We start from the raw sequence: 57671 nt of genomic DNA on the forward strand, positions 1-57671 counted from the left end.
TGAATCGTTTGCAAGGGCGAAAAAAGGTGTTTATGAACTACTAACAATGGAAAAACGTATGAATGAACAAGCTTTACCAACGGTAGAGATTGTTGACATGCGAGAAGAACTTCGTGACGGGAATAGATCAATGTTTTCTAAGGCGCTGCATGAAAAAATAGCAGATCGATTAGAAAAGAAAGAACAGATGGTACTATTTTTAAATAGAAGAGGTCATTCTACATTTGTTATGTGCCGTGATTGTGGGTATGTTGTACAATGTCCGCATTGTGATATTTCATTGACATATCATAAAATGAATCATCGTTTAAAATGTCATTATTGTAGTTATGAAGAAAATATGCCAACTGAGTGTCCTGCTTGTCAAAGTACATACATTCGTTTCTTTGGTACAGGTACACAAAAGGTAGAAGAAGAAATTACAAAACTATTTCCAGAGGCGCGAGTCATTCGAATGGATGTAGATACGACAAGTCGAAAAGGAATGCATGAAAAATTATTAAAGGCATTTGGGGAAGAAAAAGCAGATATATTACTTGGAACACAAATGATTGCTAAAGGATTAGATTTTCCGAAAGTAACTCTTGTTGGGGTTTTAACTGCAGATACGATGCTTCACTTACCTGATTTTCGGGCAAGTGAAAAGACATATCAGTTATTGACGCAAGTAAGTGGACGAGCGGGTAGACATGAATTGCCAGGGGAAGTTGTGATTCAAACGTATACGCCAGAACATTACAGTATAGAGTTAGCAAAGAACCAACAATATGATGTGTTTTTTGACCAAGAAATGCAAATGAGGCGAACAAGACAATATCCCCCATATTACTATGTTGTACTCATAACCGTATCTCATCCAGAATTATTAAAAGCGGTGCAAGTGACGGAAAAAATTGCCTCGTATTTACGAACGCATTGCTCACAGCAAACAATGGTGTTAGGACCAGTTGCTTCAGCAATTCCAAGGATAAAAGATAGATATCGTTATCAATGCATGATAAAATACAAACGGGAACCAAACTTAAAGAACGTGCTCAAAATGGTAAATGAACATTATCAAGCAGAAATGCAAAAAGAGCTACAAATCTCAATTGATTTTAATCCAACAATGTTAATGTAGCGGAGGGAAATATGGCAGTTTTAGAAATAATAAAGCATCCAAATGAAGTGTTAGAAACACCATGTGAAAGAGTAATTAACTTTGATAAAAAGTTAGTGAAATTGTTGAAAGATATGCATGAAACAATGTTAATTGCGGACGGAGTCGGTTTAGCTGCGCCTCAAGTAGGTGTAAGCTTGCAAGTAGCGGTTGTTGATGTCGATGATGATACTGGGAAAATCGAGTTAATCAATCCATCAATATTAGAAAAACGTGGTGAACAAGTAGGTCCCGAAGGCTGTTTAAGCTTCCCGGGACTTTATGGTGAAGTAGAACGTGCCGATTATATTAAAGTAAGAGCGCAAAATCGCCGTGGGAAAGTATTTTTATTAGAAGCGGAAGGATTTTTAGCGCGTGCAATTCAACATGAAATCGATCATTTACACGGTGTTTTATTTACATCGAAAGTGACAAGATATTATGAAGAAAACGAACTAGAATAGGTGTTAAAAGGAGCGGTTTTTAAATGATAAAAGTAGTGTTTATGGGAACACCGGACTTTTCAGTGCCGGTGCTTCGTCGTCTTATTGAAGATGGCTATGAGGTAGTAGGTGTTGTGACGCAACCTGATCGTCCAGTAGGTAGAAAAAAAGTATTAACACCTACACCTGTTAAAGTTGAAGCGGAAAAACATGGTATCCCTGTGTTACAGCCGTTAAAAATTCGTGAAAAAGATGAATATGAAAAAGTATTGGCATTAGAGCCAGATTTAATTGTAACAGCTGCATTTGGTCAGATTGTACCAAATGAAATTTTAGAAGCACCGAACTATGGATGTATTAATGTCCACGCTTCTTTACTTCCTGAACTTCGTGGTGGTGCACCAATTCATTATGCAATTATGGAAGGTAAAGAAAAAACTGGTATTACAATTATGTATATGGTAGAAAAATTGGATGCTGGTGATATCTTAACGCAAGTGGAAGTGGAAATTGAAGAGCGTGAAACGACAGGCTCATTATTTGATAAATTAAGTGAAGCTGGAGCACACCTTCTATCTAAAACAGTACCTTTATTAATTCAAGGTAAGTTAGAACCGATTAAACAAAATGAAGAAGAAGTAACGTTTGCTTACAATATAAAACGTGAACAAGAGAAAATTGATTGGACAAAAACAGGTGAAGAAGTATACAATCACATTCGCGGATTGAATCCATGGCCAGTTGCTTATACAACTTTAGCAGGACAAGTTGTTAAAGTATGGTGGGGAGAAAAAGTGCCTGTAACTGAACCGGCTGAAGCAGGTACGATTGTTGCAATCGAAGAAGATGGTTTTGTTGTAGCAACTAGTAATGAAACAGGTGTTAAAATTACTGAATTGCAACCTTCTGGTAAAAAGCGTATGAGTTGTTCACAATTTTTACGTGGAACAAAACCTGAAATTGGAACGAAGTTAGGAGAAAATGCATGAGACAAAATGTTCGTGAATTAGCTCTTGATGGTTTAATTCAAGTGGAAAAAAGTGGTGCATATAGCAACTTACTTTTAAATAATCTAATTGAAAAAAGTGCAATTGATAGAAAAGATATTGGTTTATTAACTGAAATTGTATATGGAACGATTCAACGTCGTGACACATTAGATTATTATTTACAGCCTTTTTTAAAAAAGAAGGTTGAGGCGTGGGTAAGAGTATTGCTTCGCTTATCTTTATATCAAATGATTTATTTAGACCGAGTGCCAGAAAGAGCGGCTATTCATGAAGCGGTTGAGATTGCAAAGCGTCGCGGGCATAAAGGAATTGCTGGTATGGTGAACGGTGTATTACGTTCGATTCAGAGAGAAGGTGTACCTTCTGTAGATGAAATCAAGGATCCAGTAGAACGTCTTGCAATTGCGACGAGTCATCCAGTTTGGCTTGTACAAGAGTGGACTTCTGCATATGGCTTAGAAACTGCAGAGAAAATGTGCGAAGTAAACATGTTACCACCTGTACCAACAGCACGTGTGAATGTTGATAAGGTAACGGTAGAAGAAGCGATTGAGTTGTTGGCAAGTGAAGGTATAGAAGCAAAACGTGGTGACTTGTCAGATGATGCAATTCAGATTGAAAGAGGAAATGTAGCGCATACAGAAGCGTTTAAAAAAGGATTTCTTTCTATTCAAGATGAAAGTTCTATGCTTGTAGCACGCGCTTTAGAACCGAATACGGGAGATGCAGTTCTTGATAGTTGTGCTGCTCCAGGCGGAAAAACAACGCATATCGCGGAACGATTAAAGGGAACTGGTAAGGTCATGTCCCTTGATTTACATGCACACAAAGTACGTTTAATTAAACAGCAAGCAGAGCGACTTGGTCTAGAAAATGTCGAAACAAAAGCGCTAGATGCTAGAAAAGTGCAAGAGCACTTTGCAAATGAAACGTTTGATAAAATATTGGTAGATGCACCGTGTTCTGGATTTGGTGTAATTAGACGTAAGCCTGATATTAAGTTAGGAAAAGATAAAGGCGATAGTGAAAGATTATCGACGATTCAACTTGCGATACTAGAAAAAATAGCACCATTATTAAAACAAGGCGGTCGTCTTGTTTATAGTACGTGCACAATTGAGAAAATAGAAAATGAACAAGTAATAGATAAATTTTTAAAAGAACATCCTGAATTTGAATGGGATACTACGATAAAAGAACGTATGCCAGAAAAATTAAGTCCGTATATTAATGAAGGTCAAGTACAAATTTTACCGCATTATTTTGCAACGGATGGCTTTTATATTGCTTGTTTAAGGAAGAAGGTGTAGCATCATGGAAACAACTGTAAGAAAACAAAAGAAAAATGTAGAAACGAAGAAACCATCAATTTACTCTTTACAACTTCATGAAATGCAAGATTGGTTAAAGGAACAAGGAGAACCGAAGTTCCGCGCTGGACAAATTTTTGACTGGCTATATAAAAAACGTGTAAAAAATTATGAGGATATGTCAAACCTTTCTAAAGGATTGCGTGATAAATTGTCGAATTCCTTTGATATTACTACTTTAAACACGTTAGTAAAACAAACGTCTTCAGATGGAACGATTAAATTCTTATTCCAATTATATGACGGATATTCTATTGAAACGGTATTAATGCGACATGAATATGGAAATTCCATTTGTGTAACAACGCAAGTTGGTTGTCGTATTGGATGTACGTTCTGTGCTTCGACACTTGGTGGACTAAAACGAAACCTAGAAGCTGGAGAAATCGTAGCGCAAGTAGTAGAAGTTCAGCGTGCGCTTGATGAAACAGAAGAACGTGTAAGTTCTCTTGTTGTTATGGGAATTGGAGAACCATTTGATAACTACGATAATTTAATGGGATTCTTACGCATCACTAACCATGAAAAAGGACTTCATATTGGTGCTAGACATATGACTGTTTCGACGAGTGGAATTATCCCGAAAATTTATAAGTTTGCTGAAGAAGAACTACAAATTAATTTTGCGATTTCATTGCATGCTCCAAACTCAGAATTACGTTCAAAGTTAATGCCGATTAACCGTGCTTATAAATTACCGGATTTAATGGAAGCTATTAAATACTATGTAAATAGAACAGGGCGCCGTATTACTTTTGAATATGGATTATTTGGAGGAGAAAATGACCAAGTTGAGCACGCTGAAGAGCTTGCTGCGCTCTTAAAAGGTGTAAAATGTCATGTAAACTTAATCCCGGTAAACTACGTACCTGAACGTGATTATGTACGTACACCACGTGAGCAAATTTTCTTGTTCGAGAAAACGTTAAAAGATCGTGGAGTGAATGTAACGATTCGCCGTGAACAAGGTCATGATATTGACGCAGCCTGCGGTCAGTTGCGTGCGAAGGAGCGCAAAGAAGAGACGAGGTGACGAGATGAAAGCCGTATTTCTATCGGATAAAGGAAAAGTTCGTCAACATAATGAAGATAGTGCAGGAGTTTTTCACAATTTAGATGGAAATGTTTTAGCGGTAGTAGCAGATGGAATGGGAGGTCATCGAGCTGGTGATGTAGCTAGCTCGATGGCCATTCAATTATTCCATGATTATTGGAAGCAAACGCATAATATGAATGAACCGAAAAAAGTAGAACAATGGTTACATACTAGTGTTGGGATTATTAATGAGCGCATATATGAATACGCTCAGCAAAATGTAGAATGTAATGGTATGGGAACAACGCTTATAATAGCTGTTTGTACACCAAGTTTTGTGACGATAGGGCATATAGGAGATAGTCGTTGCTATATGGTATCAGAAGGAGAAATGACGCTTGTAACGGAAGATCATTCGCTTGTAAATGAGCTTGTGAGACATGGTGAAATTTCAAAGGAAGATGCAGAGTATCATCCGAAAAAGAATGTGTTATTAAGAGCGCTAGGAACAGAAGAAAAAGTTGGATTAGATGTTAAAACGTTGGTGCTTGAGGAAGATGATCAATTACTTCTTTGCTCTGATGGGTTATCAAACAAAGTTTCTATTGATGATATGCAACAAATTTTACAGTTAAATGAACAGCTTGAAGGTAAAGGGCAGCGTCTCATTCAATTGGCGAATGATCGCGGTGGAGAAGATAATATCACACTTGTTCTTATTGATTATGCGGGTTCGACAAACGAAAGTAGGTGAAGTGCAACGTGCTGATTGGAAAACGCTTAAATGACCGTTATAAGCTGCTGAAAATGATTGGTGGTGGCGGAATGGCCAATGTATATTTAGCTCATGATGATATACTTGGCCGAGATGTAGCGGTAAAAATATTAAGACTCGACTACTCAAATAACGAAGAGTTTATTAAACGTTTCCATCGAGAAGCGCAGTCTGTTACAACGTTGTCGCATCCAAATATTGTGAATATGTATGATGTCGGAGAAGAAGATGGTATATATTATCTTGTCATGGAATATGTACCCGGGCAAACATTGAAGCAATACATAATTGAGCGAGGTATGTTACCTATAGGAGAAGCTCTTGATATTATGGAGCAGTTAACATCCGCCATGGCACACGCCCATCATTTTGAAATTGTGCATCGTGATATAAAGCCGCACAATATTTTAATTCGAGCTGATGGAATAATAAAAGTAACAGATTTTGGAATTGCGACAGCTACAAGTGCAACAACAATTACACATACAAATTCAGTACTGGGCTCAGTCCATTATTTATCACCAGAACAGGCACGTGGCGGGATAGCAAATAAACAATCGGATATTTATTCTCTTGGAATAGTTATGTTTGAATTGTTAACAGGAAGACAACCGTTTTCTGGCGAATCTGCTGTTGCTATAGCTTTAAAACATTTACAAAGTGAAATCCCATCACCAAAAAGATGGAATGAAAATATTCCGCAAAGTGTTGAAAATATTATATTAAAGGCAACTGCAAAAGATCCTTTCCATCGATATCAATCTGCCAATGCGATGAAGCGAGATATTGAAACTGCGCTATATCCAGAGAGGATAAATGAGCAACCATTTTACATACCAGAAGATATGGAAGCGACGAAAGCGATTCCGATTATTCAACAAGAACAATTATTTGAAAATGTAAGTGATGAAACGATTGTTTTAAAAGGGAGTAAGGTGGAAGAACCGATAAGAGCAGAAGCAGCTGAGTTAGATAAGAAGAAAAAACGGAGTAACAAGTGGCTTAAAGTTTTAATTTCAACATTTTTATTTTTAGCAATAGGAATAACATTAGCGCTTACGGTTATTCCAGGATTATTTATTCCGAAAGATGTGAAAGTTCCTGATGTGGCTGGTATGAAATACACGACAGCTGTAAATACGTTAGTAGAAAAAGGCTTTGAGGTGACGGAGCCTAATATTGTATATACAGATGATATTGAAGTTGGGGATGTAATAAAAACGGAACCTGTAGCAGGAAGAGTCGTAAAAGAAAACGCTAAAATTACTATCTATCAATCAGGTGGAAAAAAGAAAAGTAAGATGGCGAATTTCACAGGGAAAAACTTTGAGAGTGTAAAAGCTGAGTTAGAAGAAAAATATAAACAAGTTACAGTAAATTATATTGAAAATGATAAGCCGAAAGGTGAAATTGTAGAGCAAATTCCGACGCCTGATCAAATGGTTATAGAAGCGGAGCAAGAACTGAAAATCTGGGTAAGTAAAGGTCCTTATCAAATTAGACCAGGTGACTTTTCGGGGTGGACTGAAAATAGTGTAACTGGTTATTTGAATGAGAGAAAACTAACGTCAGATATAAAACGAGAGTATTCAGATTCAGTCGAAAAAGGACTTGTAATTTCGCAATTTCCAAAACCAGGTACACCATTAAAAGAGGGAGATAAAGTAACTATTATTATCTCTGATGGTCAAAAGCCTAAAGTGACTAAAACGGTAAAAGTGGACAATATCTCTATCCCATATGAGCCTGCTGTAACAGGTGAAAAAAAGCCGCAAACAATAGAAATTTATAAAGAAGACATGCAGCAAAAAATGGATAGACCGGTTGAAACGAGAACAATTACTGAATCAACGACTATTTCTTTAGAATTTGTAATTCAAGAAGGTTCAAAGGGACACTATAAAATTGTACGAGATGGAGTAACGATTATTGATAAAGAAGTACCATATCCAACTCAATAATAGTGAAAGTCTACTTATTATTATTGCCTGTTATGCTGTCTACAAAGTGGACGGTATAGCAGGCAAAAATATATGATTCAAAAAGCTAGTAAAGTGATGCAGCTGTAATTATTTTTTTGCATTTAATGGGAAATTTAATGTATATTAGCGAAAGTATATATGGTAGGTTTTGAAATCGTTATTTGGAAAATTTAAATCCATTCATTTTTAAATTCAGCATCACCTTATACAAAAAAAGGAGAATTCTATGCCAGAAGGAAAAATTATAAAAGCTTTAAGTGGGTTTTATTACGTGCAGCATGAAGAAGGGGTTACGCAATGTCGTGGGCGAGGTGTATTTAGAAAAAATAAAATTACACCACTTGTAGGAGACCAAGTTGTTTTTCAGGCAGATAATCCAACTGAAGGTTATGTGCTTGAAGTGTTTGATCGAAAAAATGAACTTGTTAGACCTCCTATTGCTAATGTCGATCAAGCGATCCTTGTGTTCTCTGCAGTCGAACCAGATTTTAATCCTGGACTGTTAGATCGATTTTTAGTGCTGATTGAATATCATAACATTAAGCCAATTATTTGTATTAGCAAGATGGATTTAGTAGATGAAAAGATGAAAGCAACTGTTGAAGCATATGCGAATGATTATCGTGAGATGGGTTATGATGTTTTATTTACTTCTATTAATACGTCAGAAAGTATTGATATATTAAAACCATACTTAGAAAATTGTGTTTCTGTCGTTGCGGGTCAATCTGGTGTTGGGAAATCTTCAATGCTTAATGTGCTACGTCCAGAATTAGAGCTGAAAACAAATGATATATCCTCCCATTTAGGGCGCGGGAAGCATACGACAAGACACGTAGAATTAATTGCAATTGGGAGTGGACTAGTAGCAGATACACCGGGTTTTAGTTCACTAGATTTCATTGATATAGAAGTAGAAGATCTTACATATTGTTTTCCAGAGTTGAAAGAAGCGAGCCAATACTGTAAATTTAGAGGGTGTACACATCTTTCTGAACCGAAATGTGCTGTGAAAGCTGCGGTTGAAGAAGGGAAGATTACAGAATATCGCTATAAGAACTATAAACAATTCGTAGAAGAAATTAGAGAGAGAAAGCCGAGGTATTAGTTATGATTAAAATTGCACCATCGATTTTATCAGCAGATTTTTCAAAATTAGGGGAAGAGATTAAAGATGTAGAAAAGGGCGGAGCGGATTACATTCACGTTGACGTAATGGATGGACACTTCGTACCAAATATTACGATTGGACCATTAATTGTAGAAGCTATCCGTCCAATTACATCATTACCATTAGATGTACATTTAATGATTGAAAATCCTGATAACTATATCCCGACTTTCGCACAAGCGGGAGCGGATATTATTACTGTTCACGTAGAGGCGTGTCCACATCTGCATCGTACAATTCAGTTAATTAAATCTCACGGTATTAAAGCGGGCGTTGTATTAAATCCACATACGCCAGTTTCAGTGATTGAGCATGTATTAGAAGATATAGATATGGTACTACTTATGACAGTAAACCCTGGATTTGGTGGACAGAAGTTTATCCATTCTGTATTACCGAAAATTAAACAAGTTGCAGACATGGTGAAAGAGCGCAATCTAGAAGTAGAAATTGAAGTTGATGGTGGTGTAAATGCTGAAACAGCAAGACTTTGTGTGGAAGCAGGAGCAAATGTACTTGTAGCTGGATCAGCAGTATACAATCAAAAAGACCGCGGTGAAGCAATTCGCGTAATTCGTGGGTAGTGATGAACTTTTATCCTAGTAAGGTATTCATAGGATAGGGTAAAAATATGTAAAAAGGCAATCTACCGAATGGCAGATTGCCTTTTTACAATGGAAGGGGAAGAAAAAATGATTATTCATATTTTAGCAGGAGGACCTTCGGAATATTGCGCAGATTTTGCTCGATATGAGAATGAGGAAGTAGTGTGGGCTGCGGTTGATAGGGGAGTATACCGTCTATTAAAGAAAGGGATTACCCCGGCTGTTGCGTTTGGAGATTACGATTCAGTTACTGAAGAAGAATTAGTATGGATGGGACAGCAAACGAACGAATTACATATTGTTCCGCGGGAAAAAAATCAAACGGATTTAGAAATTGCAATCAACTGGGCATTAGGACAGAAGCCGGCACTAATTCGTATTTTTGGTGCTACCGGTGGAAGACTTGATCACGGTTTGGCAAATATACAAATGCTTTTAAAAGGGTTAGAAGTAGAGATAGAAATGTGTATTGTGGACAATAAAAATGAAATAACAGTTAAAAAAGTGGGTACACATATAATTGAAGAAAATAAAAATTTTCCTTATGTATCTTTTGTACCAGTTACTGAAATAGTGGAAGGGATTACATTGTTTGGTTTTAAGTACCCTCTTACTAATAAAACAATAGAGTGGGGATCAACACTTTGTATTAGTAACGAACTCGTTGAGGAAAAAGGTACTTTTTCATTTACTTCTGGCATATTAATGTTGATAAGAAGCACTGATTGAAGAAACAATTTTGCTCCTTACATCATATAGTGACCAAGTGGAGTAATGGGGATTAGGAGGGAAACCATGAGATTTTATACAATTAAGTTACCTAAATTTCTTGGTGGAATTGTTCGTGCAATGTTAAATACCTTCAAAAAAGATTAAAAAAAGCACCTATCACCGGTGCTTTTTCCATTGTTATAGTAAAAAAAGAGCCTATCGGCTCTTTTTTTTATTATTAAACACGTTCGATTTTGCCAGATTTTAATGCTCTAGCAGAAACGTAAACACGTTGAACTTTTCCGTCGATGCGTACGCGAACTTTTTGAAGGTTAGCGCCCCACTTACGTTTTGTAGCGTTCATTGCGTGAGAACGAGAGTTACCAGAACGAGCTTTTCTTCCAGTAATAGCACAAACACGAGCCATTTATATTTCCCTCCCTTGATACCTTACCATACGTAATTTTTCAATGTTAGTCTTTTATGCGATGCTAAAAACACTACTATAATTTAACACAACTAAAAAGAGAATGCAACACCGTAGAAAAAAGAAATCAAGAAAATTTACTTGACACTATATGTCAATGAAGAAAAGTTAAAATCCATAAAAATTGCTTGACATATTATAGTGGTACATGTTGTATAATAACAATGGACTATTTTGCTCATCATAAAAAAGTGTAATTTAAAACATAAAATATGAGAGTGAAAAGAAAGAACGATGGAATTTTCTTTAAAAAGATTATATGATAGTAACTAAAGTAGTCTAGCTCACTTTCACCATTTATGAAGGGGGAAACGAGATGTCAATTGAAATTAAAACGAAGTACGGTCAAATTGATATTAGTACAGATGTAATTGCAACAATTGCTGGAGGTGCCGCGGTAGATTGCTACGGTATCGTAGGTATGGCATCAAAAAATCAGTTAAAAGATGGATTAACAGACATTTTACGAAAAGAAAACTTCACTAGAGGTGTTATTGTTCGTAAAGATGAAGATGAAGTACATATTGATATGTATATTATTGTGAGCTATGGTACGAAAATTTCAGAAGTGGCACATAATGTGCAGACGAAAGTGAAATATACATTAGATCAAACTGTAGGACTAGCAGTAGATTCTGTAAACATCTACGTACAAGGAGTTAAAGTAATAAACTTGTAATGTGCATTAAGGAGGAAAATCTGTGTCAATTCAAAAAATTGATGGAAAACGTTTATCACAAATGATCATGCAAGGAGCGAATAATTTAACAAATAATGTTCAGCTTGTTGATGCATTAAACGTATTTCCAGTTCCAGATGGCGATACCGGTACAAACATGAACTTATCTATGACTTCAGGTGCGCGTGAAGTGAAAGCAAATCCTTCACAGCATGCTGGTAAAGTCGGCGTAAGTTTAGCCAAAGGATTATTAATGGGAGCTCGTGGTAACTCTGGAGTTATTCTATCTCAGTTGTTCCGTGGTTTCTCTAAATCCATTGAACAAAAAGAAGAATTAACAACAGTTGATTTTGCTGCAGCACTAGAAGCTGGAGTAGAGGCGGCTTATAAAGCGGTTATGAAACCGATTGAAGGAACGATTTTAACGGTTGCAAGAGAAACGGGTAAATATGCAGTAACAGTTGCGAAAAAACAGCGCGACTTTGTTTTGTTTATGGAAGACGTTGTGAAAGAAGCAAACGCATCGTTAAATCGTACGCCAGATTTATTACCTGTATTAAAACAAGTTGGCGTTGTAGATAGCGGTGGTAAAGGTCTTGTAGTAGTATACGAAGGATTTTTAGCTGACTTAAAAGGAGAAACGATTTCTTCTGATGCACCGACGCAAACATCTATGAATGAGATGGTACGCGCAGAACATCACCGTAGTGTACAAAGCCAATTGAGTACAGAAGATATTAAGTATGGATATTGTACGGAGTTTATGGTGAAATTAGAGGCTGAAAAGGTGAAAGAGCATAATTTCTCTGAACAAAAATTCCGTGAAGATATTAGTGTATATGGTGATTCTCTACTAGTTGTGTCTGATGATGAAATTGTAAAAGTTCATATCCACGCAGAACATCCTGGAGACGCTATGAACTACGGGCAAAAATACGGTAGTTTAATTAAGATTAAAGTAGAAAATATGCGTGAACAGCATACTGCTTTATTAGATGAACCTGCTATGGTTCCTGAACAACCAGCTCAATCGAAAGAAAAACAACCATATGGTATCGTAACTGTGGCAATGGGGTCTGGTATTAAAACTTTATTTGAGAGCATCGGCGCAACGAAAGTTATCGAAGGTGGTCAAACGATGAATCCAAGTACGGAGGATATCGTGAAGGCAATTGAAGAAGCGAATGCTGAAAAAATCATTATTTTACCGAATAACGGAAATATTGTAATGGCAGCAGAACAAGCGGCATCAGTTGTAGATCAAGAAGTTATTGTTGTTCGTTCGAAAACAGTTCCTCAAGGTATGGCAGCAATGTTAGCATTTAACCCAGTTGGAACGTTAGAAGAGAATGAAGAAAACATGCAAGAAGCTTTATCTCATGTGAAAACAGGTCAAATTACGTATGCTGTACGTGATACGGAAATTGATGGTGTAGCAATTCAAAAAGATGACTTCATGTGTATTGCAGATGGAAAAATTGTATCTACAAATGCTGAAAAAGTAGGAGCTGCGAAGCAATTACTAGAAGCGCTTATTGATGAAGATTCTGAAATCGTAACGATTCTACAAGGTGAAGATGCAACTGACGAAGAAGTAGCGGAGTTAGTTGAATTTGTAGAAGAGAAATTTGAAGATGCAGAAGTAGAAGTGCATGCTGGAAACCAACCAGTGTATTCTTTCATCTTCTCTGTAGAATAAGATAAGATTCGTTTTGAAAATAAATGGATTACTTACTTGCTAATGGATAAGAAGTAGTAATATGAAGTTTATTACTAGTTTTTATTCAAAAGGCTAGCATATTGAAGAGAGAAAAGAGCCTTGCTGCTAATAGTGAGGCTCTTTTTTACTTGTTTTATATAAGGGATTTGAGTAGTTTCTCTTAGAATGCCTATGATAGAATATATAAGGTGAAAGAGAGCGATTACAGATGCTAATTGGTACTCAAATAAAATGCAATAAAGAAAATAATGTGACGGGGTGTGAGAATCTTGAATGATGTTGTACAAGTTCCTGTTACGGATGTAAAGGGGATCGGAGGAGAAACATCTGAGTTACTACATGAGATGGGGATTTATACAGTTTCTCATCTATTAGAACATTTTCCGTACCGTTATGAAGATTATGCGATGAAAGATCTTGCTGAAGTAAAGCATGATGAACGTGTAACGGTTGAAGGGAAGGTCCATAGTGCTCCTTTGCTGCAATATTATGGTAAGAAGAAATCGCGTCTAACAGTTCGTGTTCTCGTCGGTCGTTATTTAATTACGGCGGTATGTTTTAATAGGCCTTACTATAAGCAAAAATTAACGTTAGATGAAACGGTAACGATTACTGGTAAATGGGATCAACATCGTCAAACAATTGCTGTATCAGAACTTCATTTTGGGCCAGTTGTACGTCAACAAGAAGTGGAGCCTGTTTACTCAGTAAAGGGGAAACTTACAGTAAAACAGATGCGTCGTTTTATTGCTCAAGCGTTAAAGGAATATGGAGATTCTATAGTCGAAGTGTTACCGGATGGTTTGTTAGGCCGGTATAAATTATTACCAAGATATGAAGCACTTAAGGCTTTGCATTTTCCGGTAGGACAGGAGGATTTAAAGCAAGCGCGTCGCCGTTTTGTATATGAGGAATTTTTCTTATTTCAGCTGAAAATGCAAACACTGAGGAAAATGGAGAGGGAAAATTCAAAAGGGACGAAGAAAGAGATTCCGTCAGTAGAATTACAAGAATTTATCGATGCATTGCCGTTCCCGTTAACTGGTGCGCAGCGCCGAGTTGTAGATGAAATTTTAAAAGATATGACATCTCCTTATCGGATGAACCGACTATTACAAGGTGACGTTGGTTCTGGGAAAACAGTTGTTGCTGCGATTGGCCTTTATGCATCGAAATTAGCTCATTATCAAGGTGCTTTAATGGTTCCTACAGAAATTTTAGCTGAGCAACATTATCAGTCGCTTGCTGAAACGTTTTCGCATTTTGGTATGAAGGTGGAACTGCTAACAAGTTCTGTTAAAGGTGCAAGACGCCGAGAAATTTTAGCGAAGTTAGAACAAGGAGAAATAGATATTCTTGTTGGAACGCACGCTTTAATTCAAGATGAAGTTATATTTCATAGGTTGGGTCTCGTTATTACAGATGAACAGCATCGATTTGGTGTAGCGCAGCGCCGAGTTTTACGGGAGAAAGGTGAAAGTCCAGATGTATTATTTATGACAGCGACACCAATTCCGCGTACGCTTGCAATTACTGCATTTGGAGAGATGGATGTTTCGATAATCGATGAGATGCCAGCAGGTAGAAAGGTGATTGAAACATACTGGGCAAAACATGATATGTTAGATCGCGTCCTCGGTTTTGTTGAGAAGGAAATAAAAAAAGGAAGACAGGCATACGTTATTTGTCCTCTAATTGAAGAATCTGAGAAACTTGATGTGCAAAATGCTATCGACTTACATAGTATGCTGACGCATCATTACCAAGGGAAATGCCAAGTTGGATTGATGCATGGGAGATTATCGTCTCAGGAAAAAGAAGAGATAATGGGTCAGTTTAGTGAAAATAAAGTGCAAATTCTTGTATCGACAACAGTTGTTGAGGTGGGTGTGAACGTACCAAATGCGACTGTGATGGTTATTTATGATGCAGAACGTTTCGGTTTATCGCAGCTTCATCAGCTTAGAGGGCGTGTCGGGCGTGGTAGTGAACAATCATATTGTTTATTAATAGCAGACCCTAAATCAGAAACAGGAAAAGAAAGAATGCGCATAATGACTGAAACAAATGATGGATTTGTATTGTCAGAAAAAGATTTAGAATTACGAGGTCCTGGAGATTTCTTTGGGAGTAAGCAAAGTGGCTTACCAGAATTTAAGGTTGCTGACATGGTACACGATTATCGAGCGTTAGAAACAGCAAGGCAAGATGCGGCGATACTAGTAGATTCAGAAGCATTTTGGCACAATGATCAGTACGCTGCCTTGCGTACGTATCTTGATGGGACAGGTGTGTTCCAAGGAGAGAAGCTCGATTAAAGGGAGTCAACAAAAATTTTTGTTGCATTCTACTTTTAATGATTATATACTACTGTTAGTACCTAGTCATAAAAATGGATGGTGCGGTATGAAGAAAAGAAGAAGTAAAAAAGAAAGACAAGAATTATTACAACAAACAATCGAATCAAATCCTTTTATTACGGATGAAGATTTAGCGGAAAAATTTCAAGTGAGTATACAAACAGTACGACTGGATCGTATGGAATTGTCTATTCCTGAATTAAGAGAGAGAATTAAACATGTAGCGACAAAGCAACATGAAGAAGATGTGAAATCTTTACCGTTAGAAGAGGTTGTCGGAGAAATTATTGATATTGAATTAGATAGACATGCAATCTCTATCTTTGAAGTAAAGGTAGAACATGTATTTAAAAGAAATCAAATTGCCCGTGGGCATCATCTGTTTGCGCAAGCAAACTCACTAGCTGTTGCGGTTATTGATGAAGAATTAGCTTTAACTGCAAAGTCTACCATTCGATACATTCGCCCTGTAAAATTAGGAGAGCGTGTTGTTGCAAAAGCGCGTGTTGAAGACGTAGAGAATGATAAGGGACGGACGGTTGTCAAAGTGCGTAGCTTCGTTGGAGAAGAACTTGTTTTTACAGGCACTTTTGAAATGTATCGATCTAGTAATTATAGTGAGGAAGGTAACAACTTATGAAAATCGCAATAGATGCAATGGGCGGAGATCACGCTCCAAAGGCTGTAGTATTAGGGGCAATGAAAGCTATTAAGGAATATTCTGATCTACATATTACGTTAGTAGGGAAAGAAGAGGAAATTCGTCAATATTTAACGAGTGATGAACGAATTACTATTCTTCATACAGACGAAAAAATAGAATCGACGGAGGAACCAGTAAGAGCGGTTCGTCGAAAAAAACAAGCTTCAATGGTACTTGCGGCACAGCAAGTAAAGGATGGAGAAGCAGACGCTTGTATATCCGCAGGTAGTACAGGAGCTTTAATGGCAGCTGGATTATTTGTTGTCGGTCGTATGGAAGGAATTGAGCGACCAGCTTTATCGCCTACAATGCCAACTGTAGATGGAAAAGGTTTTGTTATGTTAGATGTTGGAGCAAATGTTGATGCAAAACCAATTCATTTATATCAATATGCAGTAATGGGATCTGTTTATGCTGAGAAGGTAAGAGGAATTGAAAATCCTCGTGTTGGACTATTAAACGTTGGAACAGAGGATGGAAAAGGAAACGAGCTTTCAAAGCAAGTATTTGCAATACTTAAGGATGCGCCAATTAATTTCGTTGGGAACGTTGAATCGAGAGATTTATTGCAAGGTGTAGCAGATGTTGTTGTATGTGATGGTTTTACAGGGAATGTAGCGTTGAAATCATTAGAAGGAACAGCACTTGCGCTATTCTCTATGTTGAAAGAACAACTAATGAGTTCGTTTACGAGCAAATTAGCAGCGGCGGTATTAAAGCCAAAACTTATGGTATTAAAAGATAAAATGGATTATTCGGAGTATGGGGGAGCTGCATTATTTGGATTGAAAGCACCTGTCATTAAGGCTCACGGTTCTTCTAATGACCAGTCGATATTTAGTGCGATTCGTCAAACGAGAGAAATGGTAGCGAAAGAAGTAATTCCTACAATTTCAAGCGTAATGGAGGAAGAGTCACTCCAATAAGAGGAGGATTTGAAATGGGAAAAATAGCATTTCTTTTTCCGGGCCAAGGTTCACAGGCAGTTGGAATGGGTAAACAATTAGCAGAGAATAATAAAGAGGTTGCAAAAGTGTTTGCAAAAGCAGATGAGGTGTTACAAGATTCACTTTCAGAAGTGATTTTTGAAGGACCGCAGGAAAAGCTTACATTAACAACAAATGCTCAGCCTGCATTATTAACAACGAGTTTTGCTATTTTGACAGCTTTGAAAGAGTATGACATTACACCTGACTTTGTCGCTGGTCATAGTTTAGGTGAATATAGCGCTCTTGTAGCAGCTGGTGCATTAACTTTTGAAGATGCGGTATATGCTGTAAGGAAACGCGGGGAATATATGGAAGAAGCTGTTCCGGGCGGGGAAGGTGCAATGGCAGCTATATTAGGTGCTGACCCACATATGCTGAAACAAGTTACAGAAGAAGTAACAAGTGAAGGATATGCAGTGCAAATCGCTAATATGAATAGTACGAAGCAAATTGTAATTTCTGGAACGAAGCAAGGCGTAGAGCTTGCTTCTCAAAGAGCGAAAGAAAATGGTGCAAAGAGAGCAATTCCACTAAAAGTAAGTGGGCCATTCCATTCTTCACTTATGAAGCCGGCAGCTGAGAAGTTCCAAAGTGTTTTGAATGAAATTACAATTCATGATACGAATATTCCTGTTATTGCAAATGTTACGGCGGATGTTATTACACGTGGTGCCGACATTCAAGAAAAGTTAATCGAACAGCTTTATTCGCCTGTATTATGGTACCCGTCTATTGAATGTATGGTGAAGCAGGGAGTAGATACATTTATTGAAATTGGGCCTGGAAAAGTACTTGCTGGACTTATGAAGTCAATTGATTCATCAGTGAAAGCATATGCGATATATGATGAAGAGACATTAAAAGATACCATTTCAAATTTGAGAGGAGAAAACTGATGTTAAAAGGGAAGGTAGCATTAGTAACTGGCGCTTCACGTGGAATTGGTCGCGCGATTGCGATCGATTTAGCGAAACAAGGGGCAAATGTAGTAGTAAATTATGCAGGTAATGAACAAAAAGCAAATGAAGTAGTAGATGAAATTAAGAAATTAGGTTCTGATGCAATTGCGGTAAAAGCAGATGTTGCAAATGCTGATGATGTTACAAATATGGTGAAACAAACAGTAGACACATTTGGACAAGTTGATATTCTTGTAAATAATGCTGGTGTAACAAAAGATAATTTATTAATGCGTATGAAAGAAGAAGAATGGGATACAGTTATTAATACAAACTTAAAAGGTGTATTCTTATGTACAAAAGCAGTATCTCGTTATATGATGCGTCAACGTCACGGTAGAATTATAAATATCGCTTCTGTTGTGGGTGTTATAGGAAACCCAGGGCAAGCTAATTATGTTGCTGCTAAAGCGGGTGTTATTGGATTAACAAAAACATCTGCAAAAGAGTTAGCAAGTCGAAATATTACTGTGAATGCAATTGCGCCAGGCTTTATTGCGACTGATATGACTGATGTACTAGATGAGAATATTAAAGCCGAAATGTTAAAAGTTATTCCAGCTGCTCAATTTGGTGAAGCGCAAGATATCGCGAATGCTGTAACGTTTTTTGCTTCTGATCAAAGCAAATATGTTACAGGTCAAACGTTAAATGTTGATGGCGGTATGGTAATGTAATAAAAGAATCGATTTCACCTAGTTTTTTTGGTCAATATTTAATATAATATTTGAGGGGAGGTGAATGGAATGGCAGATGTTTTAGAACGCGTAACAAAAATCATCGTTGATCGTTTAGGAGTAGAAGAGACTGAGGTAGTACCAGCTGCAAGCTTCAAGGAAGATTTAGGAGCAGACTCCCTAGATGTAGTAGAACTTGTAATGCAATTAGAAGATGAATTCGAAATGGAAATTTCTGATGAAGATGCTGAAAAGATTGCTACTGTTGGCGATGCTGTGACTTACATAGAGAGTCATCTATAATGCTTAAGTGAAGTCCCGTTTTTTAGCGGGGCTTTCTGGCTTATATCTGGAGGGACCTATGCCGTACCGAAAATATAGAGAAAAAAAATACGAAACAAAATATCGTGAAGCATTTAAAGTGTTTCAAGAAAAGATAGGTATTACGTTTACAGATGAAAAATTATTGATTCAAGCATTTACGCATTCATCGTATGTGAATGAGCATCGAAAAAAACCGCATGAAGATAATGAGCGTCTTGAATTTCTTGGAGATGCAGTATTGGAACTTACTGTATCGCAGTATCTGTTTCAAAAATATCCGACAATGAGCGAAGGAGAGTTAACAAAACTACGTGCAGCTATTGTATGTGAGCCATCTCTTGTTCGTTTTGCGAACGAATTGTCATTTGGTAGCCTTGTTTTATTAGGAAAAGGTGAAGAAATGACAGGTGGACGTGAACGACCAGCTTTATTAGCGGATGTCTTTGAAGCGTTTATTGGTGCCCTTTATCTTGATCAAGGGTTAGAAACAGTTTGGGAATTCTTAAAAGAAATTGTATATCCGAAAATTAATGAGGGTGCTTTTTCTCATGTGATGGATTATAAGAGTCAGTTACAAGAATTGATTCAGCGTGATGGTAGTGGCAATGTTGAGTATCAAATTTTGCAAGAAAAAGGACCAGCTCACAATCGAGAATTTGTGTCACGTGTTACGTTAAATAACGTAGCTTTAGGTCTTGGTAGTGGTAAGTCGAAAAAAGAAGCAGAGCAACAAGCTGCTGCAGAAGCATTGAAAAAATTAAAAGAACAACTATAAGGAATCCCCCTTTGAATGAGGGGGATTCCTTGTGCATAGAATGAAACTTTCTTTTTGTTTGTAAATAAAAAGAAGGTAAATCCGTATAATAGCTTGTTTTTGTATAGAGAACATTTATAACGACGGAGAATAGGAGGAAGGCCTTTCGTGTTTTTAAAAAGATTAGAAATAGCAGGGTTTAAGTCTTTTGCTGAGCGTGTATCTGTTGATTTTGTCCCGGGTGTAACTTCTGTAGTAGGACCTAATGGAAGCGGGAAAAGTAATATTACTGATGCAATTCGCTGGGTACTTGGTGAACAATCTGCAAAATCATTACGTGGTGCAAAGATGGAGGATATTATTTTTGCAGGCAGTGATACGAGGAGAGCGGTTAATGTTGCTGAAGTAACAATAACTTTAAATAATGAAGATCAACGTTTACCAATTGAATACAATGAGGTGTGTGTAACACGTCGTGTATCTCGTTCAGGTGAAAGTGATTTTTATATTAATAAACAATCATGTAGATTGAAAGATATTATTGATTTATTTATGGACTCTGGTATGGGAAGAGAAGCTTTTTCAATTATTAGCCAGGGGAAAGTGGAAGAGATTTTAAGTAGTAAGTCAGAAGAGCGTCGAGGTGTATTTGAAGAAGCGGCAGGCGTACTAAAATACAAACTTCGCAAAAAGAAAGCTGAAGGAAAATTAGAAGAAACACAAGAAAACTTAAATCGTGTACAAGATATAATTCATGAATTAAGTAGTCAAGTAGAACCTTTAGAAAGACAAGCTTCTATTGCGAAAGATTATCTTGAGAATAAAGAAGAATTAGAGAAAGTAGAAGCTGCGCTTATTGTCCATGAAATTGAAGAATTGCATGAGAAATGGGAAGCACTTCGAAATCAGTTTGGGCATAATAAAAACGAAGAAGCTAAAATGTCAACGAATTTACAAAAAAGTGAAGAAGAACTTGAGGAATTACGAGGACAATTACAAGCGGTAGATGAGTCTGTAGACTCGTTGCAAGAGGTACTTCTTCTTTCTAGTAAAGAGCTAGAAAAACTAGAAGGGCAGCGCGAGTTGTTAAAAGAGAGAAAGCAAAATGCTACAACGCATTGTGTGCAACTTGAGCAGTTAATTGTTGAATTAACAGAGAAAGCTAAAATTTACGATGGTGAGATTGAGTCAAGTACAGAAGCTTTAATGCAATTTGTGAATGAAGTAAAAGAGTTGGAGCAAAAATTGCATGATAATGAGCAATTGCTTGCTACTTTTGCTGACAATTTAGAGGAACAGATTGAGAATTTAAAAGGTGACTATATTGAACTTTTAAATCAACAAGCTAGTCATCGCAATGAATTATCTATGATTGAAGAACAATCTAAACAGCAAACGTCTAAAAACGAGCGTCTAGATGAAGAGAATGCGAAATATGTAGAAATGCGTATGGAAATTACAGCGAAAAAGACGAAACTTGTAGAAAGTTACGAACAAGCGAAAGAAAAAGTAGCGGGCATTCTCTCAAACATACAGAAGACAGAGGCGGCACTTGGGAAATGTAAGACGCAGTATAGTGAAAATGAAACAAAACTATACCAAGCATACCAATTTGTGCAACAGGCACGTTCTCGAAAAGAAATGCTTGAAGAGATGCAAGAAGATTATTCTGGCTTCTATCAAGGTGTACGTGAAGTATTGAAAGCTAGAGAAAATAGGTTGCAAGGTATCGAGGGTGCTGTTGCGGAACTGTTAACGGTTCCGAAAGAATACGAAGTTGCAATGGAAATCGCTCTAGGTGCAGCGATGCAGCATATTGTTGTACAAACAGAGGAGCATGCTCGTAATGCGATTGCATTTTTAAAGCAAAATAAACATGGACGTGCAACGTTTTTACCGCAAGCTGTTATTAAAAGCAGATCGTTATCATTTGAGCAATTACGCATTGCAAATCAACACCCATCGTTTGTAGGTGTGGCGGCAGAACTTGTGCAGTACAACAATAAATATGAAAATGTAGTTTCAAATTTATTAGGTACTGTTATTGTTGCGAAAAATTTACGCGGAGCAAATGAGTTGGCGAAACAACTGCAATACCGTTATCGCATTGTAACAATTGAAGGTGACGTAGTGAATCCTGGCGGTTCTATGACTGGTGGGGCGGTAAAACAAGCGAAATCTTCTTTATTAGGACGCCAACGTGAACTGGAAGAGTGGACTCGCAAGTTAACTGATATGGAAGAAAAAACAACGAAGTTAGAAAACTTTGTTAAAGCAGTAAAACAAGAGATTCAAGAAAAAGAAGTGAAAATACGCGAACTAAGGCAAACTGTAGAAGTGGATCGTGTAGAAGAGCAGAAATTAAGAGAAGAGATTAATCGTTTAGAATTAGAAGAACATCGTATTAATGACCGCTTGTCTATTTATGATTTAGAGATTGAAGGGTTTTTACAAGATCGAGTAAAAATGCAAGGGCGTAAAGAGGAGTTAGAAGGGATTTTAGCGAATCTTCAAGCTGATATCACTGAGTTAGATAGTAAAATTGTAGCTTTAACAAAACAAAAAAGTGAGCAACATTCTTCGAAAGAAAAAGTTCAAAAAGAAATGACTGAATTAAAAGTGCTGGCAGCTGAAAAGCAACAACGCTTATCTAATCAAAAAGAAAAAGTTGAACGATTGACGAAGGAAAAAGAAGAAACGGATGCGACACTTGTAAAAACGAAAGAGGATTTAGCATTCTTAAAACAAGAAATGACATCTAATTCAAGTGGTGAAGAGCAAATTACGAATATGATTGAGAAGAAAGCGTATGATCGTAATCAAACTTCAGAATTAATTCGCTCTCGTCGTGAACAACGTGTATCGTTGCAAGAGAGAGTAGAACATTTAGAACGCAATTTGAAAGAAACGACAGGTAAACATAAATATATTCTTGAAATGTTGAAAGATCAAGAAGTGAGAATAAACCGACTTGATGTAGAGTTGGAAAATAGATTACAACATTTACGTGAAACATATACGATTTCATTTGAAGCGGCGAAACTAAAATATACAATGACAATGCCTGCAGAAGATGCGCGTAAGAAAGTAAAATTAATCAAATTATCCATAGAAGAGTTAGGTACAGTGAACCTAGGGGCAATTGATGAATATGAACGTGTAGCGGAGCGTCATACATTCTTACTAGAGCAGAGAGACGATCTAGAAGAAGCGAAAACGACATTGCACCAGCTTATTACCGAAATGGATGAAGAAATGAAAAAACGCTTTTCTACTACGTTTGAAGGCATTAGAATGGAGTTTCAATCGGTATTCTCTGAATTATTTGGAGGCGGTAGAGCGGATTTAGTAATGACTAATCCAGAGGATTTACTAAATACGGGTATTGATATTGTAGCACAACCGCCAGGGAAGAAATTGCAGAACTTAGGTTTACTTTCAGGTGGAGAGCGTGCTTTAACGGCAATTGCGCTTTTATTTGGTATTTTAAAAGTGCGCCCAGTACCGTTCTGTGTACTAGATGAGGTAGAGGCCGCCCTTGATGAAGCGAATGTAGCTCGTTTTGCACAGTATTTAAAGAAATTTAGTGATGAGACGCAGTTTATTGTAATTACACATAGAAAAGGTACAATGGAAGAGTCTGATGTGTTGTACGGTGTAACAATGCAAGAATCAGGGGTATCTAAACTTGTTTCGGTTCGTTTAGATGCCGGAGAAGAACTTATTGCAAGTGAATAGGAAGGATGGGAAAGTATGAGTTTTTTTAAAAAACTAAAAGAAAAAATTTCAAAACAAACGGATACAGTTACAGAGAAATTTAAACACGGATTAGAAAAAACTAGAAATTCATTTGCGGATAAAGTGAATGATTTAGTGTATCGTTACCGTAAAGTGGACGAAGATTTCTTCGAAGAGTTAGAAGAAATCTTAATTGGTGCAGACGTTGGCGTTGCGACGGTAATGGAATTAATTGATCAATTGAAAGAAGAAGTACAACGTCGTAACATTCAAGATCCAAAAGAAGTACAAGCTGTTATTTCAGAAAAACTAGTGGGAATTTACAAAGGTGACAGCGATTTTAGTAACGAAATTAATATGCAAGAGGACCAATTAACGGTTGTTTTATTTGTTGGTGTTAACGGTGTAGGAAAAACGACAACAATTGGTAAACTGGCGCATAAGTTTAAATCAGAAGGTAAGTCAGTCCTATTGGCAGCAGGAGACACATTCCGTGCTGGGGCGATTGAACAATTAGAAGTATGGGGCGATCGTGTTGGTGTAGAAGTGATTAAACAAGGATCTGGATCTGATCCAGCGGCGGTTATGTATGACGCTGTACAAGCTGCGAAAGCACGTAAGGTAGATGTATTACTATGTGACACAGCAGGGCGCTTGCAAAATAAAGTAAACTTAATGAAAGAGTTAGAGAAGGTGAAGCGTGTAATTGAGCGTGAAGTACCAGGTGCTCCTCATGAAGTATTGCTTGTTATTGATGCAACAACAGGACAAAACGGTTTAAGCCAAGCGAAAACATTCCGGGAGGCAACGAATGTAACTGGTATTGTTTTAACGAAGTTAGATGGAACTGCTAAAGGTGGTATTGTATTAGCGATTCGTAATGAAATGGATGTACCGGTGAAGTTTGTTGGATTAGGAGAGCAAATGGATGATTTGCAGCAGTTTGATCCAGAACAATATGTGTATGGTTTATTTGCGAACTTAGTAGAAACAGAAGAAGTATAAGCGAAAGAAGCGGTATTTCCGCTTCTTTTTCTATAAAAATATATGATGTTAAGAAAAAAACTTGACACTCTTTTGGACTCCATGTAAACTAATTCATGTAAAGGGAAATCACTTAACAAAGGATGATCCAACATGCTCGAAAAAACAACGAGAATGAACTATTTATTTGATTTTTATCAATCGTTGTTAACGCAAAAACAAAGAAGTTATATGTCGCTTTATTATCTAGATGATTTATCTCTTGGTGAAATTGCGGAAGAATTTGATGTAAGTCGCCAAGCCGTGTATGATAACATTAAACGGACTGAAGCGATGCTTGAAGAATATGAAGAAAAATTAGTATTACTTCAAAAGTTTCAAGAGCGACAGCGACTTGTTGCAAAGCTAAAACAGCTAATCAGCGAAGAAGAGCATGTGAATGAAGAAATGAAACAAGTTGTTGAAGCTATCGAAAAATTAGATTAGGAGGGCGGCAATATGGCATTTGAAGGATTAGCCGACCGACTTCAACAGACAATGCAAAAAATCCGCGGCAAAGGAAAAGTTTCTGAAGCCGATGTGAAAGAAATGATGAGAGAAGTTCGTCTAGCTCTTTTAGAAGCAGATGTTAACTTTAAAGTAGTAAAAGATTTTGTGAAGCGTGTGTCTGAACGTGCTGTCGGACAAGATGTAATGAAAAGTTTGACACCTGGACAACAAGTAATTAAAGTTGTACAGGAAGAACTTACAGAACTTATGGGCGGAATGCAAAGCAAAATTGCTGTTGCTAATAAGCCACCGACTGTTATTATGATGGTTGGTCTGCAAGGTGCGGGTAAAACAACGACGACAGGTAAGCTTGCGAATTTGCTTCGTAAAAAGCATAATCGTAAACCGATGCTTGTTGCAGCTGATATTTACCGTCCAGCAGCAATTAAACAGCTTGAAACATTAGGGAAGCAATTGGACATGCCTGTATTTTCTTTAGGAGATCAAGTAAGTCCTGTTGAAATTGCGAAACAAGCGATTGCAAAAGCAAAAGAAGATCATCATGATTATGTTTTAATCGATACAGCGGGTCGCCTGCATATTGATGAAGAACTAATGGATGAATTAGCGAAAGTTAAAGAAGTTGCGAAACCGGATGAAATTTTCCTTGTTGTCGATGCGATGACGGGACAAGACGCGGTAAATGTTGCACAAAGTTTCCATGAACAGTTAGGTTTAACAGGTGTTGTATTAACGAAATTAGATGGTGATACGCGCGGTGGTGCTGCATTATCTATTAAGGCTGTAACAAACACACCGATTAAATTTGCAGGTATGGGTGAAAAACTAGATGCAATTGAAGCGTTCCATCCAGAGCGTATGGCATCCCGTATTTTAGGGATGGGCGATGTCTTAACATTGATTGAAAAAGCGCAAGCTACAGTTGATGAAGAGAAAGCAAAAGAACTTGAGCAAAAAATGCGTACGCTTTCGTTTACGCTTGACGATTTCCTAGAACAACTTGGACAAGTGCGTCAACTTGGGCCGCTTGATGAATTGTTAGGAATGCTTCCTGGTGCAAATAAAATTAAAGGGCTGAAAAATGCGCAAGTTGATGAAAAACAAATTGGGCATATTGAGGCAATTATTCGTTCTATGACTAAATTAGAACGAGAACAACCGGAAATAATCAATGCTAGTCGCAAAAAGCGCATTGCCAAAGGTAGCGGTACAACTGTACAAGAAATCAATCGTCTAATCAAACAATTCGATGACATGAAAAAAATGATGAAGACGATGACTGGAATGCAAAAAGGCAAGAAAAAAGGACTAGGTGGATTGAAGTTTCCATTCATGTAAGGAAAAAAAGATGGCTCTGTTAAGAAAAAATACTTTACAAAGCAATAGTCTTTTTGCTAATATAATTATCTGTGTGAAATAAATTCGGAGGTGCTTTATAAATGGCAGTTAAAATTCGTTTAAAACGTATGGGAGCTAAAAAAACTCCTTTCTATCGTGTAGTTGTTGCAGATTCTCGTTCTCCTCGTGACGGACGTTTCATTGAGGAAATCGGAACTTACAATCCAGTTGCTCAACCAGCTGAAGTTAAGATCAACGAAGAAGCAGCATTAAAATGGTTAGGAAATGGTGCTAAACCATCTGATACAGTTCGTAACTTATTCTCTAACCAAGGTATCATGGAGAAATTCCACTTATCTAAACAAGGTAAGTAATTGAGGCAATGACTATGAAGAAGTTAGTCGAGACGATTGTCAAGCCTCTTGTCGATCATCCTGAAGATGTAAAAGTTACACAGGAACTTTACAACAGAGAGATAAAGTATCGATTAACTGTACATCCTGAGGATGTTGGAAAAGTCATTGGAAAGCAAGGGAGAGTTGCGAAAGCGATTCGAATGCTCTTGTATTCAGTGGGACATCATAATGATGAGAAAGTAACACTGGAAATTCAATAAACGTAAAAAGGGCGAGGAGTTATTCCTCTCCCTTTTTTAACATTTAAATAGAGATTGCATGTTCCATATATGAAATGGAGATGCTTAATTTATATAGAAACCAGGGGTGACATACTATTTATGACAAAATGGTTTAACGTAGGGAAAATTGTAAATACTCATGGCGTAAGAGGAGAAATCCGTGTTATTTCTCGTACTGATTTTCCAGAAGAGCGATATAAAGTAGGAAACACACTATACATATCGAATGAGAAAGACACAGACTACCTTCCGGTGAAGGTAACTTCTCATCGCCAACATAAGACATTCGATTTATTAACATTTGAAGGATATAACAATGTAGATGAAGTAGAGAAGTTTAAAGGTTCTTTAATAAAAGTACCAGAAGAGCAGTTAGGCGAACTTGCTGAAGGTGAATACTACTATCACGAAATTATTGGTTGCAGCGTTGTAACGGAAGAAGGAGAAGCGCTAGGGACAATCAAAGAAATTCTCTCTCCTGGTGCAAATGATGTTTGGGTGATTAAACGTCCGAAGGGTCAAGATCTTTTAATTCCTTATATTGATGACGTTGTACTTCAAGTTAATATTGAAAATAAATTAGTAACCATTCATGTAATGGAAGGGTTGCTATAATGAAAATTGATATTTTAACGTTGTTCCCAGACATGTTTACCGGTGTATTTGGATCTTCTATATTAAAGAAGGCGCAAGAAAAAGAAGCGGTAAACCTTCGTGTTGTTAACTTTCGTGATTATACAACAAGTAAGCATAATAGCGTAGACGATTATCCTTACGGCGGAGGAGCTGGTATGGTGCTTACTCCTCAGCCTATTTTTGATGCTGTAGAAGATTTGACGAAAGAGACAGAGCGTAAGCCGAGAGTTGTCTTAATGTGTCCGCAGGGCGAAAGATTTACGCAGAAGAAAGCGGAAGAGCTTGCAGAGGAAGAACATTTGATCTTTGTATGTGGGCATTATGAAGGGTATGACGAACGAATTCGTGAGCATCTCGTAACGGATGAGATTTCTATTGGTGACTATGTATTAACGGGCGGAGAATTAGCTTCTATGGTTATTACTGATAGTGTTGTACGTCTCTTGCCAGGCGTGCTAGGAAATCATGCTTCACAAGTGGAGGATTCGTTTAGTACAGGTTTATTAGAGCATCCTCATTATACACGTCCGGCTGATTTTCGTGGTATGAAGGTACCGGATGTATTAATGTCAGGGAATCATAAAAATATTGACGAATGGCGACATAAGGAATCTTTGCGCCGTACGTATACGCGTAGACCTGATTTGTTAGATGATAGAGATCTATCTAAACAAGAGAAAAAATGGCTTGAGGAAATAAAGCGAGAGCAGTAATAACTTCATATATTTGCTATTGCAACAGGCCTAGTAATATGCTATTATAACATTTGTGCTACTGAAATCAGTAGCCGTATTAACGATGTTCCGCTGTAATTTATTAAGACTTTATAAGAGCATCTGTTTAAAGGAGAGAATTTAATATGCAACAATTAATCGCAGAAATTACAAAAGGCCAATTAAAAACTGACCTTCCTTCATTCCGTCCTGGTGACACTTTACGTGTACACGTAAAAGTTGTTGAGGGAACTCGTGAAAGAATTCAGCTTTTCGAAGGTGTTGTAATTAAACGTCGTGGTGGCGGAATTAGTGAAACATTCACAGTTCGTAAGATTTCTTACGGTGTAGGTGTTGAGCGTACATTCCCAGTTCACACGCCAAGAATCGCGAAAATCGAAGTACTTCGCCGTGGTAAAGTACGTCGTGCTAAGCTATACTACTTACGTAACCTTCGCGGTAAAAAAGCACGTATTAAAGAAATTCGATAAGACATGTATGGGAGCTTGTAAATGCACAAGCTCCCTTTTTCCAATCTATATGAAATTTTGGTATAATACGAACAGCTTACATAACCGTGGAGGGGAAATGCATGAAAAAAGAGAAGAGTTCACTTTGGGAATGGATTAAAGCAATTTTGATTGCTGTTGTATTAGCTGGTGTTATTAGACAGTTTTTCTTTGCTCCAATTCTCGTAGACGGGGTATCGATGGCACCTACTTTACATGATCGTGATCGAATGATTGTGAATAAAATTGGTTATCACATTGGAGATCCAAAACGCTTTGATATTATCGTATTTCGAGCAACAGAAGATAAAGATTACATTAAGCGCATTATAGGCCTGCCAGGCGATGAAATAGAGTATCGTAATGATAAACTGTATGTTAACGGAAAGGCTTATGAGGAGCCGTATTTAGACAAGCAGAAAAAGCAAATTGCTGACGGACCGCTTACATATGATTTTAATCTTGAAGAAATGACAGGCAAGAAAACTGTTCCAAAAGATCAATTATTTGTTTTAGGTGATAATCGTCGTTTTAGTAAAGATAGCCGTTCAATCGGTACGATTTCAAAGGATCAAGTAATTGGTAAAGCCAATATGTTATATTGGCCGTTAGAAGACGCACGTATTGTGAAATAAATGAAAAAGAAGGTGGCAACATGGTAATTCAATGGTTTCCAGGGCATATGGCGAAGGCTAGACGCCAAGTAACGGAGAAATTAAAATTAATTGATGTTGTAATTGAGCTTGTAGATGCTCGATTACCATTATCATCTCGAAACCCAATGATTGATGAAATCATTACACATAAGCCGAGGCTTGTTGTTTTAAATAAAGCGGATATGGCAGATGATCGTTTAACAAAACAATGGATCGCATATTTTAAAGAAAAAGGCCATATGGCAATTTCGATTAATGCGCAAGCTGGACAAGGTATGAAAGAAATTGCAGCAGCTTGTAAAGTGCTTGTTAAAGAAAAATTTGATAAAATGGTTGCAAAAGGTATTAGACCGAGAGCGATTCGCGCATTAATTGTAGGTATACCAAATGTTGGTAAATCTACATTAATTAATAAATTGGCAAAGAAAAATATTGCTAAAACAGGAGATCGTCCAGGTGTGACAACAGCTCAACAATGGATTAAAGTTGGGAAGGAAATGGAATTGTTAGATACGCCAGGTATTCTGTGGCCTAAATTTGAAGATCAATTAGTGGGTCTTCGCTTAGCGACGACGGGTGCAATTAAAGATTCAATTTTAAATTTACAAGATGTAGCTGTTTACGCATTACGTTTTATGGAGAAACATTATCCAGAACGCTTGAAAGAACGCTACAATTTAAATGAGATTCCAGAAGATATTGTGGAATTATTCGATGCAATTGGAAAAAATAGAGGCTGCTTAATGGGCGGCGGAATGATTGATTATGATAAGACATCTGAGCTTGTACTTCGTGAGCTTCGTGGTGGCAAACTTGGAAAAATGACGTTTGAAACACCGGAAGAGTTTGCAGAGCAAGTAGAAGATGTGGAAAAAATAGAAGAAGTATAAGACGTGCGTTTGTGCGTCTTTTCTTTTTGGATACGTTTAAAAAGGAGCTTGTATAAATGCAAACAATGACGATAAAAGAAGCGGAAAATGTATTGGAAGAAATTATGAATGAAGAAGATGATCGCTTTCAACTGTTAATGAAAGATGAGCGAAAAGGCGTTCAAAAGCTCGTTTTGAAGTGGTATAAACAAAAAGAGTTAGAACAGAAAGAAAAAGAGAAGTTTTTTGAAATGTCCAAGTATGAAAATGCTTTGCGTGAAAAAGGGGTCACGTATATCGCGGGTATTGATGAAGTAGGGCGCGGGCCATTGGCTGGGCCTGTTGTGACGGCAGCTGTCGTTCTTCCTGAGGATTTTTATATTCCAGGGTTAAATGACTCAAAAAAGCTGAGTGAAGCGAAACGTGAGCGTTTTTATGATGAAATAAAAGTACAAGCGATTGCAATTGGAGTTGGAATTGTATCACCGCAAGTTATTGATGAAATTAATATTTACCAAGCAACGAAACAAGCGATGTTAGATGCTGTTGCAAATTTATCTTATACACCCCAACATTTATTAATTGATGCGATGAAGCTTCCCACACCAATTCCGCAAACTTCAATTATTAAAGGTGATGCGAAAAGTGTTTCGATTTCAGCTGCATCCATTATCGCAAAAGTAACGAGAGATCGTATGATGAAAGAACTGGGAGAGAAGTATCCTGAATACGGATTTGAGCAACATATGGGATATGGCACAAAGCAACATTTAGAGGCAATTGAAGTGCATGGAGTATTAGAGGAACACCGAAAGTCATTCGCGCCAATTAAAGATATGATTCAAAAATAAGCTGTAAATATACAGCTTATTTTTTATTTTGGCATATAAACATTACTATTTCCGAAAAAGAATAAAGCGATTTCAGTTTTCTGACACTTTATTGTAGACAGCGTGCCAATCATCTTATACAATGGCAATGTAATGTTTTTTAAACATTAAAAAACTTTTCGAGTAAAACAGGAAAACAGGGGAGGATGGGACCATGAATATCCATGAGTATCAAGGTAAGGCAGTCCTTAGAAGCTATGGGGTTAGCGTTCCGAACGGGAAGGTTGCATTTACAGTAGAAGAAGCTGTAGAAGCAGCGAAAGAATTAGGAACAGATGTATGTGTAGTGAAAGCACAAATTCACGCTGGTGGACGCGGCAAAGCTGGCGGAGTAAAAGTTGCAAAAAATTTAGATGAAGTTCGTACATATGCAGAAAGCATTTTAGGAACTACACTTGTGACACATCAAACAGGTCCTGAAGGTAAGGAAGTAAAACGCTTACTTATCGAAGAAGGTTGCGATATTAAAAAAGAATATTATGTAGGTCTAGTTTTAGATCGTGCAACTTCTCAAGTTGTTTTAATGGCTTCTGAAGAAGGCGGAACAGAAATTGAAGAAGTAGCAGAAAAAACACCTGAAAAAATCTTTAAAGAATATATTGATCCGGCAGTAGGCTTACAAGGTTTCCAAGCGCGCCGAATTGCATTTAACATCAATATTCCAAAAGAGCTTGTAGGACAAGCTGTGAAGTTTATGATGGGCTTATACCGTGCGTTTATTGAAAAAGATTGCTCTATCGCTGAGATTAACCCACTTGTTACAACAGGTGAAGGTAAAGTTATGGCACTAGATGCAAAATTAAACTTTGATTCCAATGCGTTATATCGCCATAAAGACATTTTAGAGCTTCGTGATCTTGACGAAGAAGATGCAAAAGAAATTGAAGCTTCAAAATACGACTTAAACTACATTCCTTTAGATGGAAATATCGGTTGTATGGTTAATGGTGCAGGTTTAGCGATGGCTACAATGGATATCATTAAACATTACCACGGTGACCCAGCTAACTTCTTAGATGTTGGTGGCGGTGCAACTGCTGAAAAAGTTACAGAAGCATTCAAAATTATCCTTTCTGACAAAAATGTAAAAGGTATCTTCGTTAACATTTTTGGTGGCATTATGAAGTGTGATGTTATTGCAGAAGGTGTTATTGAAGCAACGAAACAGGTAGGTCTTGAGTTACCTTTAGTTGTACGTCTTGAAGGTACAAACGTAGAACTAGGTAAGAAAATTTTAAATGAGTCTGGCTTAAATATTGTTGCAGCAGAATCTATGGCAGACGGTGCACAAAAAATTGTTTCACTAGTGGGCTAATAGAAAGCGGGGGAGAAAAATGAGCGTATTAGTTAATAAAGATACAAAAGTTATTGTTCAAGGTATTACAGGTTCTCAAGGTTTATTCCATACAAAACAAATGATTGAATACGGTACGAAAATTGTCGGTGGTGTAACGCCAGGTAAAGGTGGCACTGATATTGAAGGTGTACCAGTATTTGATACTGTAGAAGATGCAGTGAAAGCAACAGGCGCAAACGCTTCAGTTGTATACGTTCCACCCGCTTTTGCGGCTGATGCAATTATGGAAGCAGTTGATGCAGAAATTGATTTAGTAGTATGTATTACTGAAGGAATTCCTGTATTAGATATGGTAAACGTAAAGAGATATATGGCTGGTAAACATACACGTTTACTTGGACCAAACTGCCCAGGTGTTATCACGCCTGATGAATGTAAAATCGGTATTATGCCAGGATACATTCATAAAAAAGGTCATGTAGGTATCGTATCGCGCTCTGGTACTTTAACGTATGAAGCTGTACATCAGTTAACACAAGAAGGTATTGGACAATCTACTGCTGTAGGTATCGGCGGGGACCCTGTTAACGGTACAGACTTTATTGATGCGTTAAAAGCATTTAATGAAGATGAAGAAACACATGCTGTAATTATGATTGGTGAAATCGGCGGTACAGCAGAAGAAGAGGCAGCTGAATGGGTAAAAGCTAATATGACAAAACCTGTTGTAGGCTTCATTGGTGGTCAAACAGCGCCTGCTGGCAAACGTATGGGCCATGCTGGTGCAATCATTTCTGGCGGTAAAGGAACTGCTGCTGAAAAGATTAAAACAATGGAAGCTTGTGGCATTAAAGTAGCTGAAACTCCAGCAGTTATGGGAGAAACGCTAATCTCTGTTTTAAAAGAAAAAGGTTTATTTGAGACTTGCAAAAACTATTAATCTGTTGAAAAGACACCCTCTTACTTGAGGGTGTCTTTTTACACTTTTTCTGTTTACATAATAAAAATTATGGGTAAGGAGAATTGAGATGAAAAGAGAGCGATTATTACATCTTCATTACTTGCTAGCAGATTATTGGAAAGCGATGGAGAGGCTACTATATGTCGATCCAGAATTAAAGAACATATATACTTTTAACGAAAAACAAATGGAATACTACACTGGAATATCCTCGAAAAAATCTTCAGAACTAGTGAAATTTCTTCAAAGTTCAAATCTTCCGCAATATATATCTTATTTAGAGAAAAATCGTATTTTTTATATAACGATATGGGATGAAAATTATCCGCAATTATTACGTGAAATACAAGATCCTCCCTTCGTTTTATATGGAAAAGGAGAGAAAGATTTTCTCAATAAAGTAAATAAATTAGCAGTTGTTGGAACGAGAGAACCATCATTATATGGTCATGAGAGTTTGAAGTTTATTTTACACCCTTTATTAGAAAGAGAGTGGCTTATTGTCAGTGGGTTTGCAAAAGGGATAGATACAATGTCTCATGAGATTACAGTAAGGCATCATTGCCCGACTATTGCGATATTAGGGCACGGATTGTCGTTTATGTATCCGAAAGAAAATAGACATTTATATGAAATGTGGAAGGAATATATATTGTTATTGACAGAGTATCCTCCGCACTATGCACCGAAAAAATGGTATTTTCCAAAAAGGAACCGGATTGTTAGTGGTATAAGTAAAGGTGTTTTAGTTGTAGAAGCCAAATCGAGAAGTGGAACACTTATTACTGCAGACCTTGCGTTAGAGCAAAATAGAGAGGTGTTTGCGCTTCCTGGACCTATATTTATAGAGGGGGCATCGGGAACGAATCATCTTATTCAACAAGGAGCAAAATTAGTAAGAAATGCAGAAGATATCTTGGAGGAGATTTTAAATTAACCTTATATTTTTAAATTTTTATTAAACAATTATTGACAAATGGTAGATTGGCACTGTATGGTATATTCATTCTTGATTGACAAAAACAAGAGAAATCAATAAGATTAATGAAGACTTGAATCCACCTCTTAAGGAGGCACTAGCATGTCAGATTACCTCGTAATCGTGGAGTCGCCTTCTAAGGCGAAGACCATTGAGAAATATTTAGGGAAAAAATACAAAGTTGTCGCGTCTATGGGACATGTTCGCGATTTGCCAAAAAGTCAAATGGGGATAGAAGTAAAGAACAACTTCACCCCGAAGTATATTACCATTCGTGGTAAAGGTCCCGTCTTAAAGGATTTAAAATCAGCGGCGAAAAAAGCAAAGAAAGTTTATCTCGCGGCCGATCCAGACCGCGAAGGGGAAGCGATTGCTTGGCATTTAGCGAATACGTTAAATGTGGACGTTGAATCAGATTGTCGGGTTGTGTTTAATGAGATTACGAAAGATGCAATCAAAGAATCATTTAAACATCCTCGCGCAATTAATATGGATTTAGTAGATGCACAACAAGCAAGACGCATACTTGATCGTCTTGTTGGTTACAATATTAGTCCTTTATTATGGAAGAAAGTAAAAAAAGGATTAAGTGCAGGGCGTGTACAATCTGTAGCAGTTCGTTTAATCATCGAACGTGAAAAGGAAATTCAAAGCTTTGAACCTGAAGAATTCTGGACAATTAAAACAGAATTTGTAAAAGGAAAAGACACATTTGAAGCAAGTTTTTACGGTGTAGATGGTGAAAAAGTTCAATTAACGAATGAAACGCAAGTGAATGAAATAATTGAACAGATGAAAGACAATGCGTTTTCAGTTGAAAATGTAACGCGCAAAGAGCGAAAACGTAATCCTGCATTACCGTTTACAACATCTTCCTTGCAACAAGAAGCAGCACGTAAGTTAAATATGCGAGCAAAGAAAACGATGATGCTTGCACAGCAATTGTATGAAGGGATAGATCTTGGAAAACAAGGAACTGTAGGTCTTATTACGTATATGAGAACTGATTCAACACGTATCTCAGAAACAGCTCAAACAGAGGCACGTACTTACATCACTGAAGCGTATGGTACGGAATACATAGGAACAGAAAAGAAGAAAGAATCGAAAAAGTCAAATGCACAAGATGCACATGAGGCAATTCGTCCTACTTCGGTAATGAGAAAGCCAGAGGAACTGAAAAGTTTCTTAAGTCGTGATCAACTTCGATTATATAAATTGATTTGGGAGCGATTTGTTGCAAGTCAAATGGCGTCTGCTATAATGGATACTGTGACAGCGAGACTCATTAATAACAATGTTCAGTTCCGTGCAAGTGGATCGGTTGTAAAGTTCCCAGGATTTATGAAAGTGTATGTAGAGTCGAAAGATGATGGTGCGGAAGAAAAGGATAAGATGTTGCCGCCTTTAGAAGTAGGGGAAACTGTATTTTCAAAGGATTTAGAACCGAAGCAACATTTTACACAACCTCCTCCGCGCTATACAGAGGCCCGTCTAGTAAGAACACTTGAAGAACTTGGAATTGGAAGACCGTCGACTTATGTACCTACACTTGAAACGATTCAAAAACGTGGATATGTAGGTTTGGATAATAAACGCTTCGTTCCGACTGAACTTGGTGAAATAGTAATTGAACTTATTTTAGAGTTTTTCCCAGAAATTATTAACATTGAATTTACTGCCAATATGGAGCAAAGCCTTGATGAAGTAGAAGAAGGAAATGCCAATTGGGTGAAAATTGTTGATGATTTCTACGTAGGATTTGAACCGCGCTTAGAAAAAGCGGAAAAAGAAATGCGTGAAGTGGAAATTAAAGATGAGCCAGCTGGGGAAGACTGTGAATTATGCGGACATTCAATGGTCTTTAAAATGGGTAAATACGGGAAGTTTATGGCTTGTTCGAATTTCCCTGATTGTCGTAATACAAAAGCGATTGTGAAAGAAATCGGTGTAACTTGTCCGAAATGTGAAGAAGGACAAATTATTGAGCGTCGCAGTAACAAAAAGAAACGTCTTTTCTATGGATGCGGTACGTATCCAGAGTGTGACTTTGTATCTTGGGATAAGCCAATTGGTCGTAAATGTCCGAAGTGTGAAGGCATGCTTGTAGAGAAAAAGTTAAAAAAAGGCGTGCAAGTACAATGTATTTCGTGCGATTATGAAGAAGAACAACAAATGTGAGCGTAACTGCTCACATTTTTTTCGGGAAGAAAAGGAAAGGTGATATAAATGACAACACAAGTAGTAAACGTCATTGGCGCAGGTCTTGCAGGAAGTGAAGCAGCTTACCAAATTGCAAAACGTGGTGTCCAAGTTAGATTATATGAAATGAGGCCGGTAAGGCAAACACCAGCTCATCACACAGATAAATTTGCTGAATTAGTATGTAGTAACTCACTTCGTGCAAACACTTTAACAAATGCAGTTGGAGTTATTAAAGAGGAAATGCGTTTAATGGATTCTGTAATTATTCGTGCGGCAGACGAGTGCTCTGTACCAGCTGGAGGTGCTTTAGCTGTAGACCGTCATGAGTTCGCAGCTAAAGTAACAGAATACGTAAAAAACCATCCGAATGTAACTGTAGTGAACGAAGAGCTTACTGAAATTCCAGAAGGACCAACAATTATTGCAACAGGTCCACTTACATCTCCTGATCTTGCTGCACAATTAAAAGAACTAACAGGTGAAGATTATTTCTATTTCTACGATGCGGCAGCACCAATCGTAGAAAAAGACAGCATTGACATGAATAAAGTATATTTAAAATCGCGTTATGACAAAGGTGAAGCTGCATATTTAAATTGCCCAATGACAGAAGAAGAGTTTGACCGTTTTTATGAGGCTTTAATTGCTGCTGAGACAGTGCCTTTAAAAGAGTTTGAAAAAGAAATTTTCTTTGAAGGTTGTATGCCAGTAGAAGTTATGGCAAGTAGAGGGAGACAGACGCTAGTATTTGGACCTATGAAACCTGTTGGATTGGAAGATCCAAAAACAGGAAAAACGCCATATGCTGTTGTTCAGTTGCGTCAAGATGATGCAGCGGGAACTTTATACAATATCGTAGGTTTCCAAACGCATTTAAAATGGGGACCACAAAAAGAAGTGCTACAGTTAATTCCGGGACTGGAAAATGCAGAGATTGTACGTTATGGTGTAATGCATCGTAATACGTTTATTAATTCACCTAATTTGCTTCGTCCAACATATCAATATAAACAACGTGATGATTTATTCTTCGCTGGTCAAATGACTGGAGTAGAGGGATATGTTGAATCAGCAGCATCAGGATTATTAGCGGGAATTAATGCTGCACGTCTTGTGCAAGGTGAAGAGCCAGTTGTATTACCGTCAGTAACTGCAATGGGTAGCATGGCAAATTACATTACGGCAACGAATGCTAAAAACTTCCAACCGATGAATGCGAACTTTGGTCTATTTGCACCGTTAGAGAAAAAGATCAAAAAGAAAGCGGAACGAAATGAAGCATACGCAACACGCGCTTTAGAAACAATTCAAAATTTTGTAAATATTTAGTTAAATTTCTTGCAAAGGCTACTAAGTTGTGATACGATTTAGTAGCCTTTATTGAGGTGAGTTGTGTGAATGTGAAGAAATTGTTACAATTATTCGTTGGATATTTACAAATTGAAAGAAATTATTCAAAATATACAATTGCAAGTTATCAAAATGATTTAGAACATTTTGTGCAATTTATGGAGCGAGAAGGCATATCCTCTTTTTTAGACGTTACATACGCGGATGTTCGTTTGTACTTAACGACGTTGCACGATGAAAAGTTAGCCCGTAAATCTGTCGCAAGAAAAGTATCAAGCTTACGAAGTTTATATCGTTTTTTGATGCGTGAAGGTTATCGAAAAGATAATCCGTTTGCACTTGCGTCACTCCCCAAAAAAGAATTGTCAATCCCAAAGTTTTTATATGCTGAAGAGTTAGAGAAATTATTTGAAGTTTCTGACACAGGAACACCATTAGGCCAAAGGAATCAAGCTTTATTAGAGATGATGTATGCGACTGGAATCCGTGTGAGTGAATGTGTCAATTTACAACTTACCGATATTGACTTTGCGGTGGGAACAATTTTAGTAATGGGAAAAGGAAAAAAACAAAGGTATATTCCGTTCGGAAGCTATGCGCAAGATTCTTTAATTACTTATATAGAGAATGGGAGAAAACAGTTAGTTAATAAGACTGACGAAGACTCTCGTATGGTATTTTTAAATGCGAAAGGTACACCGCTAACAAGTCGTGGAGTACGTTATGTTTTAAATGAACTCATTAAAAAGGCGTCACTGACAATGCGGATAAGTCCCCATATGTTAAGGCATACATTTGCTACACACATGTTAGATGAAGGGGCGGATTTACGTACTGTACAGGAGCTATTAGGTCATGAGAATTTGTCGACTACACAAATTTATACGCATGTCTCTAAAGAAAGATTGCGTTCTGTTTACATGAAGCATCACCCGCGGGCATAAATTGCTTTAAAAGCTATAAAAACAAATAAAGGAGTTTTTTCTATGGGGAATTTCCACGCTACAACGATATTTGCAGTTCATCATAATGGAGAATGTGCAATGGCTGGAGATGGTCAGGTGACAATGGGAAATGCTGTTGTAATGAAACATACAGCTCGTAAAGTTCGCAGACTTTTCCAAGGTAAAGTTTTAGCTGGTTTTGCAGGTTCAGTTGCTGATGCATTTACTCTTTTTGAAATGTTTGAAGGAAAATTAGAAGAGTATAATGGCAACTTGCAGCGTGCTGCTGTTGAAATGGCAAAACAATGGCGTGGCGATAAAATGTTACGTCAACTAGAAGCAATGCTCATTGTCATGGATAAAACAACTATGCTTCTTGTTTCAGGTACAGGAGAAGTGATTGAACCGGATGATGGTATTTTAGCAATTGGATCTGGTGGAAATTATGCGCTTTCTGCAGGTCGTGCTTTAAAGCAATATGCAAGTGAACACTTAACAGCGAAACAAATTGCGAAAGCGAGTTTAGAGATTGCTGGTGATATTTGTGTTTATACGAATCACAACATAATTGTTGAAGAATTGTAGAATCGTAAGGGAGGCATTTTATATGCATTTACATTTTACTCCGCGCCAAATTGTGGAAAAATTAGATCAATATATCATCGGTCAAAAAGACGCAAAGAAAGCGGTTGCTGTAGCGTTGAGAAATCGATACCGTCGCAGTAAATTAGCTGAAAATTTACGTGATGAAATAGCACCTAAAAACATTTTGATGATTGGACCGACAGGTGTTGGGAAAACAGAGGTAGCACGACGAATGGCGAAACTCGTTGGAGCACCTTTTATTAAGGTTGAGGCTACAAAATTCACAGAAGTTGGATATGTGGGTAGAGATGTAGAGTCGATGGTACGTGACCTTGTGGAAACATCGGTTCGTATCGTAAAAGAAGAAATGGTAGTGAAAGTTCAAGATAAAGCAGAAGAGCAAGCGAATCAACGTCTTGTTGAAATTTTAGTACCGAGTCCGGAGAAGCAATCTGGATTTAAAAATCCATTAGAGATGCTTTTTGGGGGCGCTCAAAATTCGAGTCAAACGTCTGATACACAAGAAGATGGTGAAATCGAAAAGAAACGTCAAGATGTGGAGAGAAAGCTTGCTGCAGGGCTTCTTGAAGAAGAGATTGTATCGATTGAAGTGACTGAGCAACAGTCGTCAATGTTTGATATGTTACAAGGAACTGGCATGGAGCAAATGGGAATGAATTTCCAAGATGCGTTAGGGAGTTTTATGCCGAAAAAAACAAAAAAACGTAAACTTTCTGTAAAAGAAGCAAGAAAACTCTTGACAAATGAAGAGGCACAGCGCTTAATTGATATGGATGAAGTTACACAAGAGGCTGTTTATCGTGCTGAACAGCTCGGGATTATTTTTATTGATGAAATTGACAAAATTGCTGGTAAGCAGTCGAATAGCGTAGATGTATCACGTGAAGGTGTGCAACGTGACATTTTGCCTATTGTAGAAGGGTCGAATGTTGCGACAAAATACGGATCAGTAAAAACGGATTATATTTTATTCGTTGCAGCTGGAGCGTTCCATATGTCTAAACCGTCGGATTTAATTCCGGAATTGCAAGGGAGATTTCCGATTCGAGTAGAATTAACAAAATTATCGACAGACGATTTTGTTAAAATATTAATCGAGCCTGACAATGCGTTAATTAAACAATATATGGCATTATTAGCGACCGAAGGTATAGAAATTGAATTTTCAGACGAAGCTATTCGTAAGATTGCTGAGATTGCTTATCAAGTTAATCAGGATACAGATAATATTGGAGCAAGAAGACTTCATACGATTATGGAGAAGCTCCTTGAAGATTTATCGTTTGAAGCATCTGAAATTACGTTAGAGAAAATAACGATAACCCCTCAATACGTTGAGGAGAAATTAGCAACAATTGCTAAAAATAAAGATGTGAGCCAGTTTATTTTGTAATAGTGTCATCAGGTGACTCGCCCTAGTTTCCAAGTGATGAAAAAATATGTGAGTAACATGTAGGAGGAACTTTTGAAATGGAATTATTAGCAAAAACAAGAAAATTAAATGCGTTATTACAGAGCGCAGCAGGGAAGCCTGTAAACTTTAGAGAAATGTCTGACACAATGTGTGAAGTAATCGAAGCAAACGTATTCGTAGTTAGTCGTCGTGGTAAATTACTAGGTTATGCAATTCACCAACAAATCGAAAACGAACGCATGAAGCAAATGCTTGCAGAACGTCAATTCCCAGAAGAATATACACAAAGCTTATTCAACATTACAGAAACATCTTCAAACTTAGATGTGAACAGTGCTTACACAGCATTCCCGGTAGAAAACAGAGAATTATTTGGTCAAGGTTTAACTACAATCGTACCAATCGTTGGTGGTGGTGAGCGTCTAGGTACATTAGTATTAGCTCGTCTTGGTCAAGAGTTCTTAGATGACGATTTAATCCTTGCTGAGTACAGCTCAACTGTTGTAGGCATGGAAATCTTACGTGAAAAAGCAGAAGAAATCGAAGAGGAAGCACGTAGTAAAGCTGTTGTTCAAATGGCGATCAGCTCATTATCTTACAGTGAGTTAGAAGCAATTGAGCATATCTTCGAAGAATTAAATGGAACAGAAGGTTTACTTGTTGCAAGTAAAATTGCTGATCGTGTAGGAATTACTCGTTCTGTAATCGTAAATGCACTACGTAAATTAGAAAGTGCTGGTGTAATTGAGTCTCGCTCTTTAGGTATGAAAGGAACATACATTAAAGTGCTAAACGACAAGTTTCTACAGGAACTTGCTAAATTAAAAACAAACTAATTTATAAAAAACTCTCCTCGATCGAGGAGAGTTTTTTTTGTGCAATGGATTGATGGCGCTTGTGAAAAGTGCCATAAGCGTGTTTTCTGGAAAAACTATTAATTGTGTTTTACTTTTTTGCTTAAAAGAAATGAAGGTTGGTAATACTAGAATTCGAGTATGAACAAAGAAAGTTTTACATTGTTCGCATTTTCGACTTGATTGTAATATTTCAGTATGATATAGTAAGCAGTGGTGTCAGTACAAAGTACACACGTTTACTGATTTAAGTGTTGGTGCTACGTTTGTAGTTTCGCTTAGAGATGAAGTAAACGGAGGATATCAAAAACCATTTAGGAGGAACTATATTATGTCAGTAATTTCTATGAAGCAATTGCTTGAAGCTGGTGTTCATTTCGGACATCAAACTCGTCGTTGGAACCCAAAAATGAAGCGTTACATTTTCACAGAGCGTAACGGTATCTACATCATCGACTTACAAAAAACTGTGAAAAAAGTTGAGGAAGCTTACAGAACGATGCGCGACATCGCTGCTGAAGGTGGAGACATCTTATTCGTAGGTACTAAAAAACAAGCACAAGAAGCTATTAAAGAAGAAGCAACTCGTGCTGGTATGTACTTCGTTAACCAACGTTGGTTAGGCGGAACTTTAACAAACTTCCAAACAATCCAAAAGCGTATCAAGCGTCTTAAAGACATCGAAAGAATGCAAGAAGATGGTACTTTCGAAGTACTTCCTAAGAAAGAAGTTGTTCAACTTAAAAAAGAGTTAGAGCGTCTTGAGAAATTCTTAGGCGGTATTAAAGATATGAAAGGTCTTCCAAGTGCATTATTCGTAGTAGACCCTCGTAAAGAGCGTATTGCAGTTGCTGAAGCACGCAAATTACACATTCCAATCATCGGTATCGTTGATACAAACTGTGATCCAGACGAAATCGATCACGTTATCCCAGCAAACGATGATGCAATTCGTGCTGTAAAACTTCTTACATCTAAAATGGCAGACGCGATCCTTGAAGCAAAACAAGGTGAAGAAACTGTTACTGCGTAACAAAGTTGGAAAGGTGATAAGGGGTTCGGCCTTTTATCACCTTTTTTAAGGTATAAACACCTTTATAAAAGGTATAAATACATATTTTAGGAGGATGAAAAATATGGCAATCACTGCTCAAATGGTAAAAGAATTACGTGAAAAAACTGGCGCAGGTATGATGGACTGCAAAAAAGCTTTAACAGAAACTAACGGCGACATGGAGAAGGCAATTGACTTCTTACGCGAAAAAGGTATTGCGAAAGCTGCTAAAAAAGCAGACCGCATTGCTGCTGAAGGTTTAACTTTCATCGAAACAAACGGTAACGACGCTTTAATCTTAGAATTAAACTCTGAAACTGATTTCGTTGCGAAAAACGAAGGTTTCCAAGCACTAATTAAAGAATTAGCTGCTCACTTATTAACTAACAAACCAGCTAACGTTGAAGAAGCTATGGCTCAAACAATGGAAAACGGTAAAAACGTTGAAGAGCACATCAACGAAGCAATCGCTAAAATTGGTGAAAAACTTACACTTCGTCGTTTCGAAATCGTATCAAAAACTGATGCAGATGCATTCGGCGCTTACCTACACATGGGTGGACGCATTGGTGTATTAACAGTTCTTGAAGGTTCTACTGATGAAGCTGCTGCTAAAGATGTTGCAATGCACATCGCTGCAGTTAACCCTAAATACATCGACCGCGATGCTGTAACAGCTGAAGAAGTTGAGCATGAGCGTCAAGTATTAACACAACAAGCATTAAACGAAGGCAAGCCTGAAAAAATTGTTGCAAAAATGGTTGAAGGCCGTCTAGGCAAATTCTTCGAAGAGATTTGCTTACTTGACCAAGCATTCGTTAAAAACCCTGATATGAAAGTTCGTCAGTTCGTTGAGTCTAAAGGCGGAACATTAAAAGGATTCGTTCGCTACGCTGTTGGTGAAGGTATCGAAAAACGCGAAGACAACTTTGCTGAAGAAGTAATGAACCAAGTAAAAGGTAGTAACTAATACAGATTAGGGAACACATTGTGTTCCCTTTTTTAAAATAAAGATGTAAGCAATTGGAGGTTCATTATGAGTAAACCGAAATATAATCGTGTCGTTTTAAAGCTAAGTGGAGAAGCTTTAGCTGGAGAGCAAGGATTTGGAATTAATCCAACTGTTATTAAGTCAGTTGCAGAACAAGTAAAAGAAATTGCAGAACTTGATGTAGAGGTTGCTGTTGTTGTTGGTGGCGGTAACATTTGGCGTGGGAAAATTGGAAGTGAAATGGGCATGGATCGTGCAGGAGCAGATTACATGGGCATGTTAGCTACAGTTATGAATTCATTAGCTCTTCAAGATAGCTTGGAGAATATTGGAATCCAAACTCGTGTACAAACTTCAATTGAGATGCGTCAAGTGGCAGAGCCTTACATTCGCCGTAAAGCAGTTCGTCACTTAGAGAAAAAACGTGTTGTTATCTTTGCAGCAGGTACAGGTAATCCATACTTCTCTACAGATACAACAGCAGCATTACGTGCAGCGGAAATCGAAGCAGACGTTATTTTAATGGCAAAAAATAATGTGGATGGTGTATATAGCGCAGATCCATCTATTGACCCAACAGCTACGAAATACGAAACGCTTACTTACTTAGATGTATTAAAAGAAGGTTTAGGTGTAATGGATTCTACAGCTTCTTCTCTATGTATGGATAATGATATTCCATTAATTGTATTCTCAGTTATGGAAAAAGGTAATATTAAACGTGCCGTTTTAGGCGAAAATATTGGAACAGTTGTAAGGGGGAAATAAATATGGGACAACAAGTATTGAAGTCTTCAAATGAAAAAATGGAAAAAGCAGTTGCTGCTTATTCTCGTGAATTAGCAACAGTTCGCGCTGGTCGTGCAAGCTCGTCTGTATTAGATAAGGTACAAGTTGATTACTATGGTGCACCAACACCAGTTGTGCAATTAGCGAACATTACAGTTCCAGAAGCACGTTTACTTGTAATTCAACCTTATGATAAAACTTCTATCGGTGATATCGAAAAAGCAATTTTAAAAGCAGATTTAGGCTTAAACCCTTCTAATGATGGAACTGTAATTCGTATTGCATTCCCTGCATTAACAGAAGAGCGTCGTCGTGATCTTGTTAAAGTTGTGAAAAAATATGCTGAAGAAGCAAAAGTAGCTGTTCGTAACGTACGTCGTGACGGAAATGATGATCTTAAGAAGCTTGAAAAAGCTGGCGAGATTACAGAAGATGATTTAAGAGGATATACTGAAGATATCCAAAAAGAAACAGATAAATATATTGCAAAAGTTGACGAAATCGCAAAAAACAAAGAAAAAGAAATCATGGAAGTGTAATAGCGATAACTTCGCAAATATGACCCTCTTCTTAAGGGGGTCTTTTTACACTTTTAGGCATACGTCTGCTTGTTGGAGGGTATGAATGATGTTTAAAAACTTTCCTTTTTTTAAAGGTAAAAAGGACACATCGTTTGATCATCTCGTTGAAGAAGTGAAAAAAGGATATATCCCAGAACATATTGCCATCATTATGGATGGGAATGGAAGATGGGCAAAGAGGAGAGCAATGCCTCGTATTGCGGGACATCATGAAGGTATGCAAGTTGTAAAGAAAATTACAAAATTTGCAAGTAAACTTAATGTGAAAGTGTTAACTCTTTATGCTTTTTCAACTGAGAACTGGAAAAGACCGAAAAAGGAAGTTGATTATTTAATGAAGCTTCCAGAAGAATTTCTAGGTACATTTTTACCAGAATTGATTGAAGAAAACGTACAAGTCCGAGTAATAGGGCAAAAAGATCGTCTTCCTACGCATACACGCAGAGCGATGGAGAAAGCCATGGAAGATACGAAAGAGAATACGGGATTAATTCTTAATTTCGCGTTAAACTATGGAAGTCGAGATGAAATCGTTTCTGCTGTGCAATATATGATGAAAGATAATGAGGAAGGAAAAATTCGTTCTGAAGAGGTAAGTGAAGAAATGCTTTCCTCCTACTTAATGACGAGTTCTTTACCCGATCCAGAGTTGTTAATCCGAACAAGCGGAGAGCTACGTATTAGTAATTTCATGTTATGGCAAATTGCATATTCGGAGTTTTGGTTTACAGATGTGTATTGGCCAGACTTCAAAGAAGAACATTTGCTAAATGCGATTACTGACTTTCAACATAGAGGGCGCAGATTCGGAGGCGTGTAGAAAGAGAGGGTTTGGTAGTGAAACAGAGAATTATTACTGGAGTGGTTGCTGCCGCGCTATTCATTCCCATCGTAATATACGGTGGCGTGCCTTTTACGGTTTTAGTGTATGCACTTGCTTCTATAGGTTTATATGAATTAATTCGTATGAATAAGCTTACGCTTATTTCAGTACCGACAGTTTTAGCTGCAGTATTATTGTGGATTCTTTTAATTCCAAGTAGTGCATCAGAACTGTTTACATGGATTGGATTAGGTAAATTGGAAATCACATTTGTGATTGTTTTATTACTTTTATCATATACAGTCCTTTCTAAGAATACATTTACTTTTGATAATGCTTCATTTTTACTAATGGCAACGACATATGTGGCAATGGGATTCTTATATTTAAATGAAACGAGAATATTAGGAATTAAATATGTGTTTTGTGCATTATTTGTTATATGGGCTACTGATTCAGGCGCATATTTCGTAGGAAAAGCATTAGGCAAGAGAAAATTGTGGCCAGAAATTAGTCCAAATAAAACGATTGAAGGTTCATTAGGCGGCATCGTTTGTGGAATTATTGTTGCACTTGTTTACAACGTGTTCTTCCCAGTCGAATCGAATGTAGTAATTTTAATTGTGCTGACAATTATCATTTCTATTTTTGGACAAATTGGTGATTTAGTACAATCTGCTTTTAAACGTCATTATGGCGTAAAGGATTCAGGTACAATTTTACCTGGGCATGGTGGTATATTAGATCGAACAGATAGTTGGTTATTCGTTTTACCAATTCTCTACTTCTTATTACAATACAATTAATAAATGAACGAGGGGTTGGAGTCATGAAAAACATTAGTTTATTAGGTGCAAGCGGATCAATTGGTACACAAACTTTAGATGTATTACGCTCGCACCCAGACCAATTCCGTCTCGTTGCTTTTTCTGTAGGGAAAAATATTGACTACGCAGTAAAGGTAATTCAAGAATTTTCTCCGCAAATCGTCTCTGTGCAAAGAGAGGAAGATGTTTTAAAATTACAAACTGTTTCTGGTAATACAAAAATTGTATATGGTAGTGAAGGACTTTTAGAAGTAGCATTACATCCAGATGCGGAGATTGTAGTAAATGCTGTTGTAGGTAGCGTAGGGTTGTTACCGACACTTCGTGCGATTGAGGCGAAAAAAACAATTGGAATTGCAAATAAAGAAACGTTAGTAACTGCAGGACATCTTGTAATGGAAGCAGCGCGAAAACATAATGTTTCGTTACTTCCAGTAGATAGTGAACATTCGGCTATTTTTCAATGCTTGAATGGTGAAAATGAAAAAAGAATTTCTCGTCTTATTATAACGGCTTCTGGTGGAAGTTTCCGTGATAAAACGAGAGATGAATTGCATCATGTGACCGTAGAAGATGCGCTTCGACATCCAAACTGGTCAATGGGTTCGAAAATTACAATTGATTCTGCTACAATGATGAATAAGGGACTAGAAGTAATTGAAGCACATTGGCTTTTTGGTATCCCTTATGAGCAAATCGATGTTGTTTTACATAAAGAAAGTATTATCCATTCTATGGTTGAATTTGAAGATCGTAGTGTAATGGCGCAGCTTGGTTCACCTGATATGCGAGTACCAATTCAATACGCACTTACATATCCTGATAGATTGCCTCTTTCAGAAACAAAACAGTTAAACTTATGGGAAATAGGGACGTTGCATTTTGAGAAAATGGACCAAGAACGATTCCGTTGTTTACGTTTTGCGTATGAAGCTGGAAAAGCTGGTGGAAGTATGCCAGCTGTAATGAACGCAGCGAATGAAGTAGCTGTTGAAGCTTTTTTACAAAAGAGAATTGGTTTCTTAACAGTGGAAGACCTCATTGAAAAAGCAATGAACCATCACAATGTCATTGCACGTCCGAGCTTAGAGGAAATTCTGGAAATTGATGCAGCCACAAGACGGTTTGTGATGGAACAAATTTAGCAAAGGTGGTTATGGAATTGAATACAGCGATTGCCTTTATATTAATTTTCGGTGCACTCGTATTTTTCCATGAGCTAGGGCATCTATACTTCGCGAAAAGAGCAGGCATTTTATGCCGCGAGTTTGCGATTGGTTTTGGTCCGAAAATATTCTCATTTGAAAAGAATGAAACGGTGTATACGATTCGATTACTGCCTCTGGGTGGCTATGTAAGAATGGCTGGCGAGGATGCAGACACAGTTGAGTTAAAGCCAGGGAAAAAGGTTGGCCTTGTGCTAAATGAAAAAGACGAAGCTGTGAAATTAGTTTTTGATGGATATGAAAAATATCCAAATGTTCGTGTTATTGAAGTCGAACAAGCTGATTTAGAGCATAATCTAACGATTTCAGGCTATGAAGAGTATGAGGAAGAGCTTCAAACATTCCGAGTGAATGAAAAGGCTCGCATCATTACTGCTGGAGAAGAAATTCAAATTGCTCCATATAACAGGCAATTTGGCTCTAAAAAATTGGGTCAACGCGCTTTAACAATCTTTGCGGGTCCTGCAATGAACTTCATTTTAGCATTTGTTATTTTTGTGATTCTTGGATTTGTACAAGGGGTTCCTATTGACAAACCAATGGTCGGAAAAGTGATGGATAATAGTGCAGCACAGCAAGCTGGCCTGAAAGAGAATGATACAATTCAAGCGATTGATGGGAAAAACACAAGTACATGGAAAGATGTTGTTACTATTGTACGTGAAAACCCGAATAAAGAAATTACGTTACAAGTAAAGCGTGATAATGAACAGTTTAATGTGAAAGTAACGCCAACACTTGATAAAGAAGGAAAAGACGAAGTTGGTAGAATTGGTGTTTATTCTCCTGTAGAGAAAACAGTAATGGGTTCTATTAAATCAGGATTTGAACAAACGTACCAATGGACGAAACTAATTTTTGAATCTCTTGTGAAATTAGTAACTGGTCAATTTTCTATTAATGAGTTGTCAGGTCCAGTAGGAATTTATAATCTAACAGATCAAGTTGTAGATTATGGATTTACGCGTGTACTAAGTTTAGCGGCAGTTCTAAGCATTAATCTTGGTTTATTTAATTTATTACCAGTTCCTGCTTTAGATGGTGGCCGTTTATTCTTCTTCTTAATTGAAGCGTTACGAGGGAAACCAATTGACCGTCAAAAAGAAGGAATGGTTCATTTTATTGGTTTTGCATTATTAATGTTATTAATGTTAGTTGTAACATGGAATGACATTCGTAAGTTTTTCTTGTAAAATAGAATGAAACTAATAATGAAATAGAGCTCGTAGAATAAAATCCCTCACCTAATTCGAGGTGAGGGGTTTTACTGCGTGTAAGAGTAAAATGAAGAGGTGCAAATAAATGAAACAAAGTATGGTATTCAGTCCTACATTACGTGAAGTTCCAGCTGATGCTGAAATTAAGAGTCATCAATTATTACTTCGCGCAGGTTTTATGCGTCAAAATGCTTCTGGTATTTATAGTTTTCTACCATTTGGATTAAAAGTATTACACAAAGTAGAACGTATCGTTCGAGAAGAAATGGAGCGTGCAGGAGCTGTAGAATTATTAATGCCAGCTATGCAAGCTGCAGAATTATGGCAAGAATCAGGTCGTTGGTATTCATACGGATCTGAATTAATGCGTATGAAAGATCGTAACGCTCGTGAATTCGCATTAGGAGCGACACATGAGGAAGTAATTACGGATCTTGTGCGTGATGAAGTGAAATCATATAAAAAATTACCGTTAACATTATACCAAATTCAAACAAAATTCCGTGATGAGCAAAGACCTCGTTTCGGTTTATTACGTGGAAGAGAGTTTCTAATGAAAGATGCATACTCTTTCCATGCTACACAAGAGAGCTTAGATGAAGTATACGATCGCTTATATAAAGCATACTCTAACATTTTTGCTCGTTGTGGCTTGAATTTCCGTGCAGTTATTGCTGATTCTGGAGCAATGGGCGGAAAAGATACACATGAATTTATGGTATTATCTGATGTTGGTGAAGATACAATTGCATACTCTGACACATCTGATTATGCAGCAAACATCGAAATGGCTCCTGTTGTAGATACGTATACGAAGAGTGACGAAGCAGAAAAAGCTCTTGAAAAAGTAGCAACACCAGACCAAAAAGCAATTGAAGAAGTATCTGCATTCTTAAACATTGCAGCTGACAAGTGCATTAAGTCTATGGTATTTAAAGTAGATGAGAAATTAGTAGTTGTACTTGTTCGTGGTGATCACGAAGTAAACGATGTGAAAGTGAAAAATGTATACGGCGCTTCGGTTGTTGAGCTTGCTTCTCATGAAGAAGTAAAAGAATTATTAAATTGTGGAATTGGTTCATTAGGGCCGATTGGTGTAACAGGTGATATTGAAATTATTGCTGATCACGCTGTAGCATCAATTGTTAACGGATGTTCAGGAGCGAACGAAGAAGGATTCCATTATGTAAATGTAAATCCAGAACGTGACTTTAAAGTAAGTCAATATACAGATTTACGCTTCATTCAAGAAGGAGACCAATCTCCAGATGGAAACGGAACAATTCTTTTCGCACGCGGAATTGAAGTTGGTCATGTATTCAAATTAGGAACTCGTTATAGTGAAGCAATGAACGCGACATTCCTAGATGAAAACGGAAAAACACAACCACTTATTATGGGTTGTTACGGTATCGGTGTATCTCGTACAGTGGCAGCAATTGCAGAGCAGTTTAACGATGAGAACGGCTTAGTTTGGCCAAAAGCTGTAGCACCATTCCATGTGCATGTAATTCCAGTAAATATGAAATCTGATGCACAACGTGAAATGGGTGAAAATATCTACAACTCATTACAAGAACAAGGCTATGAAGTGTTATTAGACGATCGTGCAGAACGTGCAGGTGTTAAGTTTGCAGATGCAGATTTATTCGGTCTTCCAGTTCGCGTTACAGTTGGTAAAAAAGCAGACGAAGGTATTGTAGAAGTGAAAGTACGTGCTACAGGTGAGTCTGAAGAAGTAAAAGTAGAAGAACTTCAAACATATATTGCAAATATTTTAAAATAAGAAGAGGTACCTCGTAATGGGGTACCTTCTCTTTCTTTGTAAACGTATTTTGTAAAAGAAGAAGGAAGAAATCTTTCTTTGTAGTACGTTTCAATTTATAATAGCAAATGGAAGGAGAGTGCTTATGTCTTTAACAAATGAACAACAAGAGCGATTTCAAATTTTGCTCCAGCAGTTGCAAATACCAGACGACCTTATAAATCAATATTTACAAGGCGGTGGTATTGAAAGGCTCGTTATTGATAAAGCGAATAAAAGTTGGCATTTTGATTTACAAGTGCCACGTATTTTGCCTATAGAATTATATGAATTGCTAGAAACAAAGCTTAAGCAATCATTTTCTCATATTGCAAGAACAACATTTGCATTAGAAACAGAGAATAAACAATTTACAGAAGAAGAAGTAAGGGCGTATTGGCCACTTTGTACGGAACGAATTACATTTTCACCCATGTTCGCGTACTTAAAGAAGCAACTTCCGCAGGTGAATGGAGTGAAGTTGTTAATAAATGTAAATAATGAGCTGGAGTCTACTGCTTTAAAGAAAAACGTTGCGAAACCAGTGGGGGATCAATACGAAGCTTTTGGATTCCCGCGTTTCCAGTTAGACACACATATACAGCAAAATGCAGAAGAAATGCAAAAGTTTCGTGAGCAAACGCAGCAAGAAGACCGCGAGCGTGTTATACAAGCTATGGAAGAAATGGCGAAGAAGCAAGCTGAAGAAAGCAGCGTTGTGCATGAAGGACCGATTACACTCGGGTATCTTATTAAGCCGGATGAAGAGATTACACCGATGCGAGAAATTCAAGATGAAGAAAGAAGAAAAACGGTTCAAGGATATGTCTTCCATGTAGAAACAAAAGAGCTTCGTAGTGGGCGTACGTTATTAACTTTAAAAATAACGGATTATACGGATTCTATTATGATCAAAATGTTCTCGCGTGACAAAGAAGATATTCCAATGCTGCAATCCTTGAAAAAAGGAATGTGGGTGAAAGCGCGTGGTTCTGTTCAAAACGATACATTCGTTCGAGATTTAGTAATGATTGCAAATGATATTAATGAAATAACAGGGCCGTCTCGTAAAGATAAAGCGCCAGAAGGCGAAAAGCGTGTAGAACTTCATCTTCACACTCCGATGAGCCAAATGGATGCTGTTACTCCTGTTTCTAGGCTTGTTGCCCAAGCTGGTAAATGGGGACATGAAGCTATTGCGGTTACAGACCATGCTGTGGCTCAGTCGTTCCCGGAGGCATATTCTGCGGGGAAAAAAGCTGGAGTTAAAGTTATATACGGTGTAGAAGCGAATTTAGTTAATGATGGTGTACCGATAGCGTATAACGAGGCGCATCGTTTACTTGCAGAGGAAACGTATGTTGTTTTCGACGTTGAGACGACAGGTTTATCAGCTGTATACGACACAGTCATTGAGTTGGCTGCCGTAAAAGTAAAGGGTGGCGAAATCATTGATCGCTTTGAATCTTTCGCAAATCCACATCAACCATTATCAGCGACGATTATTGAATTAACAGGTATTACAGATGATATGTTAACTGATGCACCAGAAGTGGACGAAGTGTTTAAAAAGTTTGAGAAATGGATGGGGGACCATACACTTGTTGCCCATAATGCAAGCTTTGATATGGGCTTTATTAACGTAGGTTTTAAAAAGGCTGGGTTAGAAAAAACGAATAACCCCGTTATTGATACGTTAGAACTTGCACGATTCTTATTCCCAGAAATGAAAAATCATCGATTAAATACGATGTGCAAAAAACTTGATATTGAATTAACGCAACATCACCGTGCGATTTATGATACAGAAGCGACGGGATATTTACTTGTGAAAATGTTGAAAGATGTAATTGAAAAGGGATTTGAATATCACGATCAATTAAATGATAGCATGGGACAAGGGGATGCGTATAAGCGTGGCCGTCCAAGTCATATGACGTTACTTGCCACATCAGATGTTGGGTTGAAAAATTTATATAAACTTGTTTCATATTCTCACCTTAATTACTTTTACCGTGTACCACGAGTACCGAGGTCACTATTAAAAAAATACCGTGAAGGAATTTTAGTAGGAACGGCTTGTGATAAAGGTGAAGTATTTGAGGCAATGATGCAAAAAGCTCCTGAAGAGGTAGAAGAAATTGCACAGTTCTATGATTACATTGAAGTAATGCCTCCAGAGGTGTTGCGTCATTTAGTAGAGCGTGAACTCGTTCGAGATGAAGGACAATTAAAAACAATTATCTCTAACTTAGTAAAACTAGGTGAGACGTTAGATAAACCAGTTGTCGCTACAGGGAACGTGCATTACTTAGATCCAGAAGATGCAATGTATCGTAAAATTTTAGTTAGTTCACAGGGCGGGGCAAATCCGTTAAATCGACATTCATTACCGCCAGTACATTTCCGTACAACTGATGAAATGCTAGAGTGTTTTTCATTTTTAGGTGAGGACAAAGCGAAAGAAGTTGTTGTAACGAATACACAAAAAGTTGCGTCATTAATTGGTGATGTTCGTCCGGTAAAAGATGATCTATATACACCGAAAATTGAGGGTGCCGATGATGAAACACGTGATATGAGTTATAAAATGGCACGCAGTATATATGGTGAAGAACTACCAGAAATTGTAGAGGCTCGCTTAGAAAAAGAATTGAAAAGTATTATTGGACATGGATTTGCCGTTATTTATTTAATCTCACATAAGCTTGTGAAAAAATCGTTAGTCGACGGATATCTAGTAGGTTCGCGTGGTTCAGTAGGTTCATCGTTCGTTGCAACGATGATGGAAATTACAGAAGTAAACCCATTACCACCACACTATGTCTGTCCAAAATGCAAGCAATCTGAATTCTTTAATGATGGTTCGGTAGGCTCTGGTTTCGACTTACCAGATAAAGATTGTCCGACATGTAATGTGGCATATGTAAAAGATGGACATGATATCCCATTCGAAACGTTCCTTGGATTCAAAGGAGATAAGGTACCCGATATCGATTTGAACTTCTCCGGGGAATACCAACCACGTGCCCATAACTATACGAAAGTACTGTTCGGTGAAGATTATGTATACCGTGCTGGAACGATTGGTACAGTTGCGGAAAAAACAGCTTATGGATATGTAAAAGGTTATGCAAATGATCACAATTTAACAATTCGGAATGCAGAGATTGACCGCTTAGTAGCGGGATGTACAGGGGTAAAACGTACAACTGGACAGCATCCAGGTGGTATTATCGTTGTGCCAGATTACATGGATATCTTTGATTTCTCCCCAATACAGTTTCCTGCTGATTCAATTGGTGCTGAGTGGAGAACAACGCATTTTGACTTCCACTCGATTCATGATAATTTATTGAAACTTGATATACTAGGACACGATGATCCGACCGTTATTCGTATGTTACAAGATTTAAGTGGTATTGATCCGAAAACAATCCCGACGGATGATCCAGAGGTAATGAAAATTTTCTCTGGTCCAGAAACGTTAGGGGTAACGGAAGAACAAATTAACTGTAAAACAGGTACACTTGGTATCCCAGAATTCGGTACGAAATTCGTAAGACAGATGTTAGAAGAGACAAAACCAACGACATTCTCAGAATTGGTCCAAATTTCTGGGCTGTCACATGGTACTGACGTATGGCTGGGTAATGCAAATGAGTTAATTTATAACGGTACATGTACGCTGAGTGAAGTTATCGGTTGTCGTGATGACATCATGGTATATTTAATCTATCAAGGTTTAGATCCATCATTAGCCTTCAAAATCATGGAGTCGGTTCGTAAAGGTAAAGGTGTACCGGAAGAATGGGAAGATGACATGAAAGGTAATAATGTACCAGGTTGGTATATTGATTCATGTAAGAAGATTAAATATATGTTCCCTAAAGCCCATGCGGCTGCTTACGTACTTATGGCTGTGCGTATCGCATACTTTAAAGTACATTTTGCACTTTTATTCTATGCGGCATATTTTACAGTCCGTGCAGATGATTTTGATGTAGAGGCGATGGCGAAAGGTTCAGCATCCATACGTGTGAAAATTGATGAAATAGCTCAAAAAGGATTGGATGCAGCGCCGAAAGAGAAAAGTTTATTAACGGTACTAGAAATGACGCTTGAAATGTGCGAGCGTGGATACTCATTCCAAAAGGTTGATTTATACCGTTCGCATGCAACGGAATTTATTATTGATGGAGACTCATTAATCCCTCCGTTTAATGCAGTGCCTGGTCTTGGTACGAACGCAGCCTTAAGTATTGTGGAAGCGCGCAAAAATGGAGACTTCTTATCAAAAGAAGACTTACAGCAACGAAGTAAGGTTTCGAAAACAATTATTGAGTATTTAGATAGCCAAGGTTGTTTAGGAGATTTGCCGGATCAAAACCAATTATCACTGTTCTAATAGGTAGGAAAAGTCTTTGCAAATCAATATTTGCTATGGTATACTATAAACCGAGATAACCATGTCATGTATATTTTGTGAAAAAGAGAGTGGGGAAACCCACTCTTTCGTGTTACTATCTACATTTTATTCATGTAGATAGTAAAGACATTTCTGTCGTATATACATATTTTGTTACAAGTTTTACTTCTTAAATTTGGTAATACTAAGACAGATATTCCCTGCTTAACGGCAGGGGCTTTTGTTAGCTAACGAGAAAGAATAAGATAGACCGTCTTTATGAACGGGATCTTTTCTTGTAAATGGTACATGGCGGCAGGAAGGAGGCTGTTTATGGATAAGAAAGTCACAGAAGTTGTAGAAGCATTTGCGCAGCCAATCGTTGAAGAGTTAAATCTTGAACTTGTAGATGTAGAGTATGTGAAAGAAGGACAAGACTGGTTCTTACGCGTATTCATCGATTCTGAAAAGGGAGTCGACATTGAAGAATGCGGTGCGGTAAGTGAACGTTTAAGCGAAGCTTTAGATAAAGAGGATCCAATTCCTCACCTTTACTTTTTGGATGTATCATCTCCTGGAGCAGAACGCCCATTAAAGAAAGAGAAAGACTTCCAGCAAGCGGTAGGAAAACAAGTGGCAATTAAAACATATGAGCCGATTGATGGCGAAAAGATGTTTGAAGGAAAGTTACTTTCCTACGACGGTACTACAATTACACTACTATTAACAATTAAAACACGTAAAAAAGAAATCCAAATTCCAATGGATAAAGTTGCAAATGCGCGACTTGCTGTTACGTTTTAGTAAGAAGGGGGATCTTCATGAGCACTGAGTTGTTAGATGCTTTGCTCGTATTAGAGTCAGAAAAAGGTATTAGTAAAGATATTATTATTGATGCGATTGAAGCAGCGTTAATCTCTGCTTATAAACGCAATTTTAACCAAGCACAAAACGTTCGTGTGAGCTTTAACCCAGAAGTGGGAACAATTCAAGTTTTAGCACGTAAGGACGTTGTTGATAATGTGTTTGATCCACGTCTTGAAATCTCTGTAGAAGAGGCAAGACAAATTAATCCAAACTACCAAGATGGCGACGTACTAGAAATTGAAGTAACGCCAAAAGATTTTGGTCGTATTGCAGCGCAAACTGCAAAACAAGTTGTAACACAACGAGTTCGTGAAGCAGAACGTGGTGTTATTTACTCAGAATTTAGTGATCGTGAAGAAGACATTATGGTTGGTATTGTACAACGCCAAGATGCTCGTTTCATCTACGTAAGCTTAGGTAAAGTAGAAGCTTTATTACCTGTAAGTGAGCAAATGCCAAATGAGCAATATAAGCCACATGATCGTATTCGCGTATTTATTACAAAAGTAGAAAAGACAACAAAAGGACCACAAATTTACGTATCACGTACACATCCTGGTCTTTTAAAACGTTTATTCGAAATGGAAGTTCCAGAAATTTATGATGGAACTGTAGAAATTCGCTCTGTAGCGCGCGAAGCAGGAGATCGTTCTAAAATCTCTGTGCATGCAGAAAACATTGATGTTGATCCAGTTGGTTCTTGCGTAGGACCGAAAGGACAACGTGTACAACGTGTTGTAGATGAACTAAAAGGTGAAAAGATTGACATCGTTCGCTGGTCAAATGATCCAGTTGAATATGTTGCAAATGCTTTAAGCCCATCACAAGTTGTTAAAGTACTTGTAGATGAAGATGAAAAAGCAACAACTGTTGTTGTTCCAGACCACCAGCTATCATTAGCTATCGGTAAGCGTGGACAAAATGCGCGTCTTGCAGCTAAATTAACAGGCTGGAAAATTGATATTAAAAGTGAGTCTGATGCGAAACAACTTGGAATTGTAACAGAAGAAGATAGCGTAATCGCATTCGGATTCGATTCAGTTGAAGACGAAATCGAATAGAGGTGATGAGTATGAGCAATCGAAAAGTTCCGTTACGAAA

At 37.5% G+C, this 57671-nt stretch carries 55 protein-coding genes (2 of these 55 only partly in view); 54 read left to right on the plus strand and 1 reads right to left on the minus strand.

Annotated features, from left to right (window positions below; translation table 11 throughout):
• The 11 genes from priA to spoVM all read left to right on the plus strand — a co-directional run.
• Window positions 1–1120: the final stretch of a primosomal protein N' gene (gene priA / locus AC1Q8L_RS13215; RefSeq protein WP_000666697.1), read on the plus strand. Its footprint begins 1286 nt before the window's first position; only the last 1120 of its 2406 coding nucleotides appear in the window; its start codon lies beyond the left edge, outside the window; the stop codon is at window positions 1118–1120.
• Window positions 1121–1131: 11 nt separating this feature from the next.
• Window positions 1132–1602 carry a peptide deformylase gene (def, locus tag AC1Q8L_RS13220; protein WP_000279455.1) on the plus strand — a complete coding sequence of 157 codons (471 nt, stop codon included), beginning with the start codon at window positions 1132–1134 and terminating at the stop codon, window positions 1600–1602.
• A gap of 23 nt (window positions 1603–1625) precedes the next feature.
• Window positions 1626–2570, plus strand: a complete 945-nt coding sequence (gene fmt / locus AC1Q8L_RS13225; protein WP_000598809.1) for a methionyl-tRNA formyltransferase — start codon at window positions 1626–1628, stop codon at window positions 2568–2570.
• Complete coding sequence (gene rsmB, locus AC1Q8L_RS13230; RefSeq protein ID WP_001249664.1) at window positions 2567–3901, plus strand: 16S rRNA (cytosine(967)-C(5))-methyltransferase RsmB; 1335 nt, start codon at window positions 2567–2569, stop codon at window positions 3899–3901. Before fmt ends, rsmB begins: the two co-directional genes overlap by 4 nt.
• Window positions 3902–3905: 4 nt before the next feature.
• On the plus strand, window positions 3906–4994 hold the full coding sequence (rlmN, locus tag AC1Q8L_RS13235) for a dual-specificity RNA methyltransferase RlmN (protein ID WP_000450550.1): 1089 nt from the start codon (window positions 3906–3908) through the stop codon (window positions 4992–4994).
• Between the two features lie 4 nt (window positions 4995–4998).
• A complete protein-coding gene (locus AC1Q8L_RS13240) occupies window positions 4999–5751 on the plus strand; it encodes a Stp1/IreP family PP2C-type Ser/Thr phosphatase (RefSeq protein ID WP_000648708.1) in 753 nt (250 codons plus the stop codon).
• Window positions 5752–5759: 8 nt separating this feature from the next.
• Window positions 5760–7733 (plus strand): Stk1 family PASTA domain-containing Ser/Thr kinase, encoded by a 1974-nt coding sequence (gene pknB, locus AC1Q8L_RS13245; protein ID WP_000904745.1) that lies wholly within the window; start codon window positions 5760–5762, stop codon window positions 7731–7733.
• Window positions 7734–7980: 247 nt separating this feature from the next.
• A complete protein-coding gene (rsgA, locus tag AC1Q8L_RS13250; protein ID WP_001113932.1) occupies window positions 7981–8862 on the plus strand; it encodes a ribosome small subunit-dependent GTPase A in 882 nt (293 codons plus the stop codon).
• 2 nt (window positions 8863–8864) lie between these two features.
• Complete coding sequence (rpe, locus tag AC1Q8L_RS13255; protein WP_000589974.1) at window positions 8865–9509, plus strand: ribulose-phosphate 3-epimerase; 645 nt, start codon at window positions 8865–8867, stop codon at window positions 9507–9509.
• 69 nt (window positions 9510–9578) lie between these two features.
• Complete coding sequence (locus AC1Q8L_RS13260; RefSeq protein WP_002094119.1) at window positions 9579–10259, plus strand: thiamine diphosphokinase; 681 nt, start codon at window positions 9579–9581, stop codon at window positions 10257–10259.
• A gap of 66 nt (window positions 10260–10325) precedes the next feature.
• Window positions 10326–10406: a stage V sporulation protein SpoVM gene (gene spoVM, locus AC1Q8L_RS13265; protein WP_001213599.1), complete on the plus strand. Its 81-nt coding sequence runs from the start codon at window positions 10326–10328 to the stop codon at window positions 10404–10406.
• Between the two features lie 73 nt (window positions 10407–10479).
• On the opposite strand, the gene rpmB is transcribed toward spoVM, so the two are convergent.
• The gene (gene rpmB, locus AC1Q8L_RS13270) at window positions 10480–10668 is read right to left on the minus strand and encodes a 50S ribosomal protein L28 (protein ID WP_000124776.1); all 189 of its coding nucleotides are present in this window, start codon (window positions 10666–10668) and stop codon (window positions 10480–10482) included.
• A gap of 376 nt (window positions 10669–11044) precedes the next feature.
• Here rpmB and AC1Q8L_RS13275 point away from each other — a divergent pair, with 376 nt between their 5' ends.
• The 43 genes from AC1Q8L_RS13275 to rnpM all read left to right on the plus strand — a co-directional run.
• Entirely contained in the window at window positions 11045–11407 is a 363-nt protein-coding gene (locus AC1Q8L_RS13275) for an Asp23/Gls24 family envelope stress response protein (RefSeq protein ID WP_000021109.1), read from the plus strand.
• A gap of 22 nt (window positions 11408–11429) precedes the next feature.
• On the plus strand, window positions 11430–13106 hold the full coding sequence (locus AC1Q8L_RS13280) for a DAK2 domain-containing protein (protein ID WP_000027131.1): 1677 nt from the start codon (window positions 11430–11432) through the stop codon (window positions 13104–13106).
• Between the two features lie 290 nt (window positions 13107–13396).
• The gene (gene recG, locus AC1Q8L_RS13285) at window positions 13397–15445 is read left to right on the plus strand and encodes an ATP-dependent DNA helicase RecG (protein WP_001000823.1); all 2049 of its coding nucleotides are present in this window, start codon (window positions 13397–13399) and stop codon (window positions 15443–15445) included.
• Between the two features lie 88 nt (window positions 15446–15533).
• Window positions 15534–16127 (plus strand): transcription factor FapR, encoded by a 594-nt coding sequence (gene fapR / locus AC1Q8L_RS13290; RefSeq protein WP_000747349.1) that lies wholly within the window; start codon window positions 15534–15536, stop codon window positions 16125–16127.
• Window positions 16124–17116, plus strand: coding sequence for a phosphate acyltransferase PlsX (gene plsX, locus AC1Q8L_RS13295; RefSeq protein ID WP_000684097.1), 993 nt, complete (start codon window positions 16124–16126; stop codon window positions 17114–17116). The genes fapR and plsX overlap by 4 nt, the downstream gene beginning before the upstream one ends.
• Window positions 17117–17130: 14 nt before the next feature.
• Window positions 17131–18075 carry an ACP S-malonyltransferase gene (fabD, locus tag AC1Q8L_RS13300; protein ID WP_000515902.1) on the plus strand — a complete coding sequence of 315 codons (945 nt, stop codon included), beginning with the start codon at window positions 17131–17133 and terminating at the stop codon, window positions 18073–18075.
• The gene (gene fabG / locus AC1Q8L_RS13305) at window positions 18075–18815 is read left to right on the plus strand and encodes a 3-oxoacyl-[acyl-carrier-protein] reductase (protein ID WP_000911769.1); all 741 of its coding nucleotides are present in this window, start codon (window positions 18075–18077) and stop codon (window positions 18813–18815) included. The genes fabD and fabG overlap by 1 nt, the downstream gene beginning before the upstream one ends.
• Window positions 18816–18884: 69 nt before the next feature.
• Window positions 18885–19118, plus strand: coding sequence for an acyl carrier protein (acpP, locus tag AC1Q8L_RS13310; protein WP_000786062.1), 234 nt, complete (start codon window positions 18885–18887; stop codon window positions 19116–19118).
• A 58-nt stretch (window positions 19119–19176) separates the two neighbouring features.
• Entirely contained in the window at window positions 19177–19914 is a 738-nt protein-coding gene (gene rncS / locus AC1Q8L_RS13315) for a ribonuclease III (RefSeq protein ID WP_001146875.1), read from the plus strand.
• A gap of 147 nt (window positions 19915–20061) precedes the next feature.
• The gene (gene smc, locus AC1Q8L_RS13320; protein ID WP_000478998.1) at window positions 20062–23631 is read left to right on the plus strand and encodes a chromosome segregation protein SMC; all 3570 of its coding nucleotides are present in this window, start codon (window positions 20062–20064) and stop codon (window positions 23629–23631) included.
• 15 nt (window positions 23632–23646) lie between these two features.
• Window positions 23647–24636 (plus strand): signal recognition particle-docking protein FtsY, encoded by a 990-nt coding sequence (ftsY, locus tag AC1Q8L_RS13325; RefSeq protein ID WP_000007642.1) that lies wholly within the window; start codon window positions 23647–23649, stop codon window positions 24634–24636.
• Between the two features lie 132 nt (window positions 24637–24768).
• Complete coding sequence (locus AC1Q8L_RS13330; RefSeq protein ID WP_000891062.1) at window positions 24769–25101, plus strand: putative DNA-binding protein; 333 nt, start codon at window positions 24769–24771, stop codon at window positions 25099–25101.
• A gap of 12 nt (window positions 25102–25113) precedes the next feature.
• The gene (ffh, locus tag AC1Q8L_RS13335; protein WP_492339442.1) at window positions 25114–26463 is read left to right on the plus strand and encodes a signal recognition particle protein; all 1350 of its coding nucleotides are present in this window, start codon (window positions 25114–25116) and stop codon (window positions 26461–26463) included.
• 101 nt (window positions 26464–26564) lie between these two features.
• Window positions 26565–26837 carry a 30S ribosomal protein S16 gene (gene rpsP, locus AC1Q8L_RS13340; RefSeq protein ID WP_000268750.1) on the plus strand — a complete coding sequence of 91 codons (273 nt, stop codon included), beginning with the start codon at window positions 26565–26567 and terminating at the stop codon, window positions 26835–26837.
• A gap of 14 nt (window positions 26838–26851) precedes the next feature.
• Window positions 26852–27079 carry a KH domain-containing protein gene (locus tag AC1Q8L_RS13345; protein WP_000737400.1) on the plus strand — a complete coding sequence of 76 codons (228 nt, stop codon included), beginning with the start codon at window positions 26852–26854 and terminating at the stop codon, window positions 27077–27079.
• A 120-nt stretch (window positions 27080–27199) separates the two neighbouring features.
• Entirely contained in the window at window positions 27200–27715 is a 516-nt protein-coding gene (rimM, locus tag AC1Q8L_RS13350; protein WP_000170272.1) for a ribosome maturation factor RimM, read from the plus strand.
• Window positions 27715–28449: a tRNA (guanosine(37)-N1)-methyltransferase TrmD gene (trmD, locus tag AC1Q8L_RS13355; RefSeq protein ID WP_000686899.1), complete on the plus strand. Its 735-nt coding sequence runs from the start codon at window positions 27715–27717 to the stop codon at window positions 28447–28449. Before rimM ends, trmD begins: the two co-directional genes overlap by 1 nt.
• A 146-nt stretch (window positions 28450–28595) precedes the next feature.
• Window positions 28596–28940, plus strand: a complete 345-nt coding sequence (gene rplS / locus AC1Q8L_RS13360) for a 50S ribosomal protein L19 (protein WP_001186516.1) — start codon at window positions 28596–28598, stop codon at window positions 28938–28940.
• A 101-nt stretch (window positions 28941–29041) separates the two neighbouring features.
• Entirely contained in the window at window positions 29042–29593 is a 552-nt protein-coding gene (gene lepB, locus AC1Q8L_RS13365; protein ID WP_000711852.1) for a signal peptidase I, read from the plus strand.
• A 20-nt stretch (window positions 29594–29613) separates the two neighbouring features.
• A complete protein-coding gene (ylqF, locus tag AC1Q8L_RS13370) occupies window positions 29614–30504 on the plus strand; it encodes a ribosome biogenesis GTPase YlqF (RefSeq protein WP_000236702.1) in 891 nt (296 codons plus the stop codon).
• A gap of 56 nt (window positions 30505–30560) precedes the next feature.
• A complete protein-coding gene (rnhB, locus tag AC1Q8L_RS13375; RefSeq protein ID WP_001194259.1) occupies window positions 30561–31334 on the plus strand; it encodes a ribonuclease HII in 774 nt (257 codons plus the stop codon).
• A 193-nt stretch (window positions 31335–31527) separates the two neighbouring features.
• Window positions 31528–32688 (plus strand): ADP-forming succinate--CoA ligase subunit beta, encoded by a 1161-nt coding sequence (gene sucC, locus AC1Q8L_RS13380; RefSeq protein ID WP_001020790.1) that lies wholly within the window; start codon window positions 31528–31530, stop codon window positions 32686–32688.
• 19 nt (window positions 32689–32707) lie between these two features.
• A complete protein-coding gene (sucD, locus tag AC1Q8L_RS13385) occupies window positions 32708–33610 on the plus strand; it encodes a succinate--CoA ligase subunit alpha (RefSeq protein WP_000115178.1) in 903 nt (300 codons plus the stop codon).
• Window positions 33611–33698: 88 nt separating this feature from the next.
• Window positions 33699–34568: a DNA-processing protein DprA gene (dprA, locus tag AC1Q8L_RS13390; RefSeq protein ID WP_000818046.1), complete on the plus strand. Its 870-nt coding sequence runs from the start codon at window positions 33699–33701 to the stop codon at window positions 34566–34568.
• Between the two features lie 144 nt (window positions 34569–34712).
• A complete protein-coding gene (gene topA / locus AC1Q8L_RS13395; RefSeq protein WP_492339443.1) occupies window positions 34713–36791 on the plus strand; it encodes a type I DNA topoisomerase in 2079 nt (692 codons plus the stop codon).
• Window positions 36792–36839: 48 nt separating this feature from the next.
• Window positions 36840–38144, plus strand: a complete 1305-nt coding sequence (gene trmFO, locus AC1Q8L_RS13400; RefSeq protein WP_000213006.1) for an FADH(2)-oxidizing methylenetetrahydrofolate--tRNA-(uracil(54)-C(5))-methyltransferase TrmFO — start codon at window positions 36840–36842, stop codon at window positions 38142–38144.
• A 65-nt stretch (window positions 38145–38209) separates the two neighbouring features.
• Window positions 38210–39109, plus strand: coding sequence for a tyrosine recombinase XerC (gene xerC / locus AC1Q8L_RS13405; RefSeq protein WP_001101247.1), 900 nt, complete (start codon window positions 38210–38212; stop codon window positions 39107–39109).
• A gap of 42 nt (window positions 39110–39151) precedes the next feature.
• Window positions 39152–39694 (plus strand): ATP-dependent protease proteolytic subunit HslV, encoded by a 543-nt coding sequence (gene hslV, locus AC1Q8L_RS13410; RefSeq protein WP_000526274.1) that lies wholly within the window; start codon window positions 39152–39154, stop codon window positions 39692–39694.
• A gap of 22 nt (window positions 39695–39716) precedes the next feature.
• Window positions 39717–41108, plus strand: a complete 1392-nt coding sequence (gene hslU / locus AC1Q8L_RS13415; protein ID WP_000550085.1) for an ATP-dependent protease ATPase subunit HslU — start codon at window positions 39717–39719, stop codon at window positions 41106–41108.
• A gap of 77 nt (window positions 41109–41185) precedes the next feature.
• Window positions 41186–41965, plus strand: a complete 780-nt coding sequence (gene codY / locus AC1Q8L_RS13420) for a GTP-sensing pleiotropic transcriptional regulator CodY (RefSeq protein WP_000421290.1) — start codon at window positions 41186–41188, stop codon at window positions 41963–41965.
• 349 nt (window positions 41966–42314) lie between these two features.
• Window positions 42315–43016 carry a 30S ribosomal protein S2 gene (rpsB, locus tag AC1Q8L_RS13425; RefSeq protein ID WP_000111485.1) on the plus strand — a complete coding sequence of 234 codons (702 nt, stop codon included), beginning with the start codon at window positions 42315–42317 and terminating at the stop codon, window positions 43014–43016.
• A gap of 103 nt (window positions 43017–43119) precedes the next feature.
• Entirely contained in the window at window positions 43120–44007 is an 888-nt protein-coding gene (gene tsf, locus AC1Q8L_RS13430) for a translation elongation factor Ts (RefSeq protein WP_001018577.1), read from the plus strand.
• Window positions 44008–44073: 66 nt separating this feature from the next.
• Window positions 44074–44796 (plus strand): UMP kinase, encoded by a 723-nt coding sequence (pyrH, locus tag AC1Q8L_RS13435; RefSeq protein ID WP_000042669.1) that lies wholly within the window; start codon window positions 44074–44076, stop codon window positions 44794–44796.
• A 2-nt stretch (window positions 44797–44798) separates the two neighbouring features.
• On the plus strand, window positions 44799–45356 hold the full coding sequence (frr, locus tag AC1Q8L_RS13440; protein ID WP_000531505.1) for a ribosome recycling factor: 558 nt from the start codon (window positions 44799–44801) through the stop codon (window positions 45354–45356).
• 85 nt (window positions 45357–45441) lie between these two features.
• Window positions 45442–46218, plus strand: coding sequence for an undecaprenyl pyrophosphate synthase (uppS, locus tag AC1Q8L_RS13445; protein ID WP_000971297.1), 777 nt, complete (start codon window positions 45442–45444; stop codon window positions 46216–46218).
• A gap of 17 nt (window positions 46219–46235) precedes the next feature.
• Window positions 46236–47027, plus strand: a complete 792-nt coding sequence (gene cdsA / locus AC1Q8L_RS13450; protein ID WP_000813592.1) for a phosphatidate cytidylyltransferase — start codon at window positions 46236–46238, stop codon at window positions 47025–47027.
• A gap of 23 nt (window positions 47028–47050) precedes the next feature.
• A complete protein-coding gene (gene dxr, locus AC1Q8L_RS13455) occupies window positions 47051–48193 on the plus strand; it encodes a 1-deoxy-D-xylulose-5-phosphate reductoisomerase (protein WP_000790380.1) in 1143 nt (380 codons plus the stop codon).
• 17 nt (window positions 48194–48210) lie between these two features.
• A complete protein-coding gene (rseP, locus tag AC1Q8L_RS13460; RefSeq protein WP_001090233.1) occupies window positions 48211–49467 on the plus strand; it encodes an RIP metalloprotease RseP in 1257 nt (418 codons plus the stop codon).
• Window positions 49468–49576: 109 nt separating this feature from the next.
• Complete coding sequence (locus AC1Q8L_RS13465; protein WP_000814317.1) at window positions 49577–51277, plus strand: proline--tRNA ligase; 1701 nt, start codon at window positions 49577–49579, stop codon at window positions 51275–51277.
• 124 nt (window positions 51278–51401) lie between these two features.
• Entirely contained in the window at window positions 51402–55703 is a 4302-nt protein-coding gene (locus AC1Q8L_RS13470; protein ID WP_000059994.1) for a PolC-type DNA polymerase III, read from the plus strand.
• Between the two features lie 333 nt (window positions 55704–56036).
• Window positions 56037–56507, plus strand: a complete 471-nt coding sequence (gene rimP / locus AC1Q8L_RS13475) for a ribosome maturation factor RimP (protein ID WP_000359095.1) — start codon at window positions 56037–56039, stop codon at window positions 56505–56507.
• 17 nt (window positions 56508–56524) lie between these two features.
• On the plus strand, window positions 56525–57631 hold the full coding sequence (gene nusA, locus AC1Q8L_RS13480) for a transcription termination factor NusA (protein ID WP_000102598.1): 1107 nt from the start codon (window positions 56525–56527) through the stop codon (window positions 57629–57631).
• A gap of 11 nt (window positions 57632–57642) precedes the next feature.
• Window positions 57643–57671, plus strand: partial view of an RNase P modulator RnpM gene (gene rnpM, locus AC1Q8L_RS13485; protein WP_000071125.1) — the 5' end (the start) only. The gene runs 244 nt beyond the window's last position; the window shows 29 of its 273 coding nt (coding positions 1–29); its start codon is at window positions 57643–57645; the stop codon falls past the right edge of the window.

Source organism: Bacillus sp. GW823-FHT06A11, from assembly GCF_058795355.1.

What these genes read in the sequence shown, in the direction of transcription:
- hslV (WP_000526274.1), top strand. Translation starts at nt 39,152, where the DNA reads ATGGGGAATTTCCACGCTACAACGATATTTGCAGTTCATCATAATGGA.
- fabD (WP_000515902.1), top strand. Translation starts at nt 17,131, where the DNA reads ATGGGAAAAATAGCATTTCTTTTTCCGGGCCAAGGTTCACAGGCAGTT.
- nusA (WP_000102598.1), top strand. Translation starts at nt 56,525, where the DNA reads ATGAGCACTGAGTTGTTAGATGCTTTGCTCGTATTAGAGTCAGAAAAA.
- rimP (WP_000359095.1), top strand. Translation starts at nt 56,037, where the DNA reads ATGGATAAGAAAGTCACAGAAGTTGTAGAAGCATTTGCGCAGCCAATC.
- rsmB (WP_001249664.1), top strand. Translation starts at nt 2,567, where the DNA reads ATGAGACAAAATGTTCGTGAATTAGCTCTTGATGGTTTAATTCAAGTG.
- dxr (WP_000790380.1), top strand. Translation starts at nt 47,051, where the DNA reads ATGAAAAACATTAGTTTATTAGGTGCAAGCGGATCAATTGGTACACAA.
- acpP (WP_000786062.1), top strand. Translation starts at nt 18,885, where the DNA reads ATGGCAGATGTTTTAGAACGCGTAACAAAAATCATCGTTGATCGTTTA.
- spoVM (WP_001213599.1), top strand. Translation starts at nt 10,326, where the DNA reads ATGAGATTTTATACAATTAAGTTACCTAAATTTCTTGGTGGAATTGTT.
- dprA (WP_000818046.1), top strand. Translation starts at nt 33,699, where the DNA reads ATGAAAAGAGAGCGATTATTACATCTTCATTACTTGCTAGCAGATTAT.
- tsf (WP_001018577.1), top strand. Translation starts at nt 43,120, where the DNA reads ATGGCAATCACTGCTCAAATGGTAAAAGAATTACGTGAAAAAACTGGC.
- rimM (WP_000170272.1), top strand. Translation starts at nt 27,200, where the DNA reads ATGACAAAATGGTTTAACGTAGGGAAAATTGTAAATACTCATGGCGTA.
- ftsY (WP_000007642.1), top strand. Translation starts at nt 23,647, where the DNA reads ATGAGTTTTTTTAAAAAACTAAAAGAAAAAATTTCAAAACAAACGGAT.
- AC1Q8L_RS13275 (WP_000021109.1), top strand. Translation starts at nt 11,045, where the DNA reads ATGTCAATTGAAATTAAAACGAAGTACGGTCAAATTGATATTAGTACA.
- sucC (WP_001020790.1), top strand. Translation starts at nt 31,528, where the DNA reads ATGAATATCCATGAGTATCAAGGTAAGGCAGTCCTTAGAAGCTATGGG.
- fmt (WP_000598809.1), top strand. Translation starts at nt 1,626, where the DNA reads ATGATAAAAGTAGTGTTTATGGGAACACCGGACTTTTCAGTGCCGGTG.
- lepB (WP_000711852.1), top strand. Translation starts at nt 29,042, where the DNA reads ATGAAAAAAGAGAAGAGTTCACTTTGGGAATGGATTAAAGCAATTTTG.
- plsX (WP_000684097.1), top strand. Translation starts at nt 16,124, where the DNA reads ATGAAAATCGCAATAGATGCAATGGGCGGAGATCACGCTCCAAAGGCT.
- fabG (WP_000911769.1), top strand. Translation starts at nt 18,075, where the DNA reads ATGTTAAAAGGGAAGGTAGCATTAGTAACTGGCGCTTCACGTGGAATT.
- rpe (WP_000589974.1), top strand. Translation starts at nt 8,865, where the DNA reads ATGATTAAAATTGCACCATCGATTTTATCAGCAGATTTTTCAAAATTA.
- trmFO (WP_000213006.1), top strand. Translation starts at nt 36,840, where the DNA reads ATGACAACACAAGTAGTAAACGTCATTGGCGCAGGTCTTGCAGGAAGT.
- fapR (WP_000747349.1), top strand. Translation starts at nt 15,534, where the DNA reads ATGAAGAAAAGAAGAAGTAAAAAAGAAAGACAAGAATTATTACAACAA.
- rpsB (WP_000111485.1), top strand. Translation starts at nt 42,315, where the DNA reads ATGTCAGTAATTTCTATGAAGCAATTGCTTGAAGCTGGTGTTCATTTC.
- frr (WP_000531505.1), top strand. Translation starts at nt 44,799, where the DNA reads ATGGGACAACAAGTATTGAAGTCTTCAAATGAAAAAATGGAAAAAGCA.
- sucD (WP_000115178.1), top strand. Translation starts at nt 32,708, where the DNA reads ATGAGCGTATTAGTTAATAAAGATACAAAAGTTATTGTTCAAGGTATT.
- AC1Q8L_RS13240 (WP_000648708.1), top strand. Translation starts at nt 4,999, where the DNA reads ATGAAAGCCGTATTTCTATCGGATAAAGGAAAAGTTCGTCAACATAAT.
- rpsP (WP_000268750.1), top strand. Translation starts at nt 26,565, where the DNA reads ATGGCAGTTAAAATTCGTTTAAAACGTATGGGAGCTAAAAAAACTCCT.
- rnhB (WP_001194259.1), top strand. Translation starts at nt 30,561, where the DNA reads ATGCAAACAATGACGATAAAAGAAGCGGAAAATGTATTGGAAGAAATT.
- rlmN (WP_000450550.1), top strand. Translation starts at nt 3,906, where the DNA reads ATGGAAACAACTGTAAGAAAACAAAAGAAAAATGTAGAAACGAAGAAA.
- rplS (WP_001186516.1), top strand. Translation starts at nt 28,596, where the DNA reads ATGCAACAATTAATCGCAGAAATTACAAAAGGCCAATTAAAAACTGAC.
- ylqF (WP_000236702.1), top strand. Translation starts at nt 29,614, where the DNA reads ATGGTAATTCAATGGTTTCCAGGGCATATGGCGAAGGCTAGACGCCAA.
- AC1Q8L_RS13465 (WP_000814317.1), top strand. Translation starts at nt 49,577, where the DNA reads ATGAAACAAAGTATGGTATTCAGTCCTACATTACGTGAAGTTCCAGCT.
- rpmB (WP_000124776.1), bottom strand. Translation starts at nt 10,668, where the DNA reads ATGGCTCGTGTTTGTGCTATTACTGGAAGAAAAGCTCGTTCTGGTAAC.
- trmD (WP_000686899.1), top strand. Translation starts at nt 27,715, where the DNA reads ATGAAAATTGATATTTTAACGTTGTTCCCAGACATGTTTACCGGTGTA.
- topA (WP_492339443.1), top strand. Translation starts at nt 34,713, where the DNA reads ATGTCAGATTACCTCGTAATCGTGGAGTCGCCTTCTAAGGCGAAGACC.
- hslU (WP_000550085.1), top strand. Translation starts at nt 39,717, where the DNA reads ATGCATTTACATTTTACTCCGCGCCAAATTGTGGAAAAATTAGATCAA.
- pyrH (WP_000042669.1), top strand. Translation starts at nt 44,074, where the DNA reads ATGAGTAAACCGAAATATAATCGTGTCGTTTTAAAGCTAAGTGGAGAA.
- ffh (WP_492339442.1), top strand. Translation starts at nt 25,114, where the DNA reads ATGGCATTTGAAGGATTAGCCGACCGACTTCAACAGACAATGCAAAAA.
- AC1Q8L_RS13330 (WP_000891062.1), top strand. Translation starts at nt 24,769, where the DNA reads ATGCTCGAAAAAACAACGAGAATGAACTATTTATTTGATTTTTATCAA.
- codY (WP_000421290.1), top strand. Translation starts at nt 41,186, where the DNA reads ATGGAATTATTAGCAAAAACAAGAAAATTAAATGCGTTATTACAGAGC.
- AC1Q8L_RS13345 (WP_000737400.1), top strand. Translation starts at nt 26,852, where the DNA reads ATGAAGAAGTTAGTCGAGACGATTGTCAAGCCTCTTGTCGATCATCCT.
- rncS (WP_001146875.1), top strand. Translation starts at nt 19,177, where the DNA reads ATGCCGTACCGAAAATATAGAGAAAAAAAATACGAAACAAAATATCGT.
- uppS (WP_000971297.1), top strand. Translation starts at nt 45,442, where the DNA reads ATGATGTTTAAAAACTTTCCTTTTTTTAAAGGTAAAAAGGACACATCG.
- AC1Q8L_RS13260 (WP_002094119.1), top strand. Translation starts at nt 9,579, where the DNA reads ATGGCAGATTGCCTTTTTACAATGGAAGGGGAAGAAAAAATGATTATT.
- AC1Q8L_RS13470 (WP_000059994.1), top strand. Translation starts at nt 51,402, where the DNA reads ATGTCTTTAACAAATGAACAACAAGAGCGATTTCAAATTTTGCTCCAG.
- def (WP_000279455.1), top strand. Translation starts at nt 1,132, where the DNA reads ATGGCAGTTTTAGAAATAATAAAGCATCCAAATGAAGTGTTAGAAACA.
- rsgA (WP_001113932.1), top strand. Translation starts at nt 7,981, where the DNA reads ATGCCAGAAGGAAAAATTATAAAAGCTTTAAGTGGGTTTTATTACGTG.